54 protein-coding genes, 1 tRNA gene and 3 pseudogenes (1 of these 58 only partly in view) are annotated in these 56,313 nt (G+C 61.2%); 25 read left to right on the top strand and 33 right to left on the bottom strand.

Annotated elements, in window-relative coordinates; all coding sequences use genetic code 11:
- Positions 1 to 124, bottom strand: partial view of a TraR/DksA family transcriptional regulator gene (locus AC19YR_RS15125; RefSeq protein WP_500599066.1) — the start only. 281 nt of this gene lie to the left of the window's left edge; only the first 124 of its 405 coding nucleotides appear in the window; its start codon is at positions 122 to 124; its stop codon lies beyond the left edge, outside the window.
- Positions 125 to 478: 354 nt separating this feature from the next.
- Positions 479 to 790 (bottom strand): YdcA family protein, encoded by a 312-nt coding sequence (locus tag AC19YR_RS15120; RefSeq protein ID WP_095110083.1) that lies wholly within the window; start codon positions 788 to 790, stop codon positions 479 to 481.
- Positions 791 to 886: 96 nt separating this feature from the next.
- Between AC19YR_RS15120 and AC19YR_RS15115 the strand changes: the two genes are divergently transcribed.
- A complete protein-coding gene (locus AC19YR_RS15115) occupies positions 887 to 1,504 on the top strand; it encodes a winged helix-turn-helix transcriptional regulator (RefSeq protein WP_095110028.1) in 618 nt (205 codons plus the stop codon).
- A 44-nt stretch (positions 1,505 to 1,548) separates the two neighbouring features.
- On the opposite strand, the gene AC19YR_RS15110 is transcribed toward AC19YR_RS15115, so the two are convergent.
- The 3 genes from AC19YR_RS15110 to AC19YR_RS15100 form a co-directional block, all read right to left on the bottom strand.
- Complete coding sequence (locus AC19YR_RS15110) at positions 1,549 to 1,788, bottom strand: DUF1652 domain-containing protein (RefSeq protein ID WP_095110030.1); 240 nt, start codon at positions 1,786 to 1,788, stop codon at positions 1,549 to 1,551.
- Between the two features lie 215 nt (positions 1,789 to 2,003).
- Positions 2,004 to 3,494: a helix-turn-helix transcriptional regulator gene (locus AC19YR_RS15105; protein ID WP_095110031.1), complete on the bottom strand. Its 1,491-nt coding sequence runs from the start codon at positions 3,492 to 3,494 to the stop codon at positions 2,004 to 2,006.
- A gap of 102 nt (positions 3,495 to 3,596) precedes the next feature.
- Positions 3,597 to 5,114 (bottom strand): nucleobase:cation symporter-2 family protein, encoded by a 1,518-nt coding sequence (locus AC19YR_RS15100; RefSeq protein WP_500599064.1) that lies wholly within the window; start codon positions 5,112 to 5,114, stop codon positions 3,597 to 3,599.
- A 582-nt stretch (positions 5,115 to 5,696) separates the two neighbouring features.
- Between AC19YR_RS15100 and AC19YR_RS15095 the strand changes: the two genes are divergently transcribed.
- The 14 genes from AC19YR_RS15095 (at position 5,697) to AC19YR_RS15030 (ending at position 20,080) form a co-directional block, all read left to right on the top strand.
- Positions 5,697 to 6,368, top strand: a complete 672-nt coding sequence (locus AC19YR_RS15095; RefSeq protein WP_095110035.1) for a GntR family transcriptional regulator — start codon at positions 5,697 to 5,699, stop codon at positions 6,366 to 6,368.
- Between the two features lie 257 nt (positions 6,369 to 6,625).
- Positions 6,626 to 7,558, top strand: coding sequence for a 4-hydroxyproline epimerase (locus tag AC19YR_RS15090; RefSeq protein ID WP_500599062.1), 933 nt, complete (start codon positions 6,626 to 6,628; stop codon positions 7,556 to 7,558).
- Positions 7,555 to 8,670 (top strand): NAD(P)/FAD-dependent oxidoreductase, encoded by a 1,116-nt coding sequence (locus AC19YR_RS15085; protein WP_500599060.1) that lies wholly within the window; start codon positions 7,555 to 7,557, stop codon positions 8,668 to 8,670. Before AC19YR_RS15090 ends, AC19YR_RS15085 begins: the two co-directional genes overlap by 4 nt.
- Complete coding sequence (locus AC19YR_RS15080) at positions 8,663 to 8,899, top strand: (2Fe-2S)-binding protein (RefSeq protein ID WP_500599059.1); 237 nt, start codon at positions 8,663 to 8,665, stop codon at positions 8,897 to 8,899. Before AC19YR_RS15085 ends, AC19YR_RS15080 begins: the two co-directional genes overlap by 8 nt.
- On the top strand, positions 8,896 to 10,152 hold the full coding sequence (locus AC19YR_RS15075; protein ID WP_500599057.1) for an FAD-dependent oxidoreductase: 1,257 nt from the start codon (positions 8,896 to 8,898) through the stop codon (positions 10,150 to 10,152). The genes AC19YR_RS15080 and AC19YR_RS15075 overlap by 4 nt, the downstream gene beginning before the upstream one ends.
- Before the next feature lie 68 nt (positions 10,153 to 10,220).
- Positions 10,221 to 10,970 (top strand): AraC family transcriptional regulator, encoded by a 750-nt coding sequence (locus AC19YR_RS15070; protein WP_095110043.1) that lies wholly within the window; start codon positions 10,221 to 10,223, stop codon positions 10,968 to 10,970.
- 470 nt (positions 10,971 to 11,440) lie between these two features.
- Complete coding sequence (locus AC19YR_RS15065; protein ID WP_095110045.1) at positions 11,441 to 12,259, top strand: ABC transporter substrate-binding protein; 819 nt, start codon at positions 11,441 to 11,443, stop codon at positions 12,257 to 12,259.
- 10 nt (positions 12,260 to 12,269) lie between these two features.
- Positions 12,270 to 14,051, top strand: coding sequence for a cis-3-hydroxy-L-proline dehydratase (gene lhpI / locus AC19YR_RS15060; protein ID WP_500599056.1), 1,782 nt, complete (start codon positions 12,270 to 12,272; stop codon positions 14,049 to 14,051).
- A complete protein-coding gene (locus AC19YR_RS15055; protein ID WP_095110048.1) occupies positions 14,044 to 14,709 on the top strand; it encodes an amino acid ABC transporter permease in 666 nt (221 codons plus the stop codon). Before lhpI ends, AC19YR_RS15055 begins: the two co-directional genes overlap by 8 nt.
- 10 nt (positions 14,710 to 14,719) lie before the next feature.
- Positions 14,720 to 15,370 (top strand): amino acid ABC transporter permease, encoded by a 651-nt coding sequence (locus tag AC19YR_RS15050; RefSeq protein ID WP_095110049.1) that lies wholly within the window; start codon positions 14,720 to 14,722, stop codon positions 15,368 to 15,370.
- A complete protein-coding gene (locus AC19YR_RS15045) occupies positions 15,363 to 16,085 on the top strand; it encodes an amino acid ABC transporter ATP-binding protein (protein WP_095110051.1) in 723 nt (240 codons plus the stop codon). The genes AC19YR_RS15050 and AC19YR_RS15045 overlap by 8 nt, the downstream gene beginning before the upstream one ends.
- 108 nt (positions 16,086 to 16,193) lie before the next feature.
- Positions 16,194 to 17,222: a trans-3-hydroxy-L-proline dehydratase gene (locus AC19YR_RS15040; protein ID WP_500599055.1), complete on the top strand. Its 1,029-nt coding sequence runs from the start codon at positions 16,194 to 16,196 to the stop codon at positions 17,220 to 17,222.
- Positions 17,223 to 17,347: 125 nt separating this feature from the next.
- Positions 17,348 to 18,265 (top strand): dihydrodipicolinate synthase family protein, encoded by a 918-nt coding sequence (locus AC19YR_RS15035; protein WP_095110055.1) that lies wholly within the window; start codon positions 17,348 to 17,350, stop codon positions 18,263 to 18,265.
- 234 nt (positions 18,266 to 18,499) lie between these two features.
- The gene (locus tag AC19YR_RS15030) at positions 18,500 to 20,080 is read left to right on the top strand and encodes an aldehyde dehydrogenase (NADP(+)) (RefSeq protein WP_500599054.1); all 1,581 of its coding nucleotides are present in this window, start codon (positions 18,500 to 18,502) and stop codon (positions 20,078 to 20,080) included.
- A 59-nt stretch (positions 20,081 to 20,139) separates the two neighbouring features.
- Here AC19YR_RS15030 and AC19YR_RS15025 read toward each other — a convergent pair whose 3' ends face one another.
- A complete protein-coding gene (locus tag AC19YR_RS15025; protein ID WP_095110058.1) occupies positions 20,140 to 21,147 on the bottom strand; it encodes an Ldh family oxidoreductase in 1,008 nt (335 codons plus the stop codon).
- Positions 21,148 to 21,283: 136 nt separating this feature from the next.
- Entirely contained in the window at positions 21,284 to 22,075 is a 792-nt protein-coding gene (locus tag AC19YR_RS15020) for a helix-turn-helix domain-containing protein (protein WP_256576624.1), read from the bottom strand.
- Positions 22,076 to 22,196: 121 nt separating this feature from the next.
- On the opposite strand from AC19YR_RS15020, the gene AC19YR_RS15015 reads away from it, so the two are divergent.
- Complete coding sequence (locus AC19YR_RS15015; protein ID WP_095110062.1) at positions 22,197 to 22,514, top strand: DUF2834 domain-containing protein; 318 nt, start codon at positions 22,197 to 22,199, stop codon at positions 22,512 to 22,514.
- A 279-nt stretch (positions 22,515 to 22,793) separates the two neighbouring features.
- On the opposite strand, the pseudogene AC19YR_RS15010 reads toward AC19YR_RS15015, so the two are convergent.
- Positions 22,794 to 23,141: pseudogene (locus tag AC19YR_RS15010) on the bottom strand (Y-family DNA polymerase); the annotation flags it as partial.
- A 150-nt stretch (positions 23,142 to 23,291) separates the two neighbouring features.
- Here AC19YR_RS15010 and AC19YR_RS15005 point away from each other — a divergent pair.
- The gene (locus AC19YR_RS15005) at positions 23,292 to 24,254 is read left to right on the top strand and encodes a bifunctional GNAT family N-acetyltransferase/nucleoside diphosphate kinase regulator (protein ID WP_095110064.1); all 963 of its coding nucleotides are present in this window, start codon (positions 23,292 to 23,294) and stop codon (positions 24,252 to 24,254) included.
- 55 nt (positions 24,255 to 24,309) lie between these two features.
- Here AC19YR_RS15005 and AC19YR_RS15000 read toward each other — a convergent pair whose 3' ends face one another.
- The 5 genes and pseudogenes from AC19YR_RS15000 to AC19YR_RS14980 all read right to left on the bottom strand — a co-directional run.
- Entirely contained in the window at positions 24,310 to 25,152 is an 843-nt protein-coding gene (locus tag AC19YR_RS15000; protein WP_500599053.1) for a DUF8832 domain-containing protein, read from the bottom strand.
- 107 nt (positions 25,153 to 25,259) lie between these two features.
- Entirely contained in the window at positions 25,260 to 26,711 is a 1,452-nt protein-coding gene (locus AC19YR_RS14995; protein ID WP_500599052.1) for an efflux transporter outer membrane subunit, read from the bottom strand.
- Entirely contained in the window at positions 26,708 to 29,884 is a 3,177-nt protein-coding gene (locus AC19YR_RS14990; RefSeq protein ID WP_095110070.1) for an efflux RND transporter permease subunit, read from the bottom strand. The genes AC19YR_RS14995 and AC19YR_RS14990 overlap by 4 nt, the downstream gene beginning before the upstream one ends.
- Positions 29,881 to 31,047 carry an efflux RND transporter periplasmic adaptor subunit gene (locus tag AC19YR_RS14985; RefSeq protein WP_500599051.1) on the bottom strand — a complete coding sequence of 389 codons (1,167 nt, stop codon included), beginning with the start codon at positions 31,045 to 31,047 and terminating at the stop codon, positions 29,881 to 29,883. Before AC19YR_RS14985 ends, AC19YR_RS14990 begins: the two co-directional genes overlap by 4 nt.
- A gap of 84 nt (positions 31,048 to 31,131) precedes the next feature.
- Positions 31,132 to 31,335 (bottom strand): annotated as a pseudogene (locus tag AC19YR_RS14980) (integrase core domain-containing protein); the annotation flags it as partial.
- Between the two features lie 18 nt (positions 31,336 to 31,353).
- On the opposite strand from AC19YR_RS14980, the pseudogene AC19YR_RS14975 reads away from it, so the two are divergent.
- A pseudogene (locus AC19YR_RS14975) lies at positions 31,354 to 32,151 on the top strand (tyrosine-type recombinase/integrase); the annotation flags it as partial.
- A gap of 131 nt (positions 32,152 to 32,282) precedes the next feature.
- Here AC19YR_RS14975 and AC19YR_RS14970 read toward each other — a convergent pair.
- The 9 genes from AC19YR_RS14970 to thrS all read right to left on the bottom strand — a co-directional run bounded on the left by AC19YR_RS14970 (position 32,283) and on the right by thrS (position 39,738).
- Positions 32,283 to 32,359: transfer RNA gene (locus AC19YR_RS14970), tRNA-Pro, on the bottom strand.
- Between the two features lie 90 nt (positions 32,360 to 32,449).
- Entirely contained in the window at positions 32,450 to 32,806 is a 357-nt protein-coding gene (locus AC19YR_RS14965) for a MerR family transcriptional regulator (protein WP_095110510.1), read from the bottom strand.
- Complete coding sequence (gene ihfA, locus AC19YR_RS14960; RefSeq protein WP_002553164.1) at positions 32,787 to 33,089, bottom strand: integration host factor subunit alpha; 303 nt, start codon at positions 33,087 to 33,089, stop codon at positions 32,787 to 32,789. Before ihfA ends, AC19YR_RS14965 begins: the two co-directional genes overlap by 20 nt.
- A 3-nt stretch (positions 33,090 to 33,092) precedes the next feature.
- Entirely contained in the window at positions 33,093 to 35,471 is a 2,379-nt protein-coding gene (pheT, locus tag AC19YR_RS14955; protein WP_500599050.1) for a phenylalanine--tRNA ligase subunit beta, read from the bottom strand.
- A 26-nt stretch (positions 35,472 to 35,497) separates the two neighbouring features.
- Positions 35,498 to 36,514: a phenylalanine--tRNA ligase subunit alpha gene (gene pheS, locus AC19YR_RS14950; RefSeq protein ID WP_500599049.1), complete on the bottom strand. Its 1,017-nt coding sequence runs from the start codon at positions 36,512 to 36,514 to the stop codon at positions 35,498 to 35,500.
- Positions 36,515 to 36,622: 108 nt separating this feature from the next.
- On the bottom strand, positions 36,623 to 36,979 hold the full coding sequence (rplT, locus tag AC19YR_RS14945) for a 50S ribosomal protein L20 (RefSeq protein ID WP_002553161.1): 357 nt from the start codon (positions 36,977 to 36,979) through the stop codon (positions 36,623 to 36,625).
- 30 nt (positions 36,980 to 37,009) lie between these two features.
- A complete protein-coding gene (gene rpmI / locus AC19YR_RS14940; protein WP_002553160.1) occupies positions 37,010 to 37,204 on the bottom strand; it encodes a 50S ribosomal protein L35 in 195 nt (64 codons plus the stop codon).
- A 60-nt stretch (positions 37,205 to 37,264) separates the two neighbouring features.
- Positions 37,265 to 37,816, bottom strand: a complete 552-nt coding sequence (infC, locus tag AC19YR_RS14935; RefSeq protein WP_176465155.1) for a translation initiation factor IF-3 — start codon at positions 37,814 to 37,816, stop codon at positions 37,265 to 37,267.
- On the bottom strand, positions 37,816 to 39,738 hold the full coding sequence (gene thrS, locus AC19YR_RS14930; protein WP_095110506.1) for a threonine--tRNA ligase: 1,923 nt from the start codon (positions 39,736 to 39,738) through the stop codon (positions 37,816 to 37,818). The genes infC and thrS overlap by 1 nt, the downstream gene beginning before the upstream one ends.
- Before the next feature lie 387 nt (positions 39,739 to 40,125).
- On the opposite strand from thrS, the gene AC19YR_RS14925 reads away from it, so the two are divergent.
- Positions 40,126 to 40,428: a hypothetical protein gene (locus AC19YR_RS14925; protein WP_500599046.1), complete on the top strand. Its 303-nt coding sequence runs from the start codon at positions 40,126 to 40,128 to the stop codon at positions 40,426 to 40,428.
- Between the two features lie 291 nt (positions 40,429 to 40,719).
- The gene (locus AC19YR_RS14920; RefSeq protein ID WP_003179963.1) at positions 40,720 to 40,932 is read left to right on the top strand and encodes a cold-shock protein; all 213 of its coding nucleotides are present in this window, start codon (positions 40,720 to 40,722) and stop codon (positions 40,930 to 40,932) included.
- 70 nt (positions 40,933 to 41,002) lie between these two features.
- Here AC19YR_RS14920 and AC19YR_RS14915 read toward each other — a convergent pair whose 3' ends face one another.
- Positions 41,003 to 41,314, bottom strand: a complete 312-nt coding sequence (locus tag AC19YR_RS14915; RefSeq protein WP_095110504.1) for an I78 family peptidase inhibitor — start codon at positions 41,312 to 41,314, stop codon at positions 41,003 to 41,005.
- Positions 41,315 to 41,476: 162 nt separating this feature from the next.
- Entirely contained in the window at positions 41,477 to 41,782 is a 306-nt protein-coding gene (locus AC19YR_RS14910) for a hypothetical protein (RefSeq protein ID WP_095110503.1), read from the bottom strand.
- A gap of 333 nt (positions 41,783 to 42,115) precedes the next feature.
- Between AC19YR_RS14910 and AC19YR_RS14905 the strand changes: the two genes are divergently transcribed.
- The 3 genes from AC19YR_RS14905 (at position 42,116) to AC19YR_RS14895 (ending at position 44,352) form a co-directional block, all read left to right on the top strand.
- On the top strand, positions 42,116 to 43,204 hold the full coding sequence (locus AC19YR_RS14905) for an asparaginase (RefSeq protein ID WP_095110502.1): 1,089 nt from the start codon (positions 42,116 to 42,118) through the stop codon (positions 43,202 to 43,204).
- Positions 43,205 to 43,382: 178 nt separating this feature from the next.
- Complete coding sequence (locus AC19YR_RS14900) at positions 43,383 to 43,658, top strand: DUF1654 domain-containing protein (protein ID WP_500599044.1); 276 nt, start codon at positions 43,383 to 43,385, stop codon at positions 43,656 to 43,658.
- A gap of 4 nt (positions 43,659 to 43,662) precedes the next feature.
- Entirely contained in the window at positions 43,663 to 44,352 is a 690-nt protein-coding gene (locus tag AC19YR_RS14895; protein WP_095110500.1) for an endonuclease, read from the top strand.
- Positions 44,353 to 44,358: 6 nt separating this feature from the next.
- On the opposite strand, the gene AC19YR_RS14890 is transcribed toward AC19YR_RS14895, so the two are convergent.
- A complete protein-coding gene (locus AC19YR_RS14890; protein WP_500599042.1) occupies positions 44,359 to 44,718 on the bottom strand; it encodes an SPOR domain-containing protein in 360 nt (119 codons plus the stop codon).
- A 250-nt stretch (positions 44,719 to 44,968) separates the two neighbouring features.
- Between AC19YR_RS14890 and csrA the strand changes: the two genes are divergently transcribed.
- Positions 44,969 to 45,163, top strand: coding sequence for a carbon storage regulator CsrA (gene csrA, locus AC19YR_RS14885; protein ID WP_007920550.1), 195 nt, complete (start codon positions 44,969 to 44,971; stop codon positions 45,161 to 45,163).
- 392 nt (positions 45,164 to 45,555) lie between these two features.
- Positions 45,556 to 46,359: a lipopolysaccharide kinase InaA family protein gene (locus AC19YR_RS14880; protein ID WP_500599040.1), complete on the top strand. Its 804-nt coding sequence runs from the start codon at positions 45,556 to 45,558 to the stop codon at positions 46,357 to 46,359.
- Here AC19YR_RS14880 and AC19YR_RS14875 read toward each other — a convergent pair.
- From AC19YR_RS14875 to AC19YR_RS14840, 8 genes are all read right to left on the bottom strand, one after another.
- The gene (locus tag AC19YR_RS14875) at positions 46,328 to 46,807 is read right to left on the bottom strand and encodes a DnaT-like ssDNA-binding protein (RefSeq protein ID WP_500599039.1); all 480 of its coding nucleotides are present in this window, start codon (positions 46,805 to 46,807) and stop codon (positions 46,328 to 46,330) included. The two genes, AC19YR_RS14880 and AC19YR_RS14875, sit on opposite strands and share 32 nt — an antisense overlap.
- A 65-nt stretch (positions 46,808 to 46,872) precedes the next feature.
- Positions 46,873 to 47,886, bottom strand: a complete 1,014-nt coding sequence (locus tag AC19YR_RS14870) for a GlxA family transcriptional regulator (protein WP_500599038.1) — start codon at positions 47,884 to 47,886, stop codon at positions 46,873 to 46,875.
- Positions 47,887 to 48,065: 179 nt separating this feature from the next.
- Positions 48,066 to 50,270, bottom strand: coding sequence for an OsmC domain/YcaO domain-containing protein (locus tag AC19YR_RS14865; protein ID WP_500599037.1), 2,205 nt, complete (start codon positions 50,268 to 50,270; stop codon positions 48,066 to 48,068).
- Between the two features lie 655 nt (positions 50,271 to 50,925).
- On the bottom strand, positions 50,926 to 51,336 hold the full coding sequence (locus AC19YR_RS14860) for a YybH family protein (RefSeq protein ID WP_095110494.1): 411 nt from the start codon (positions 51,334 to 51,336) through the stop codon (positions 50,926 to 50,928).
- A gap of 55 nt (positions 51,337 to 51,391) precedes the next feature.
- A complete protein-coding gene (locus tag AC19YR_RS14855; protein ID WP_500599036.1) occupies positions 51,392 to 53,821 on the bottom strand; it encodes a TonB-dependent siderophore receptor in 2,430 nt (809 codons plus the stop codon).
- A gap of 79 nt (positions 53,822 to 53,900) precedes the next feature.
- On the bottom strand, positions 53,901 to 54,869 hold the full coding sequence (locus tag AC19YR_RS14850) for a FecR domain-containing protein (protein ID WP_500599035.1): 969 nt from the start codon (positions 54,867 to 54,869) through the stop codon (positions 53,901 to 53,903).
- Entirely contained in the window at positions 54,862 to 55,404 is a 543-nt protein-coding gene (locus tag AC19YR_RS14845) for a sigma-70 family RNA polymerase sigma factor (protein ID WP_500599033.1), read from the bottom strand. The genes AC19YR_RS14850 and AC19YR_RS14845 overlap by 8 nt, the downstream gene beginning before the upstream one ends.
- A gap of 224 nt (positions 55,405 to 55,628) precedes the next feature.
- Positions 55,629 to 56,204, bottom strand: coding sequence for a LysR substrate-binding domain-containing protein (locus tag AC19YR_RS14840; protein ID WP_500599031.1), 576 nt, complete (start codon positions 56,202 to 56,204; stop codon positions 55,629 to 55,631).
- Positions 56,205 to 56,313 lie beyond the last annotated feature (109 nt).

Below are 56,313 nucleotides of genomic sequence, written 5' to 3'. Positions count from 1 at the left end.
GGCTCTGCTCGATACGCTCGTGGGTTTCGACCTTCATGCCCTGCAACAGCTCGGTGAAGAAAGCCAGTTGCTCGGCATTCATGTAGTCATCCGCCGGCATGGCCAGCAACTTATCCTTTGTCATTGATTTCTCTATAAAAAATACGTGCATTAAGGCGAATAAGGGAGCGTTCCGCTCGACCTCTGCAGGCCATCGCAAAGGCGCCATACATTCCAAGCGCCACCCGGCACTCAATTTACGAGGGGCGGCAGTCTAAGGCCGACTTGAGGGCGCAGCAACTGAAATGACAGCGAATGTGTCCTACAACAGCGTTTCAGTGCGCTGGCGCAGGGTTTGGGCGGTCATCGGAGTGCGTTTATAGCAATAAATTCAATGATTCGGGGCGCCAGGCAAGACAAACCGCTATCGCAACCCCCCCCTGCTGGCTTACTTTCAGGCACAAAAAATCGCTTTCACACTGGCCGATACTCTGGGGGCTTACTTACGTTTGTAGCTTTTATTACCCGCAGGTGTCAGGCAGTACACACCGCCTCGCGGCCCGGTGCAGAAGCTGCCCGTGCCACAGGCACAGCCCTCGGCGTCTTGCACCAGAGTGTTGGCCCGGGTCGCGGTACTGCCGCCGTATCGGGCCGAGCAACTTCTTTTTGAAGCACTGATGGAGCCGTCGTTGCACAGAAACAGCTCGCCATCGCAGCGGTCGATACCGCCTTTCTTGCCCGAACATGGCGTGTTGCCGGCCCAGGCATCGGCGCTGATGAGCAACGACAAAGCGACCACAAGTAACGGCATCCAGCCACGGCATTTGAGTGCGCCCACGGTTCAACATCCTTTTTGAGAGATGGCCTAATGATATCAGCGTTTTTTCGCCCCACGGGGGTTTAACCGATGAGCCGCGTGCTCATCATCGACAGCGACACGGCTACGGCCCGGCAACTGGGCGCCGTGCTCCAGAGCCTTGGCCTTGAATGGGATTGGCGCAGCGACCCGCGCGAAGGCCTCGAGTGCGCGGTGGGCGGCCAGTATGCGCTCATCATCCTCGCCCCCTCCCCGGCAGGCCTGGATGCGGCAGCCATGGCCAGCACCCTGCGCGCCCTCGGCGTATTGACGCCGCAGTGGGTGTTGGACAACCCGCCACCAGCGCCTGCGGACTTGCTCGCCGGCGTGCGCCGTTTACTGCAAGCGCGGCCCGCAGGGCCTGGGGAGCGGCTGCGCCTGGCCAACCTGGAACTGGACTTGCGCCAACGCCAGGCCCACCGCGCAGGCCAACTGCTGGCCCTGCAACCTACCGAATACAAAGTATTGGAATGCCTGATGCGCCACAGCGGCACCCTGCTCTCACGCCAGCGAATTTTTGAAACCGTGTGGGGGTATCGCTTCGACCCGGGTACCAACCTGATCGACGTGCATATCGCACGTCTACGCCGCAAGGTCGATAGGCCGGGGCAGATTGCGTTGATCCGCACCGTGCACGGGCGCGGGTACTTAATGGTGGCGCCCGCCTGAGTCGCCTCCGGCTCCTTTTAACCGCAGGCCCAGGCCTGACATGGCTACATCGCCGCGAGGCCGTTGCTTTGCAGCTCGTAGCGCAGTTCTTCGATCAGGGCATCGACGTCCCGGGAGGTCATCAAGCGCTCCAGGCGCAGCCCTGTCACTACCAGGTCCACACGATCACTGTAGGGGTCATAGATACGCACGGTCAGCGACGGTCCCGGATGCACATCGCACTCACAAGCCAGGGGCTCGAAACTGCGGGCCAGGGTTTCACGCAACGCGGCAAGAGCAGTCAATGGCGAACCCTCGGCAGGGGCGCCGTCAACGTCCATTGGCACAGGCCCGCGTGGCGCGGGAGGCAGGTTTGTTGGTACATGGCCTTTCCTTTTATGGCTTCGAATCGACGACGACACCCCCATGGGCGGTGTCGCCAGTCCAAAGATTAGGAAACGCTCACGCCAGGCAACAGCCGAATTTGCACCGCTTGTACTAGTGCATTTGCACCCAGGGCTTATTTGCTGCCACGCCGCTCCCCGGCGAACAGGCCGCGCTCACGGGCCCAGACAATCGCCTCGCTGCGGCTGTGCACGTCGAGTTTGGAGTACACCGTGGCCACGTGATTGCGCACGGTGTTGGGCGCCAGGCCCAGGCGTGCGGCCACTTCTTTATCGGCCAGGCCTTCGCAGATCAAGCGCAGCACATCGCGCTCGCGGGCCGTAAGGTCGGTGAAGGACACACTCGAAGGTGTGGCCGAGCGCACGCTCTTCACGTTGGCGAGTTTTTCGATCAGGGTCTGGCTGAACCACGAGGCGTCCTGCATCACCTCTTCAATGGCGGCCACCAGCTCAAGCTCGGTGCGCTTGCGCTCGGTGATATTCATCAGCACCAGCAAGTAACAGGCGCTGTCGTGGATGCTGACCGTGTCCGCCGACACCACGCAATCGATCAACCCGGCCTGTTTGCTGCGGATCTTCAGGTCATGGCCCTCGACACTGCCGTTTTTTTGCAACTGGGCGAACAGCCGCGAGCAGGCTTGCTGGTCGTCGATCACACCTATTTCGTCCACGGTTTTACCCAGCAACTCCTGCGCGCTGTAACCGGTAATGGTGAGGAAGGCTTCGTTGACGTCCAGCAGGCACTGGTCCTCGGCGCGGCACACCAGGGTCGGCACGGGCGTGAGGCGAAACGACTTGGCAAAGCGCTCCTCGCTTTGGCGCAATGCCAGTTCGGCGCGGCGCCGCGGCTCCAGGTCCATAAAGGAAAACAGCATGCAGTCCTGGCCGTTCAAATCCAGCGGCTGGCCCGCGACGATCACCAGTTTGCTGCTGCCATCGGGCAGGCGCAGTTCGGCCTGCATCTGCGGGATGGTCGCGCCCCGGCTCAGGCGTTCGACGGCCAGGTCCTTGTCGTCGGCGCCTTCAAGCACATCCAGTTCGTACACCGAGCAGCCGATCACCTGGTCGCGGCCGTAGCCGGTCATCTCCACAAAGCCCTGGTTGACCTTGAGGTAGCGCAAGTCGCTGAGGCGGCAGATCACCGCCGGCGCGGGGTTGGCGTTGAAGGTTTTCTCGAAACGCTGCTCGGCGCCGGCCCACTCGGTGGCGTCGCTGAGGATCAGCACCAAAGACTCCGGCTCGCCGCTGCGATCGGTGAGGATCATGCTGCGGATGCGATGCACCCACGTGCGCTCGGGCGTGGCGCGGCGCACCACTTCCACCAACAGGTCGCTGAACACTTCGCCCTTGGCGACGCGGCTGATGGGGTAGTTGTCGACGGACAGAGGGTGGTTGTTGCGATAGCGCAGGGCGAAATGCCGGGCGTACTCGCGGGCATTGGCACCCAACTCGCTGACCTGGCTGACGCCGTGCATGGCCAGCGCAGCGTCATTGGCCCAGAGGATGCTCTGGTCGGTTTCCATCAGGATCACGCCGTCCGACAGGCCGGAAATGATCTGTTGCAACTGGCGGCGCGTGGTTTCGGTGGCTAGAACGTCCCGGCTCATGGCATCTCCTCAAAGTGCATGAAGAGTACGACCGCGGGCGGTGGCGATCGTGCGCCTGACGTTTGTAGCAAGCGGGCGAGCCCGCTTGCTACAACAACGGCATCAGGCGCTGCTGGTTTGCGCGTTGCTGGCCTTGGGGCTGCGCAGCGGCTCGGCGGTTTCTTCTACCAGGGAAATCTCGTTGCCTTCGGCATCGTGCAGCTTGCCGCCCTTGAAGTAGTCGCCCTCGCGCAGCGCCGCGATGTCCTGGAAGCACAGGCTGCGCTCGGTGCCGGCGACGAACACCGACTGCTGGTCGGAGTTGCCGGCCTTGAAGTGGTTGAAGGTCAGGTTCAGGACGATGGCCATGATCGCCGAGGAACTGATGCCGGAATGAAAAATGGTCGCAAACCAGCTCGGGAAGTGGTCGTAGAAGTTCGGCGCGGCGATGGGGATCATGCCAAAGCCAATGGAGGTGGCGACGATAATCAGGTTCATGTTGTTACGGTAATCGACCTTGGACAGGCTGCGGATACCGCTGGCCGCCACGGTGCCGAACAGCACGATTCCGGCGCCGCCCAGTACCGAGGTGGGCACTGCGGCAATCACCCGGCCCATCACCGGCAACAGGCCGAGGATCACCAGGATCAAGCCACCGGTGGCCACCACATAGCGGCTCTTGACCCCGGTCACCGCCACCAGGCCCACGTTCTGGGCGAACGCGCTCTGGGTGAACGACCCGAACACCGGGGCGAACATGCTCGACAGCATGTCGGCGCGCAGGCCATTGCCCAGGCGCTTGGAATCGACCTTGGTGTTGATGATTTCACCCACAGCCAGGATATCGGCGCTGGTTTCCACCAGCGTCACCATGACCACGATGCACATGGACAGGATGGCCGCCACATGGAACGTGGGCATGCCGAAGTGGAACGGCGTGGGGAAACCAAACATCGGGCCCTGGGTGACGGTGGAGAAATCCGCCATGCCCAGCGCCACGGCAATCAGGGTGCCGATGACCATCGCCAGCAGGATCGACAGGCGGGAAATGGTGGCGCTGCCGATTTTGCTCAAGAACAGCACCAGCACCAGGGTGATGGCCGCCAGGCCGATGTTGGCCATGCTGCCGAAGTTTTCGGCGCGGCTGTTGCCGCCCATGGCCCAGCGTGCCGCCACGGGCATCAGCGTCAGGCCGATGGTGGTGATGACAATGCCGGTGACCAGGGGCGGAAAGAACTTGGTGATCCGCGAAAACACCGGGGTTATCAAGAGCCCGATCAACGACGCGACAATCACCGCCCCCAGGATCGCCTGGATACCGCCACCGCCATCGCTGCCGACAATCGCCACCATGGTCGCCACGCCGGCAAAGGACACGCCCTGCACCAGCGGCAACTGGCAACCGAAAAACGGCAGGCCCAGGGTTTGCAACAGCGTCGCCAAGCCGCCGGCGAACAGCGACGCGGCGATCAGCAGGCCGATGTCCGCCGGCGAAAGCCCGGCCGCCTGGCCGACGATCAGTGGCACGGCCACGATCCCCCCGTACATGGTCAACACGTGTTGCAGGCCATAGGCCATGTTGGCGCCCACGCCCAAGTTCTCGTCTTCGGGCCGCTGCGGTGAAACAGGAGGGGTATTCATGGTGTGAGGGTTCTCTCTGTTTTTTGTTATGGCGCCACTGTATGCAACATTCAGAACAACTGTCTATAGAGTTGTATACAATTTGTCGCGCCATCGCCTTGACCCTGGCACCCAACCTGTGATCCAGAGCCTGCGACCACCGATCCGCCAACGGATCTCGTGCCGGTCGAAACCGACCAGCGGTCAGCCTGTGCAAACCCCTTGCCAGCCTACGCCTGGGAGGAAGCGGGCCAGCCTGCGCGGGGGTGCGCAGCAGCTTTAAAACAGGGGTTAGCCGCAAGCCGAATGGCGGCCGCTACGCAGCCGGGCGCGGGCGATCCCGCTTGCTACAGGAAGACATGTACGCAATTTCCGAAGGCTTTGTTTCTGATTAAACACACGCGCAGGCCCACTCTTAATGAAGGTTGCGCCCAACCCTAGTGCACAATCGCGCCTCCCGCCCGCCATCGGGCAATCCGCGGGTGATCGGCGACGGATCGGCACTCTATTAATGAAAGGCGACGGGGACGTGTCGTTGCGGGAGGCTACGCAGAGGAGAAATTCGTATACCATATCCGCACCTCACTTCGAACGATCGCCACCGTGACCCTACCTAAACTCAACGCGCCGGACCTGGGCAACACGCCTTCGACTTCGGAAATCATCACCCGGCACCTGCGCGACGCCATCGTCGCCGGGCATTTCGACGAGGACGAGCCGATCCGCCAGGACGACATCGCCCGCCAGTTCAATGTCAGCAAAATCCCCGTGCGCGAAGCCCTCAAACGCCTGGAGGCCGAAGGCCTGGTGATCTTCCAGCGCAACCGCGGGGCGATGGTCACGCGTATTTCCGAGCCGGAACTGGCGCAGATGTTCGAGGTGCGCATGCTGCTCGAAGACAAGGTGCTGCGCCTGGCCATCCCCAACATGACCGAAGAAACCTTTACCCGCGCCGAAAGCATCTGCCAGGAATTCATCGGCGAAAACGACGTGGGCCGCTGGGCCGAACTGAACTGGGAACTGCACGCCTGCCTCTACGAACCGGCGCAGCGGCCGTTTCTGGTGAGCCTGATCCGCTCGGTCAACGACAAGCTGGAGCGCTACCTGCGCATGCAAATGAGCCTCTCGGCGGGCAAGGAGCGGGCCGACCACGAACACCGCGACATCCTCGACGCCTGCCGCGCCAAGGACGTGGAACGCGCCGTGGCCCTGCTGGACGAACACATCGCCGGCGTCTGCGCCACCCTGCTCGAACACTTGCCCCGGGCCAACTGAAACACGCCTGCCATAGGCCGCCATCGCGAGCAGGGCTCGCTCCCACAGTTGAACTGTGGTGTGGGTGAGATTTTCATTTTTCCTCGGTGGGAGCGAGCCCCTGCTCGCGATAGAGCCTGAGGCGCGGTCGGCAGGCACGCCGCCACGCCCCATCACTGTGCTGATTTCGTCATCCGCCGCCACTAAATCCATCAAGCCGCCGCCCCCCGGCGCAGGCCACTCTGCAAGCCACTTACCTGAACGGACGTGGCCCCTTGATGAAACGCATCTCTGTGATCGACTCCCACACCGGCGGCGAGCCGACGCGCCTGGTGATCGACGGTTTTCCTGACCTGGGCAATGGCAGCATGGCCGAACGCCGCCAGTTGCTGAGCCAGCAGCACGACGCCTGGCGCGCCGCGTGCGTGCTCGAACCCCGGGGCAGCGATGTGCTGGTGGGCGCGCTGTTGTGCGCCCCGGTAGACCCCACGGCCTGTGCCGGAGTGATTTTTTTTAACAACACCGGCTACCTGGGCATGTGCGGCCACGGCACCATCGGCCTGGTGGCTTCCCTGGCCCATTTGGGCAAGATCGGCCCAGGCGTGCACCGCATCGAAACCCCGGTGGGCACGGTGGAGGCCACCCTGCACGGCGACCACTCGGTCAGCGTGCGTAACGTACCGGCTTATCGCTACCGCCAGGCCTTGGCCCTGGACGTGCCCGGCATCGGCGCCGTAGTCGGCGACGTGGCCTGGGGCGGCAACTGGTTCTTCCTGATAAGCGACCATGGGCTGGAGGTCAACGGGGGCAACCTCGACGCCCTCACCGCCTACACCTACGCCGTGCAGCAAGCCCTGGAGGCCCAGGGCATCCGTGGCGAAGACGGCGGTTTGATTGACCACATCGAGCTGTTCGCCGCCGATCCCCACGCCGACAGCCGCAACTTCGTCCTCTGCCCGGGCAAGGCCTACGACCGCTCGCCCTGCGGCACCGGCACCAGTGCCAAACTGGCGTGCCTGGCCGCCGACGGCAAGCTGCAAGCGGGGCAGATCTGGCGCCAGGCCAGTGTGATCGGCAGCGAGTTTGAAGGCTCCTTCGAGGTGGCCGGCGAGCGCATCGTGCCGACCATCCGCGGCCGCGCCTACATCAGCGCCGAAGCCACCCTGCTGATCGACCAGGACGACCCGTTCGCCTGGGGCATCCGCCTATGAGTCCGGGCGCCGTGGCCGACGTCATCGTTATCGGCGCCGGCATCATTGGCGCCGCCTGCGCCCAGGGCCTGGCCCGGCGCGGCTTGCGTGTGCTGGTGCTGGACGCCGGCCTGCCCGGCGCCACCGCCGCCGGCATGGGCCACTTGCTGGTGCTGGACGACAACCCCGCCGAACTGGCCCTGAGCCAATACTCGTTGCGGCGCTGGCGCCACATCGCCCAGGACCTGCCCCAGGGCTGCGCCTACCGCAGCAACGGCACCCTGTGGCTGGCGGCCAACGCCGAAGAAATGGCCGTGGCCCACAGCAAACACCTGAACCTGCGCGACCACGGCGAAGCCTGCGAGTTGATCGGCCGCGCCGAACTGCGCAAGCGCGAGCCGGCCCTGCGCGAAGGCCTGGAGGGCGGGTTGTTGATCCACGGTGACGGCATCCTTTACGCCCCGGCCACCGCCCAGTGGATGCTCGACGAAGCCAACATCCGCCAGCGCCAGGCGCGGGTGGTGGAAGTGGACGGCAACCGCGTGCGCCTGGCCGACGGCACCTGGCTCGGCGCCGAGGCCGTGGTGCTGGCCAATGGCATTGCCGCCAACGCGCTGTGCCCGGAACTGCCCATCGAACCGAAAAAAGGCCACCTGCTGATTACCGACCGCTACCCCGGCACCGTCACCCACACCCTGGTGGAACTGGGCTACGTCACCAGCGCCCACAACGCCAGCGGGCCGTCCACCGCGTGCAACATCCAGCCGCGCCCCACCGGGCAACTGTTCATCGGCGCCTCGCGGCAGTTCGGCACCACCGACCCGCAAGTCGAAGGCTGGATGCTGGCCAAGATGCTCAAGCGCGCCACCGAGTACATGCCGGGCCTGGCCGACCTCAACGCCATCCGCGCCTGGACCGGGTTTCGCGCCGCCAGCCCCGACGGCATGCCCCTGGTGGGCCACCACCCGCACCGCCCCGGCCTGTGGCTGGCGGTGGGCCATGAAGGCCTGGGCGTGACCACCGCCCCCGGCACCGCTGACCTGCTGGTGGCACAGCTGTTCAATGAGCCGCCGCCGCTGCCCCCGCACGCTTATTCGCCACAACGCTTTCTCGGAGAACCGCCCCATGCCTGACTTGACCCTCGACGGCCGTGCCCTGCACGTGGCCGCCGGCACCAGCGTGGCGGCGGCCCTGGCCCTGGGCGGCGACGGCAGCAGCCGCACTTCGGTCAGCGGCCGGCGCCGCGCACCGCTGTGCGGCATGGGCGTGTGCCAGGAATGCCGCGTCACCATCGACGGCCAGCGCCGCTTGGCTTGCCAGACCCTGTGCCGTGACGGCATGCACGTGGAGACCCGGCCATGAACGCATTCGCCGACCTGCTGATTATCGGCGCCGGCCCCGCCGGCATGGCCGCCGCCCTCGCCGCCGCCCCCAGTGGTGCGCGCATCGTGGTGCTGGACGACAACCCATTGCCCGGCGGGCAAATCTGGCGCGACGGCCCCCAGGCCAGCCTGCCCGCCCAGGCCCGCGCGATGCGCGAGCGCATGGCCGCGTGCGCCAACATCCGCCACTGCCCGGCCACCCGGGTGATCGCCAGCGCCGGGGCCAAGGCTCTGCTGGTGGAAGACCCGGAGCGCGGTTGGACCCTGGCCTACGACAAATTGATCCTGTGCACCGGCGCCCGCGAACTGCTGCTGCCCTTCCCCGGCTGGACCCTGCCCGGGGTGACCGGCGCCGGCGGCCTGCAAGCGCTTATCAAGGGCGGCGTGCCAGTGCATGGCGAACGCCTGGTGATCGCCGGCAGCGGCCCGTTGCTGCTGGCCAGCGCCGCCACCGCGCGGCACAACGGCGCCCAGGTGCTGCGCATCGCCGAGCAGGCCTCACGAGGCGCCGTGGCCGGGTTCGCCGCGCAGTTGCCGCGCTGGCCGCGCAAATGGCTGCAATCGTTCGCCCTGTTCGACCGCCATTACCGCACCGCCAGCCACGTGGTCGCGGTGCTGGGCAGCCACCGCGTCGAAGGCGTGCGCCTGCACCAGCAGGGCAAAATCGTCGAAATCGAATGCGAGCGCCTCGCCTGCGGTTTTGGCCTGATCCCCAATACCCAGCTCGGCCAGGCCCTGGGCTATGCCCTCGACGGCCAGGCCCTGGCGGTGGACGCCTGGCAAGCGGCGAGCCTGGCCGACCATTACGCGGCCGGGGAATGCACCGGGTTCGGCGGCAGTGAACTGGCCCTGGTGGAAGGCCGCATCGCCGGGCTTGCGGCGGTGGGCGAGCAGGACGCGGCGCGGCGCCTGTGGCCGACCCGCGCCCGTTGGCAGGGCTTTGCCCGCGCCTTGCACCACGCCTTCGCCCTCGACCCGGCACTCAAGACCCTGGCCGCCGACGACACCCTGGTGTGCCGCTGCGAAGACGTGCCCTATGCCGCCCTCGCCCAGCACCGCCAATGGCGCGAGGCGAAACTGGCCACCCGCTGCGGCATGGGCGCGTGTCAGGGCCGGGTGTGCGGCGGTGCCACGGCGCACCTGTTCGGCTGGCAGGCCCCGGCGCCACGGCCACCGTTCAGCCCGGCGCGCATCCAAACCCTGCTGAGCCTCGACGACCAGCCGCCGGCATGAAACCAAGGCTTTGCGCGGCACCGGCGAGTCACTATGATCCGGCAGGTCCCCATCAGGCCTGCCACGCCATGTACGTCTCGCTCAACAGCCTCACGCCGTGCGACCTGCCCAGCCTGCTGCGCAGCTTGCAACCCATCGCGCCGCTGCTCGACACCCTCACGGACGTGGTGTTCTTCATCAAGGACGACCAGGCGCGCTATGCCTTCGTCAACCAAACCCTGGCCCGGCGCTGCGGCTTCAAACACCGCCATGAACTGCTGGGGCGCACCGCCGAAAGCGTCTTCCCCGAACGCTTCGGCCCGCTCTACACCGAGCAGGACCGCCGCGTGCTGGCCAGCGGCCGGGAACTGGCCGATCAACTGGAGCTGCACTTGTACTTCGGCAACCAACCGGTGTGGTGCCTGACCCACAAACTGGCCCTGCGCGACGAACAGGGGCGCATCGTCGGCCTGGCCGGGATCTCCCGCGACCTGCAATTGCCCCAGTCCAGCCACCCGGCGTTCCCCAAACTGGCGGCGGTGGACGCCCACATCCGCCAGCATTTCGCCCGCCCCGTGAGCCTGGCCGAACTGACTGCCCTGGCCGGGCTCTCGGTGGCGCAACTGGAGCGCCACTGCAAGCGGATCTTCCAGCTCACGCCCCGGCAGATGATCCACAAGGCGCGCCTGGAAGAAGCTTCGCGCCTGCTGCTGGAACACGAGCTGCCCATCACCGACATCGCCCTGCGCTGCGGCTACACCGACCACAGCGCCTTCAGCCGCCAGTTCCGCGCCCTCACTGGGCTATCGCCGAGCCAGTACCGCGAGAGCCATCGCTGACACTGCGGGGCTTGCCCGCAATGGGGCCCATACCGCCGACAGATCGTCACTGCCCAGAAGGCCGCCATCGCGAGCAAGGCTCGCGCCCACGAAAGTGGCCCCCAAAGCCCCACACACAACCCTGTGGGAGCGAGCCGGCTCGCGACGCGGCCGACATAGCCGTGCCAGAAATACCGCCGCCCAGGCCAGCCCACTTGCACAGAAGATCACGCACAGGCCCATGCCCCAGGTGTTCCTTTAAAGCGCGCCACAGTGGGGCGATGCTCCCTTATGTAACACCCGGTTTTACCCTACGCCCCACCCGCCTCCATTCCGCGCTTTGTAGCGCAGCCTTGTAGGACATACGCCATAAGGCCCAGTTAAAAATTACCGGCAAATATCAGAAACAGGCACGCGGATTGCTAAATAAATATCGTATACGAAATTCCCAATACGATAGCCAACAGCACCTTCCCCACCACGAGGCCTCTATGAAAAACCCCGCATTTGCCGTAGCCCTCAGCGCTGTTCTCAGTTCTTCCTTTATGGCCACCGCCCACGCCGACAAACTCGATGACATCATCGGTTCCGGCAAGCTGCGCTGTGCCGTGACCCTGGACTTCCCGCCCATGGGTTTTCGTGACGAGGCCAACAAACCCGCCGGTTTCGACGTGGACTACTGCAACGACCTGGCCAAGGTGCTGGGAGTGGACGCCGAGATCGTCGAGACGCCGTTCCCTGACCGCATCCCGGCGTTGGTGTCCGGCCGCGCCGATGTGATCGTCGCCTCCACCTCCGACACCCTGGAGCGGGCCAAGACCGTGGGCCTGACCGTGCCTTACTTCGCCTTCCAGATGGTGGTGCTGACCCGCGACAACACGGGCATCAACAGCTTCGCCGACATCAAGGGCAAACCCTTGGGCAACACCAGCGGCACCTATGAAGCCATCGCCCTGGAAAAAGACGTGAAGTCATGGGGCACCGGCAGTTTCCGCGCCTATCAGTCGCAGAACGACACCCTGCTGGCCGTGGCCCAAGGCCATATCGACGCCACCGTGGTCACCAACACCGTGGCCGCCGCCACCATCAAGTCGGGCAAGTACAAGGGCCTGAAAGTGGCCGGCAACGCGCCGTATGTGGTCGATTACGTGTCCCTGGGCGCCAAGCGCAACGAGTACGGCCTGCTCAACTACCTCAACCTGTTCGTCAACCAGCAAGTGCGCACCGGGCGCTACAACGAGTTGTTCGTCAAATGGGTCGGCACCGAGATCGCCCCCGCCGACCTGACCGTGCCGAAGGTTTACTACTGAGGTGTCGGCCATGCCTGGCAAACCCACTTCCCTGACCGGGCGTAGCCTGGTCGCGGGCGCCGCCCAAGGCGCCCTGCTGTTTGCCGATGTAGGCTTGAGTTTCTGGGGCGGTGTCAATTCGGCGAGCGGCGAGGTGATTGACCGTCACCACCCGCTCAGCGGCGCGCACCTGGCTGGCCGCGTGCTGGCCATCCCCAGCGGCCGCGGCTCCTGCACCGGCAGCAGTGTGATGATGGAACTCATCAGCAACGGCCACGCACCGGCAGCCCTGGTGCTGGCCGAGCCCGATGAGATCCTGACCCTGGGTGTGCTCGTGGCGCAGACCATTTTCCAGCGTTCCCTGCCGGTGCTATGCATCGGCCGGGAGGCGTTCGCCGCCTTGCGCGGCCACGCCTTTGCGCGGGTCGATGGCACGGCGCTGACGCTGTACGAGCAGCTCCCGGCCGAACCTTGGCAGGGTTCAGCGCCACTCACTGACACCACCCCGGGCGACACCGCCCTGGCCCTTACCAGCCTGGACCGCAGCCTGCTGGCGGGCGAGCACGGCAAAGCCGCGCAAGTGGCGATGCAGATCGTCTTGCGCATGGCCGCGCTGCAAGGCGCCACCGCCCTGGTGGACATCACCCAGGCCCATATCGACGGCTGCATCTACACCGGCCCGGCGAGCCTGCGGTTTGCCGAGCAACTGGTGCAATGGGGCGCGAAGGTGCGGGTGCCGACCACCCTCAATTCCATCTCCGTAGACCAGCGCCGCTGGCGGGAACTGGGCATCGACCCGGCCCTGGGCGTACCGGCCAGTGCGTTGGGCGATGCCTACATGGCGATGGGCGCGAGCCTGAGTTTCACCTGCGCGCCGTATTTACTCGACAGCGCGCCCAAGGCCGGCGAACAGATCGTCTGGGCCGAATCCAATGCGGTGGTGTACGCCAACAGCGTGCTCGGCGCGCGCACCCTCAAGTACCCGGACTACCTCGACATCTGCATCGCCCTCACCGGCCGCGCGCCGCTGATCGGCTGCCATCTGGAGGCCCGGCGCAAAGCCCAGTTGCTCATCGAGTTACCCCAGTTGGGCACCCTGGACGATGCCTTTTACCCGCTACTGGGCTACCACGTCGGCGCCCTTGCCGGCTCGCGCATTCCCCTGGTGCTGGGCCTGGCCGCCGCCCAGCCGTCGCTGGATGACCTCAAGGCCTTCGGCGCGGCGTTCGCCACCACCTCGGCGGCGCCGTTGTTCCATATCGCCGGGGTCACCCCCGAAGCCCTCGACCCGGCCGCCGTGCTGGACGCCGACCAACCCCTGGCGGTGGAACGCATTGCCCTCAAGGACCTGCTGCTCAGTTGGCGCGAACTCAACAGCGCCCGCGACAGCCAGGTGGATGTGGTGTCGTTGGGCAACCCGCACTTTTCCCTGAGCGAGTTCGCGGCCCTGGCGCGCCTGTGTAGCGGCCGCCGCTGCCACCCGGATGTGGTGCTGGCGATCACCTGCGGGCGCGCCGTGCTGGAGCAGGCCCGCGCCGCCGGGCACATCGCCGTGCTCGAAGGCTTTGGCGTGACCCTGGTCACCGACACGTGCTGGTGCATGCTCGGCGAGCCGGTGATTCCACCCGCCGCGCGCACGTTGATGACCAACTCGGGCAAGTACGCCCACTACGCCCCTGGCCTGGCCGGGCGCACGGTGCATTTCGCCAGCCTGGGCGAGTGCGTCGACGCGGCCTGCACGGCCCGGGCCAGCGGTCACCTGCCTGCCTGGCTGCAACCTGCCGCCCCTTTGGAGAGCCCCGCGCATGTTTGACTACACCTTCCAATGGCGCTCGGCCCTGCGTGCCCTGCCGGACATGCTGGCCGGTGCCTGGGTCACCTTCGAGACCGCCGCGCTGTCGATGATCTTCGGCGTGCTCATCGCCCTGGCCCTGACGGTCATGCGCGAAGCCCGCCACCCACTGTTGCGCGGCATCGGCAACGGCTGGGTGTCGATTGCCCGCAACACGCCATCGTTGTTCCAGATCTACGTGCTGTATTTCGGCCTGGGTTCGTTGGGCCTGCACGTCAGTTCCTGGGTGGCCCTGCTGGCCGGTATCACCTTCAACAACGCCGGCTACCTGGCGGAAAACTTCCGTGGCGGCCTCAAGGCCGTACCCGGCACGCAGATCCGCGCCGCACGGTCGTTGGGCATGAGCGCGTTCCAGACCTACCGGATGATCGTCGTGCCGCAATTGCTGCGCATCGTCTTCTACCCGCTGACCAACCAAATGGTCTGGGCGGTGCTGATGACGTCGCTGGGGGTGATCGTGGGCCTGAACAACGACCTCACCGGCGTGACCCAGGACTACAACGTCAAGACGTTCCGCACCTTTGAATACTTCGCCCTCGCCGCGGTGCTGTATTACCTGATTGCCAAGTTGATCGTAGCGGTAGCCCGGCTGATGGCCTGGCGGCTGTTCCGTTACTGAGGACGCGCCTATGTTTTCCACCAGTTTTTCCTGGAATGACCTGCTGTTTTTGCTGGATGGCGCCTGGGTGACCCTGCAACTGACGTTCTGGGCGATCCTGCTCGGCTCGTTTGCCGGGTTGCTGTTTGGCCTGCTGCGCGCCCTGCTGCCCCGGGCCAGCCTGCCGCTGGCGTGGGTGCTGGACGTGTTCCGTAGCGTGCCGTTGCTGATCCAGTTCGTGCTGTTCAACTCGTTCAAGAGCATCGTGGGCCTGAACATCAGCGCCTTCAGCGTCGGCTGCATTGTGCTGGGGGTGTACGCCGCCGCGTACTTCACCGAAATCGTGCGCAGCGGCGTGCTCTCGGTACCGCCCACCGTGCGCCGGGCCAGCCGTTCCCTGGGCTTGAGCTATATGCAGGACCTGCGCTGGATCGTGCTGCCGATGGCTTCGCGCGTGGCCTTCCCCGGGTGGCTGAACCTGGTACTCAGCGTGATGAAAGACACCGCGCTGGTGATGTGGATCGGCATCGTCGAACTGCTGCGCGCCTCGCAAACCATCGTCACCCGCATTCAGGAACCCCTGCTGGTGCTGTGCATCGCGGGCCTTATCTACTACGTCATGAGCCTGGTGGTCGCTCGCCTGGGCGCTCGTCTGGAAAGAAGGTGGCAAGAAAATGATTGAGATCGACAACGTCTACAAATCCTTCGGCGACCTGGAAGTGGTCAAGGGTGTCAGCCTGACCGTGAACAAAGGTGAAGTGGTGTCGATCATCGGCGGCTCCGGCTCCGGCAAATCCACCCTGCTGATGTGCATCAACGGCCTGGAGCCGATCCAAAAAGGCAGCATCCGCGTCGACGGCATCGAGGTGCACAGCAAGGCCACGGACCTCAACCGCTTGCGCCAGAAGATCGGCATCGTGTTCCAGCAGTGGAACGCCTTCCCCCACCTGACGGTGATGGAGAACGTGATGCTGGCGCCGCGCAAGGTGCTGGGCAAAACCAAGCAAGAGGCCGAGGAACTGGCGGTCAAGCAACTGACCCACGTGGGCCTGGGCGACAAGCTCAAGACCTTTCCCGGCAAGCTGTCCGGCGGCCAACAGCAACGCATGGCGATTGCCCGTGCCTTGGCCATGTCGCCGGACTACATGCTGTTCGATGAGGCCACCTCGGCCCTCGACCCGCAACTGGTGGGCGAGGTGCTGGACACCATGCGCATGCTCGCCGAGGACGGCATGACCATGGTGCTGGTGACCCACGAAATCCGCTTCGCCCGCGACGTGTCCGACCGCGTGGCGTTCTTTCGCAATGGCCTGGTGCACGAAATCGGCTCGCCGGACCAGGTCATCGGCAACCCGACGCAGCCGGAGACGGCGGCGTTTCTCAAGTCGGTGAAATAGCCGCGGGCGCCCTCGCGGGCAAGCCCGCTCCCACAGATTTTTGGATCCTTGTGGGAGCGGGCCTGCCAGCAATAGCCCCCCCACCAACAACCAAGGAGCAAGCAGCCAATGCGCTCATCCAGAGTGGTACACGTGGTCAGCTGTCACGCCGAAGGGGAAGTCGGCGATGTGATTGTCGGCGGCATCGCGCCGCCGCCGGGGGCGACAGTGTGGGAGCAGTCGCGCTGGATCGCCCAGGACCAGACCCTGCGCAACTTCATGCTCAACGAACCGCGCGGCGGGGTGTTCCGCCACGTCAACCTGCTGGTGCCGGCCAAAGACCCACGGGCGCAGATGGCGTGGATCATCATGGAACCGGCCGACACCCCGCCCATGTCTGGTTCCAATTCACTGTGCGTGGCCACCGTGCTGCTGGACAGCGGCATCCTGCCCATGACCGAGCCGCAGACGCGCCTGGTGCTCGAAGCCCCCGGCGGGCTGATCGAAGCCGTGGCCGAGTGCCGAGACGGCAAGGTGCAGCGGGTGGAGATCAAAAACGTGCCGTCCTTCGCTGACCGCCTCGACGCCTGGATCGAGGTCGAGGGCCTGGGCTCACTCCAGGTGGACACGGCCTACGGCGGCGACAGTTTCGTGATTGCCAACGCCCAAAGCCTGGGCTTCACCATTGCCCCGGACGAAGCGGCAGACCTGGTGGCCACGGGGCTGAAAATCACCCGCGCCGCCAACGAGCAATTGGGCTTCGTGCACCCGCTCAACCCCGAGTGGTCGCATATTTCCTTCTGCCAACTCGCCGCGCCCATCGTCCACGAAAACGGCATCGCCACCGGCCGCAACGCGGTGGTGATCCAACCCGGCAAGATCGACCGCTCCCCCACCGGCACCGGGTGTTCGGCGCGCATGGCGGTGATGCACGCCAAGGGCCAGATGCGGGTGGGTGAGCGTTTTATCGGCCGTTCGATCCTCGATTCCGAGTTCCATTGCCGCATCGATTCGGTCACCGAAGTGGCCGGGCGCGCGGCGATCTACCCGTGTATTGCCGGGCGGGCGTGGATCACCGGCACTCACCAATTGCTGCTCGACCCTGACGACCCCTGGCCCCAGGGCTACCGACTGTCGGACACCTGGCCCGGCGCCTGAGCGTTAAACCACTGTTTTTTATGAACAAATAAGCGACGCAAAAAATAACCCGAAAAAAGTCTTGGCCTAAGTTCAACGCATCAAATATCGTATACGAAATACAAAATAAACAACCGGAGGCAAGTATGAGCAAGCGCGTAACCTGGAGTGGCGTGTTCCCCGCGGTGACCACTCAATTCAATGACGACTTCTCCATCAACCTGGAGAAAACCCACCAAGTGATCTCCAACGTGATCCGCGATGGCGTGTCGGGCCTGGTGGTGTGCGGTTCGGTGGGCGAGAACACCTCCCTGACCGCCGAAGAAAAAATCGCTGTGACCGAAGTCGCGGTCGATGCCTCCCGCGGCCGGGTGCCGGTGATCTGCGGCGTGGCCGAGTTCACCAGCGTGGCGGCGGCGAAAACCGCCAACGCGGTGCGCAAGGCCGGGGTCGATGGGGTGATGCTGATGCCGGCGCTGGTCTACGGTTCCAAGCCATTCGAGACCGCCGAGCACTACCGCTACGTGGCAAAAAACGCCGACGTACCGCTGATGGTCTACAACAACCCACCGATCTACAAAAACGACGTGACCCCGGACATCCTGATTTCCCTGTCCGACTGCGACAACGTGGTGTGCTTCAAGGATTCGTCCGGCGACACCCGCCGCTTCATCGACATCCGCAATGAAGTGGGCGACCGCTTCGTGCTGTTCGCCGGCCTCGACGACGTGGTCCTGGAAAGCATGGCAGTGGGCGCCGAGGGCTGGGTTTCGGGCATGTCCAACGTGTTCCCCAAAGAAGGCGAAACCATCTTCCGCCTGGCCAAGGCCGGGCGTTTCGCCGAAGCCATGCCGATCTACGAATGGCTGATGCCGATCCTGCACCTCGATGCCCGCGCCGACCTGGTGCAGTGCATCAAGCTGTGCGAAGCCATCGCCGGGCGCGGCAGCGCGCTGACCCGCCCGCCACGCCTGGCCCTGCCCAAAGAAGACCGTGAATACGTCGAGCAGATCATGGCCAAGGCCCTGGCCAACCGCCCGCACCTGCCGGACGTCGGTCTCTGAGTGATTCCCGGGCGGGCGCCGAGGCGAGGTATGAAAAAGCCGCGCAAACTGCCCGCGCGGGGAACTCCCTCGCCTAAGAAAAACGGCAAACCACTGCCCCTCTCTGTGGCAGCGGGCTTACCCGCGATGAGGGCATCACCTTCAACATCATTGTTGGCGGATGTTCTGTCATCGCGGGCAAGCCCTCTCTTACAAGAGGCGGCGCAACCTCCATCTTCTCCAGAGGAAGTGTTCATGCCCCAGATCCTCGGCCACAACTACATCGGCGGCGCCCGCAGCGCCGCGGGTACCGTCACCCTGCACAGCCACGACGCCAGCACCGGCCAGGCCCTGCCCTACAGCTTCGTGCAAGCCACCGCCGCCGAAGTGGACGCCGCCGCCCAGGCTGCGGCCGCAGCCTACCCCGCGTTTCGCAACCTGCCCGCCAGCCGCCGGGCGCAGTTCCTCGACGCCATCGCCGCACAACTCGATGCCCTGGATGACGACTTCGTCGCCCTGGTCACCCGGGAAACCGCGCTGCCCAGCGCCCGTATCCAAGGCGAGCGCGGCCGCACCAGTGGGCAGATGCGCCTCTTCGCCCAGGTGCTGCGCCGCGGTGATTTCTACGGCGCGCGCATCGACTGCGCCCTGCCCGAGCGCCAACCCCTGCCCCGCGCCGACCTGCGCCAGTACCGCATCGGCGTGGGCCCGGTGGCCGTGTTCGGCGCCAGCAACTTCCCCTTGGCGTTCTCCACCGCGGGTGGTGATACCGCTGCCGCGCTGGCGGCCGGTTGCCCGGTGGTGTTCAAGGCCCACAGCGGCCACATGGCCACTGCCGAGCGCGTGGCCGATGCGATCCTGCGCGCCGCCGAGCAAACCGGCATGCCCAAGGGTGTGTTCAACATGATTTACGGAGCCGGCGTGGGCGAAACCCTGGTCAAGCACCCGGCCATCCAGGCCGTGGGTTTTACCGGCTCGCTCAAGGGCGGCCGTGCCCTGTGCGACATGGCCGCCGCCCGGCCGCAACCGATCCCGGTGTTCGCCGAGATGAGCAGCATCAACCCGGTGCTGGTGCTGCCCGAGGCGCTACAGGTGCGCGGCGAACAGATCGCCCGCGAACTGGTGGCGTCGGTGGTCCAGGGCTGCGGCCAGTTCTGCACCAACCCGGGGCTGGTGATCGGCCTGCGCTCGCCCCAGTTCAGCGCATTCACTGCCCAACTCAGCCGCCTGATGGCCGCCCAACCGGGGCAAACCATGCTCAACGCCGGCACCCGCGCCAGCTATGAAAAAGGCGTGCGGGCGTTACTCGAACACCCCGGCATCCGTCACCTGGCGGGCCAGGAACACAGCAGCAATCAGGCGCAACCGCAATTGTTCCAGGCCGACTTCAGCCTGCTGCTTGAGGGCGATCCGCTGTTGCAGGAAGAAGTCTTCGGCCCGACCACGATAGTGGTGGAAGTGGCGGACAGCGCCGAACTGCACGCCGCCCTCGCCAGCCTGCACGGCCAACTCACCGCCACCCTGATCGGCGAACCCCACGACCTGGAAACCTACGCCGGCCTGCTGGTGTTGCTGGAGCAAAAGGTCGGCCGGGTGCTGTTCAACGGTTACCCGACCGGCGTGCAAGTGTGCGACGCCATGGTCCACGGCGGCCCGTACCCCGCCACCTCCGACGCCCGCGGCACATCGGTCGGCACCCTGGCCATCGACCGCTTCCTGCGCCCGGTGTGCTACCAGAACTGCCCGGACAGCCTGCTGCCCCAAGCCCTGCAAAACGCCAATCCGTTGGGGATTGAGCGGTTGGTTGACGGGGTCAGTGGGCGACACGCGTTGTAGCCGTCCCTGCGGCCTCTGTGGGAGCAAGCGCTGCTCGCTCCCACAGAGGCAGCCCTGGCTCAGGCCAGCAAGGCCTTGAGGTCGTTGTACAACGCCTGCGGGATCTGCACTCCCTCTACCTCGCTGCGCAGCCGCGCCTCATAGCGCCGTTGCGACGGCAAGCGCGCGCCCTGCCCCTGAATGCTCTCGAACACCCCCTCGGCCCGGGCCAGGTGCTGCTCGGCGGCGTCCCCCAAAAAGCGCTTGGGGTCCAGGGCAATCAACAGCTCGCCATGATAAGGCGAGGATTTGCTGCCCGCGTCATAAGCCAGGGACTCGGCGCTGGTCAGGTCACCGATCAAGGGCCCGGCGATCAACTCCACCATCGCCGCCAGGGCCGAGCCCTTGTGCCCGCCGAAGGTCAGCATCGCGCCGTGGTCGAGCACTACGTTAGGGTCGGTGCTCGGCTGGCCCTGGGCGTCTACGCCCCAGCCTTCGGGGATGGCTTTGCCGGCGCGACGGTGCAGCTCAATGTCGCCCCGGGCAATGGCGCTGGTGGCGAAATCAAAGACAAAGGGGTTCTTGCCGGCGCGCGGCCAACCGAAAGCGATGGGGTTGGTGCCAAATACCGGTTGGCTGCCGCCCGCCGGTGCCACCCAGGCGTGGCTGGGGGTGAAGGCCAGGGCCACGAGGCCCGCATCGGTCAACTGCTCGATCTCCACCCACAATGCGGAAAAGTGCACACAGCGGTTGATCGCCAGAGCCGCAATGCCAGTGGCCCGGGTTTTCTCCTTGAGCAGCGGCAACCCAGCCTTGAACGCCAATTGGGAAAACCCACCCGCCGCATCGACCCGCACGATCGACGGTGCCTGGTCGACGACTTGCGGCTCGGCGTTGGCCGCCACCTTACCCGCGCGTAGGGAATTGACGCAGCCCAGCACGCGGTACAAGCCATGGGAGGCGCAACCATCACGCTCCCCGGCGACCACCGTGTCCGTCACTGCCTGGGCCTGGGCGGCACTGAAACCGTTATGTAACAGGATCGATTCGGCCAGCTCGCGGGCCTCGATCAGGGTCAATCGGATCATAAATCAACTCCTTGGACAGACCGTCCAGCCTGCCCCATGCCAGGAGGCGCGGCTTGATCGCTTTAGCCCCTTGGGATGACGAACTCGGCACAGCCCAACGGATGTACAAAACCGACCAGCCCGCTTGCTACACGCCTCACGCAGCACAGGCCGCTGTCATGGTTTGCCAAGTGGCCTCGTCGGCGGGAATCAGGTGTTCGATACGTAAGGAGGCGACCGTGATGTCCTGGGGCATGCCGAACGTGGTGAAGGTCGAGAGGAAACGCAGCTCGCCTTGGAGTGAACGCAAGCGCGTGAGCAGCAACGGGCTGATCGCGCCATCGGCCATCGCAGCCATGTCACCGGGCGTCGGCAACGTCGCCAACAGGCTGGCCAACCCGGCGTCTTGCAACGCCTCGCGGGAGGCGCGCTGCCAAGCTACCGCGCGGATTTCCTCGGGGTTGACCAGGTAATCCCCCAGCCCCCCGGGCGCCAGCAGCGTGTGCAGCAGGTTAAAGCCGCCCCCGGCCGAATCCACCGGCAACCCCATCAAAGCAAACAGCGCCGCGGTCGCCGTATTGGCGGCCAGCACCTGCCAGCCACTGTCGATGACAATCGCCGGCGCCGGGTTGTTAGCCTTGAGCACATGACCAATGGCACTGCGCACCAGCGCCATCGACGGGTCACTCAGGGGCAACGCCGCATAACGCGGCGCATGGCCAGCCGCCAGAAACCCTGCATTACGCTCCGCCAGCGGCGTATCCAGGGCTGTGAACAGCGCATGCAGCGTCGCCGGCGCGGGACGGGCGCGGCCGGTTTCTATGCAGCTCAAATAGCGCTGGGAAATGCCTGATTGCAGGGCCAACGCCGACTGACTCAACCCTGCCCGTCGGCGCAACTCGCGCAACTGCATACCCACCGCCACAACCCGGGCAGACGACACATTCATGATTTTTTTCATCGCGCGACTTTGGCAGTTACATAGCAGGGTGTCTATGACCTGACCGGTCATAGAAGCAGCGGCTCATGCAGCCTAGGCTGGACGGCGAAACCACTCGAAGGAAGACGCCATGACAAAACCCTACCCCGCTCTGATCGCACTGCTGGGCTTCAGCGCCTACACCCTGTTTACCCTGCTGCACGCCAAGCAATCCCTATGGCAATTCGGCCTGCAACTAATGTCGAGCCTCGACACGGCGCAAGTGGTCATCGACCTGTATCTGATGGCCACCCTGGCCTGCGTATGGATGGTGGGCGATGCACAGAGCAAGGGGAAAAAACTGAGGTCAGTGCTGCCGTACATCCTGCTGACGGCTGTGTTCGTCAGTGTCGGACCGTTGCTTTACATCGTGGTCAAGGGCTTCCGAGCGCCGGAGCAACAAACCTGAGAGTCTTCAACAGGACAGGCAATTATCACAGCCTGTCCCCATCGATGCTCCCCGCCCCGAAACCTTGTTCTCCAGACCTTATAAACTCCCGCGTCACTTCCTACCGTTTCCAGACACTCAATGCCCCCATCAACTACCCCAAGCTGAAAAACGCCTTGGGCATCTCTAGCCGTAGCCTGGTGCACCATTGGAGCAAAGCAGGGACACCGGGAAGTATTCCGGGGTATTTCACCCACATTGATAGCGTCGCCAAGGCCAGCAAGTACATAAATGCAGGCGTCTGGATTGGCATTGGTTAGCGAGCTTGGCCAGGGTCTTGGTATGGGCAGCCGGTAAGCGCAGTACCTGTAGGCGAATCGGCCGGCCGTGGCCGTCCAAACCATCGATGCCAGGCAGATCCGCGATGGCCTCATCAATGTACACCTCAACAGCAGGCGACATCGCCTCGATCAGGGACATAACCCGCTCGCTCATGTCGCCGTAAAGCGCATCGTTCGACGAGAACGGAACGATGCTGTGCTGCTTGAGTGTGTGTTTGATCTGTAAATTCGGCTCGCCCCTCTTGATGAAGGTCTTCGCATCGTAGCTACGGGCGATGACACAACCATCCGAGTTGCTCAATACCATGCAGGTTTGGAAGCGTCGCGAGTAGCGAGATGACTAGCATCTGCTGGTCGCTCGTCGGGTTCGGCAAAACGGTGGTTTTCCCGAATTATCCTGTCTGTTCGGCATTACTCGCGTTATGTCTTAACATAGCCGGTTGCCGAAAGAACCGTCATGGCCAAAGCCATGAAGGGCTTTCATCCTTTACAAATAAGTGTGGTGAAGATGAACAAGCCTTTCATTTCGCTGTGCCCTGAAATTACTCGGGCGCACGCGCTGACGCTGATGGATTGGTTGGAGGATGAGCGCGTGACCTGCTATCTGAGCGATTCGCGTCATGTCTCCCGCTCTATCGAGCAAGTCGTCGATAGGACTCAATCGCCGATCCTGACCCATCTATTCAACCGGGGCGGCCGATTCTTCATGGCCTATGATCGGCATGATGCCCCGGTGGGCTTTGTCCGTCTCATCAAGACCGGCGCAAATTGCGAGATAGTTCTGGTCATCGGAGACAGCGACAAATGGGGCCGAAACCTTGGGGCCCGGACGATCCGCGAAGGCATGAAGCTGGCCTTCCTCGACATGCGGGCCGAGAAGCTCATCGCCAAGATCCACCCGGACAACGCGCGCTCGCTGAAAGCCTTTCTGCGCAGCGGCTTTCTGCTTGAGAGCGAAACGCCGACATTGAAGTCATTTTCCATGACGGCGGGGCGCTATCTCCAGTTCTTGCGCGAAGGTGCCGTGGGCGACTCCACCAGGATCTACATCACTGAAATCGACAAGGCCAAGCTCGAGAGTCTGATCGTGCTCGAGCAAGGCTCCGCCGTTGTTGAACTCGAACATGAGCTTGAGCGAGCCATTGTCGTCAAGCCGCAGCAGGTGGCGTGCAATGTCGTCACGATGAACTCCAGGGCCTTGCTGCAACTGGACGACGAAGAGATCGAAGTGGCCTTGGTTTACCCTGAAGACGCGGACAGCAACGCCGGCAAGTATTCCGTGTGCTCCGACATCGGCGCCGCCATCCTGGGCTATCAGGAGGGGGACGCCATCGACTGGCGAATTTCTGATCGGACCCGCCGGATTGAGATCAGGAAAGTGCTTTACCAGCCGGAGGCTGCGGGCGACTTCCACCTATAACTGCGCCTTTAGCTCAGTGTTCGTCCATCAGGCGCGAGGATGCCGGTGGGAGGCTTCAGGACGCTGCGGGGACTGTCACGAGGAAAGGCACGGTACGAATTTTGTCGCCACCCTTGAATTGAATCCACAAGGCATAAGGCCCCGCATGCGCGGGCTTGGCATGCAGCATCAACTGCGCCGACACCGCGCCTGGGTCACCATGACCACCGTGGGCGACCTGCCCCGGCATCGGCGCCGCCATGGCATGCGCATGCACATAGTCCAGCTCATCGGTACTGACGAAAACCGCATGGGCCGCCACCCCCAGGTAGGTGTCCAGGTCCTGGGCAGGCTTGCCGTCCTTGAGCACGGTCAGCGACATCATACTTTCGCTGCCGGCACGCAGGGCCGAAGTGTCCAACTTGACCGTGTAGGGGCCATCACTGCCTTGCTCCGGTTTGGCCGGCGCCTGGGCCGCCGGATCGGTGCCGCCCTGCACCGGCACCTCAAAGCGCACTACCTGCTGGCCGAGCCCGCTCGGCACGGCATCGGCATAGACGTAATAGGTCCCGGGCTGGGGAAATTTCATCGCGACCTTGAAGCGACCGTCAGCGCCCAGCTTGGCCGCATGCTCATGGATAAAACTGGTGAAATGGCTGTCGGTCGCCAACACATGAAGGCGCTGGGTGAGTTCTTCGTCAAACTGCACGATCGGTTGACCGGTGGCCTTATCGGTGAAGGCGATCGACAACTCACGTGTCAGTGGGCCGGTTTCTTTGACGATCAGCGCGCCCACCGTCTTTTCGCTCTCGCCGGGCAGCGCGAACGTGCCTTTGATGCTTTCCTGGGTTGCCATCGTCGGCATTGTCGCCGCGCCTACCACTGCCAGGCCAACGGTCAGAACTTGCTTGGTATCCATATGGGTTACTCCTTATTCAATAAATGGTGGCTGGCGCCAGGAAATCTGCCGCCTAGCCGTCCTTCGCCGAACACCACAGGCGCGGCGCTTGGGTACAACAACGGTGTCTAGCGCAGTGCCGCAGCACCGCTGCACACCTGCCCCGCCTGCTCGCAGATCTGCCAGCCACCGCCCAGTGCCTTGTAGATGCCGACCACCGCCAAGCGCTGCTCGGTGCGCGCCACGGTCAGTGCGCGGCGGCTGCTGAAGTCCGCACGTTCGGCCTCCAGGACGTCCAGATACACCCCCTCACCTTCCGTGAAACGCGTGCGGGCCAACCTCGCCGCCTCACGATTGGCCGCCGCCTCCAGCAGTCGCAAGCCCAGGGTGCTGCCTGCTGCACTGTTGGCCTGGAACGCGTCATCGGTTTCTTGCAGGGCGCGCAATACGGTCTGGTCGTAGCTAATCAATGCCGCCTGGGTACGCGCCTCGCTGGCGGCGATCCGCGCACGTACGCGCCCAGTGTCCAACAGCGACCAGCGAATAACCGGTGCGATAAAGTTCGACTGCATGCCCGAGTCGCCCAAGGCGCCGAGGCTTCCGGCCAGCAGACCGATGGAACCCTGCACCTGGATATCCGGATACAAACCGGCTGTTTCCACGCCGATCTGCGCGGTCTCGGCCGCCAGCACACGTTCGGCTGCTGCGATATCGGCACGCCGGGCCAGCAAGCCGGCCGGGTCGCCCACCTGCAGGGTGCGCAGGTTCAAGGTCTCACGGCCGGGCCGGGCCAGTGGTGGCTTGAACCCTTGTGGCGCCTGCCCCAGTAGTACGGCCAACGCGTTGGTGGTGGTTGCCCGACGCCGCTCCAGGCCAGGTGCTACCGCCTCGACATTGCGCAGCAAGGCCTCGGCCCGCAGCCGATCGAATTCAGTGGCGGCGCCTACGCTGACCAAGTGCTCCACCAGGCCCAGGCTGTCGCGCTGGCTTTGACTGATGTCTGCCACCACCGCCTGCTCGGCTTCGACCCCTTGCAGCTCGAACCAGGTCGCGGCGACGGTGGCGGCGACGCTCGCCTGCACGCTGCGCAGCAATGCCTGGCGCGATCCCGCCTGGGCCTGCGCCGCCTCCACCGAGCGCCGGACACGGCCAAACAAGTCGATCTCCCAGGCGGCATCTACGGCCGCGCGAGTGGTTTCCTGTGAGCGCTGCTGGCCGAACGGGGTCTCGACTTCGCTGCGCCGTCGGTGTTCATAACCGAGGGCAGCACCGCCGCTGGGCAAGAATCCCTGGCGGCTCTCGCGCAACATCGCCTTGGCTTCGTCGAGCCGCGCGGCGGCGATGCCGATATCGTGGTTGGCCGCCAGCGCCTGCTGGATCAATTGGCTGAGGGCCGGCTCATCGAACACACGCCACCACTGCACCTCGACATCGCCCGTACCAGGGCCGGTAATGGGCGCGCCGAAGCTCGTCGGCCGTTGCGCGGCGGGCAACACCGGCGCGGAATAATCGGGCCCGACTGCGGCGCAGCCAGCCAGCAGGAGCGACGACAACAGAAACGCTTGATAGGCCAGTTTCATGACACGCGCTCCTCCAGCTGCAGCTTCGAACTCGAACCCTTGCGCTGTAAGCGCAGCGCAAGGTTGCGCATCACCACGTAGAACACCGGCGTCAGGAACAGGCCGAACAGGGTCACCCCCAACATCCCGGCAAACACCGCAACCCCCATGGCATGGCGCATCTCGGCCCCGGCGCCGCTGGCAAACACCAGCGGCACCACACCGGCAATGAACGCCAGCGAGGTCATCAGGATCGGCCGCAAGCGCAACTGGCACGCCTGGATAACCGCTTCCAGCGGGTTGGCGCCTTCGGCCTCAAGGCTGCGAGCGAACTCGACAATCAGGATGGCGTTTTTCGCTGCCAGGCCGACCAGTACCACCAGCCCGATCTGTACAAACACGTTGTTATCGCCGTCCACCAACCAAACGCCGATGATCGCGCTGAGCAGACACATGGGCACAATCAGCAAGACCGCCAGGGGCAGCAACCAACTGTTGTATTGCGCGGCTAGGATCAGATAGGCCAGCAACACACACAGCGGGAAAATGAACAGCGCCGATGACCCTGCGAGCTTTTGCTGGTAGGTCAAGTCCGTCCATTCATAGGTCACGCCCTCGGGCAGTACCTCCTGTGCCAGGCGCTCCATGAGTGCAACGGCTTGCCCGGAACTGACCCCGGGCATCGCTCCGCCGGAGATGTCGGCCGAAGGATAGCCGTTGTAATGAATCACCCGATCGGGTCCGGAACTCGGTGTGACGGTGACAAACGCCGACAACGGCAGCATGTCCCCGGCCGCGTTACGCACCTGCAGGCGGCCGATGGCTTCGGCCTGCATGCGGTGGTCCGCATCGGCCTGGGCAGTCACCTTGTAGGTGCGGCCGAAACGGTTGAAGTCGTTGACATACAGCGAACCGAGGTAGACCTGCAAAGATTCGAACACATCCGCCAGTCGCACCCCCTGGCTCTTGACCTGGGTGCGGTCGATATCGACATTCAGTTGGGGCGCGTTGACGTCCAGACTGGTCATCAACCCGGCGACCTGGCCCGACTCGGTGGCTTTTGTCATCAGCACCTGGGTGTGCTGCACCAGAGCCTGGAGCCCGACCCCGCCACGGTCCTCAACCTGCAGTTTGAAGCCTCCGGTCACTCCAAGGCCGGGCACTGGTGGCGGTGGGAATACGCCGAGGAAACCGTCGGGAATGCTCGCGAACTTGGCTTGCAGGCGCCCGGCGATGGCCACCGCAGCCATGTCGGGAGAAGTACGCTCCTTGAACGGATCGAGCATGACGAACATTACGGCAGCATTGGGTACGTTAACGAAGCCGTTGACCGACAGCCCAGGGAACGCCACCACACTTTCGACTCCAGGCTCATCCAGGGCGATTTTCGACATCTGCCGCACCACCGCATCGGTACGATCCAGGGAGGCCGCATTGGGCAACTGGGCGATGCCTACCAGGTAGTACTTGTCTTGCATCGGCACGAAGCCCGCCGGTACAGCGCTGAAGCCGAACCAGGTCAGCGCCAACAAGCCGCCATAGACCAACAGCGCCGCCCCGCGACGGCCCGCTACCTTGCGCACCGTGTTGCCATACGCCTGCGGTGCCCGCTGGAACGGCCGGCTCAGCATTTGTACCAGGTGCGCGGCGCGCCCGCGCAGGCTACGCGGGTCATGCACCACAGCAGCGTCGCGCGGGCGCAGCAACAGGCCGGCGAGTGCCGGGCTGAGGGTCAAGGAGTTGACCGCCGACAGGATCGTGGAAATCGCAATGGTCAGCGCGAACTGCCGATAGAACTCACCTTGCAGGCCACTGAGGAAGGCGGTCGGGATGAACACGGCAGCGAGCACCGAGGTGATCGCAATGATCGGCCCGGTGACCTCGCCCATCGCTCGCCGCGCAGCCTGCGTCGGCTCCTCGCCGTTCTCGATATGTCGCTCGACGTTCTCGACCACCACGATTGCATCGTCGACCACAATCCCGATGGACAGGACCAGGCCGAACAACGACAGGGTATTGAGGGAGAAGCCCATCAGATGCATGACCGCAAAGGTGCCGATGATCGACACCGGCACGGCCATCAACGGGATCAGCGACGCACGCCAGTTACGCAGGAACACCACCACCACGAGGACCACCAGCAGGATCGCTTCCATCAGAGTGATGGCCACTGACTCCAGCGATGCACGCACAAACACTGTCGGGTCATAGGCAATCCGCGACACCATGCCCTCGGGGAAATTGGCCTCCAGGCGCTGCATGGTATCGCGCACCGCCTGCGCCACATCCAGCGCGTTGGCGCCCGGGCTCTGAATGATCTGCAAGGCAACGGCCGGCTCGCCGTCCAACAGGCTGCGCAGCGCGTAGGCATCGGCGCCCATTTCGACACGGGCCACATCGCGCAGACGCGTGACCTGGCCGTTATCACCGGTGCGGATGATGATGTCGCCAAACTGCTCCTCGTCCGTCAGGCGCCCGAGGGTATTGACCGTGACCTGGAACGCCGCGCTGGAGTCTGGCGCCTGGCCGACCGAGCCAGCCGCCACTTGCACGTTCTGCTCCCGCACCGCGGTAATTACATCGCCTGCGGTCAAACCACGGGCGGCGATCAGGTCCGGGTCGAGCCACAGACGCATGCTGTACTCGCCCGCGCCCCACACCAACACGTCGTTGATCCCTGGAATCCGCGACAACTCGTCGCGTACCTGGAGGTAGGCATAGTTGGAGATGTAGAGCGGGTCATAACGTTGGTCGGGCGACAGCAGGTGGACCACCATGAGGATATCCGGGGAGGTCTTCTGCGTAACCACACCCAGGCGCTGCACCTCTTCGGGCAAGCGCGGCAGGGCCCGCGAGACGCGGTTTTGCACCTGGATCTGCGCCATGTCCGCGTTGGTGCCCTGGGCAAACGTCGCGGTCAGGATCATGCGGCCATCGGTCGCCGATTGTGACGTCATATACAGCATGCCCTCGACCCCGGTTATCACCTGCTCAAGTGGCGCCGCCACCGTCTCGGCGATCACCTGGGGGTTGGCGCCCGGATAAGAAGCCGTCACTTGCACCGTGGGTGGCGTCACGGCGGGGTATTCGCTGAGCGGCAAATGAAAGAAAGCCACGATGCCAGCGATCATCATCAACACTGACAGCACGATGGCGAAGATCGGCCGGTCAATGAAAAAGCGTGGGAAGCTCATTGCACGCCCCCCAACACCAGCGGCGCATCCAACGGCGCCCCATCAATGCTGGCGGCCAGTGGCGTCACCTGCATGCCGGGGCGCACCAGCCCCTTGACCACAATGCGCTCGCCCGGTTGCAGGCCCTGCTCAATCACGCGCAAGCCGTCGGCCATCGGCCCCAGTTCGACGGGGCGGTATTCGGTCTTGTCGTCTGCGCCGACCACCAGCACATAGCGGCGGCCCTGGTCAGTGCCAATCGAGTGGTCAGCCACCAACACCCGGGGTTGCGGCGCGCCGGTGTCCAGCTTGACCTTGGCGAACAGCCCCGGCGTCAGGCGCCCATCCGGGTTGTCGACCACGGCACGCGCACGCACTGTGCCGGTCTTGCGGTCGGCCGCATTCGCCAGGAAGTCCACCCGCCCGGCGCGCGCATAGCTTGCATCGTTAAGCATCGCCACCATGACCTTGGCGGCCTTTTCCCCTTTGGACGCGGCAACCTCCCGAGTCGCGGCAAGCGAGCGCAGATAGGTGCGCTCGTCGACATCGAAATACACATGCAACGGGTCGATGGAAACGATCGTCGTCAGCGGCGTCACCCCACGGGTGACGTAGTTGCCCTCGGTGACAAGGGCACGGTCGACACGCCCGCTGATGGGCGCGGCGACGCGGGTGTAGCTCAAGTCCAGTTGTGCGGCATCCAGCGCGGCCCTGGCAGCGTCGACCTGGGCCCTGCCGGCATTCAACGAGGCGATGGCGGTGTCAAGACGATCACGCGCCACCACTTTTTTAGCGAACAGTTGCTCGGCCCGACCATGCTCGGCCTGGGCCAGCAATGCGTTGGCCTGCGCCTCACGCAAACGCCCCTTGGCAGCGTTCAGCGCCGCCTGGAACTCCCGTGGGTCGATCATAAATAACAGGCTGCCCTTGGCCACGGATTGCCCTTCAGGCACGCTGACACTTTGCAGATAACCACTGACACGCGGACGCAGTTCCACTTGATCGATGGCGGTCAGCGAACCGGTGTACTCGACAAAAGGTGTCACCGCCCGCGCAACCACCTCGGCCACCGGCACACCGGGTGGCTTGGCGGCGGCGGCCGGTGGTGCGCTGTCCGAGCATCCGCCCAGCGTCAACACCACGGCCATCGCACCGGTAATCAGGCTTATTGGTTTGGCGTACATCGTTCACCCTCCTGGGAATTCCATGAAAAACCGCGACTATCGGTTTATCCGGCATTCCACAATGGGAAGGTCAAGTTGTAGTGATTAACTAATCCCGAACACGACGTTGAGTTTTTTCTCGGCCTGAGCTGGGGCCATTACGTTGTTGAATTGGTGCGGCCTAATCCAGTTGTACCGATGCATCAAGAAACAGCTGATATCGCGCTGGGCTTCTTGAGCAGTTCTGTAGCCCAGGGTCTGTATCCATTCAGTCTTCAGGCTCCGAAACACACGCTCCATCGGCGCATTAACGCTCCTATGAAAACAATGGCGCGAAAAACAATGTCGGGCCTCTACCAGAGGAACGGGATTTGGCACATCGACAAAGTCGTCAGAGGTAGCCGACTTCAAGAAAGCACTGGAGCAAGCGAAAGGGAGGAAGCGGAGCAGTACCTGATTCACCGGCTGGAAAAGCTGCGGCAGGAAAAAATCTACGGCGTGCGCGAGGTGCGAACCTGGCGCGCAGCTACCACCAGGTTCCTGGCGGAGTTCAAGGATCGGCCATCAATCGGCCTTTCTGCCTCGCAAATCGAGCAGCTTGACCCGTATATCGGCGATCTGCCGGTAACGCACATTGATGATGGGGCCCTGGCGCAATTTGTACGGGACCGGTAAAAGCCGACCAACACGGCACAGGGGAAGGTCAAGCCGGGCGTATCGAACAGGACAGTCAACATCGCCCTGCAGCGAGTTGTCAGGATATTGAACCTGTACCACCGCAAGTGGCGCGATGCTGAAAAGCGGCCGTGGCTGGAGAGCGTGCCGATGATCTCGATGCTTGAGGAGAAGAAGTCGAGCGGTAATCCCTACCCGATGTCGTGGGAAGAGCAGGCGATATTGTTCCCCGAGCTGCCCGACCACCTATTGAGGATGGCCCTCCATAAGGTGAACACGGGTTGCCGGGAGCAGGAAGTCTGTAAATTGCGATGGGATTGAGAGATACGGGTGCCAGAGTTGAACGCCAGCGTGTTCCTGATACCTGCCGGATTCGGCGGGCGAAGTGACAAGGCGGGGATAAAGAACGGCGATGAACGCCTGGTGATTCTGAACAATATGGTATCAGCAACCGATTCGCGTGGGCCTGTGCTGACAATCTTGAAGAGGAGGCAGACATGAAAAAGCGAGAAGTCACGCAAATGTCACGCGCATGAAAAAGGCCAATGCTGTGAACATTGGCCTAAGTCATCGAAAAAATATGGTCGGGACGGAGTGATTCGAACACTCGACCCCTAGCACCCCATGCTAGTGCGCTACCGGACTGCGCTACGCCCCGACTAGGCGTGTTACTTGTTTCACTTCTTAAGGAAGTGATGACGAATATACCGCAAGCTTTTGAAATATGGAAGTATTTTAAAAGCCTGAATTATTTTCTCAGAACCACCAGCACATCTTCCAACTCGGAGATCATCTGCCGGATCAACTGTTTGTACTGCGTGGTGTCATCTTTGGCTTCATCACCGGATAAGCGCAACCGCGCCCCGCCGATAGTGAATCCTTGATCGTACAGCAACGCGCGGATCTGTCGGATCATCAGTACATCCTGGCGCTGATAATACCGACGATTTCCGCGACGCTTGACCGGGTTGAGCTGAGGAAACTCTTGCTCCCAGTAACGCAGCACATGCGGTTTTACCGCACATAGCTCGCTGACTTCACCAATGGTGAAGTAGCGTTTGCCGGGTATGACGGGGAGCTCGTCGTTATGACTTGGTTCCAGCATAAGCCTCAACTCGGGCCTTCAACTTCTGCCCTGGACGAAAGGTGACTACACGGCGAGCCGTGATCGGGATTTCTTCGCCCGTTTTCGGATTGCGGCCAGGCCGCTGGCGCTTATCCCGAAGGTCGAAGTTACCGAAACCGGACAACTTTACCTGTTCGTTGTCTTCAAGAGCGTGCCTGATCTCTTCAAAGAAGAGTTCGACCAATTCCTTGGCCTCTCGTTTATTCAGGCCCAGCTCTTCATACAGACGTTCCGCCATTTCAGCTTTCGTCAGAGCCCCCATACGTCACTTCCTTAACGTGGCGTTCAACCTTTGTTCGAGCGAGGTGAGGATGTTCTGTGTCGTGCTGTTCACCTCATCGTCGTTAAGAGTGCGCGATGGATGCTGCCAGGTCAAGCCAACCGCAAGGCTTTTTCTATGCGGATCAATGCCTTTACCCTGATACACGTCAAACAGCCTGAGCTCTGTCAGCCACTCGCCTGCGTTCTCACGAATCACATCCAGCACGGCACTGGCTGCAACCTCCTGATCGGCCAGCAAAGCCAGGTCACGGCGCACTTCCGGAAAGCGCGAGAGTTCGCAGAACTTGGGCATTTTCCCCTGCGCTACCTCAGCCAACACCAACTCAAAAACGAAAACCGGACGGTCCAGGCCAAGTGTTTTGGATAATTCAGGATGAATCGCACCCACATAGCCTACTTCGCGACCGTCACGCTCAATACGCGCAGTTTGACCGGGATGCAATGCCGGATGCTTACCCGGCACGAAGCTGAAAGCATCCAACGCCCCACCAAAGCCCAGTACCGCCTCTACGTCAGCCTTGACGTCGAAAAAGTCCACGGTATCGCGACCTTGTGCCCAACCCTCAGGCAAGCGGCTACCGCAAACAACACCCGATAGCATTGGCTCTTGCTTCAGACCTTCCAACTGCCCGACGAAACGTAGGCCGCTCTCAAACAAGCGAACGCGATCCTGCTGGCGATTGAGGTTGTGCTCAAGTGCCTTGACTAGACCCGGCCAAAGTGAAGAGCGCATGGCTGCCATGTCATTGGAGATTGGGTTGGCCAACAGAAGTGGCTCGACGCCTGGGTTGAACAACTCAAACTGTTTTGGGTCGATGAAACTGTAGGTAATCGCCTCTTGATACCCACGAGCTACCAACAGCCGCCGCAGTTCTGGAAGATCGCTACGCGCCTCGGCTTTGGCCTGTGGCGCCAGACGAGCCTGCGGATAGCGCACAGGCAAACGGTTATAGCCATACAGACGGGCCAGCTCTTCGATCAGATCGACTTCGAGGCTAATGTCAAAACGATGACTCGGCACTTCGACCCGCCACTGCCCTTCTCCCTCCGCCGTGATGCCCAGGCCCAAAGCCCCAAGCAGACGCTCGACTTGGGCGGAGTCCATTTCCATCCCTAGCATTTGGGTGATGCGCTGGGCACGCAATGTAATCGGCGCAATGGACGGCAAGTGCTGGTCGCTGACCGCCTCGATGATCGGCCCCGCTTCGCCGCCGACGATTTCCAGAAGCAAGCCAGTGGCGCGCTCCATCGCTTCGCGGGCCAGTTTCCAATCCACACCACGCTCATAGCGATGCGAAGCATCTGTATGCAGACCATAAGAACGCGCCTTGCCAGCCACCGCGATCTGGTCGAAGAATGCACTTTCCAGGAATACGTCCCGTGTAGCGCAAGACACACCACTGTGCTCACCACCCATGATTCCGGCAATAGCCAATGCTCGTGCGTGGTCAGCAATGACCAACGTGTCACTGCGCAGACTCACTTCCTGGCCATCGAGCAAGACCAGCTTCTCACCCTCTTCAGCCATTCGCACACGAATGCCACCGTTGATTTCGGCAAGATCGAAGGCGTGCAAAGGCTGCCCTAGCTCCAACATCACATAGTTGGTGATATCGACAGCGGCATCGATGCTACGAACATCGCCCCGACGCAAGCGCTCGACCATCCATAGCGGCGTAGGCTTGGACAGATCTACATTACGAATCACACGCCCTAGATAACGTGGGCACGCTGTAGGCGCCAACACCTCGATGGCGCGCACTTCGTCGTGTACTGCAGGAACACTCGGCACTGCTGGACGGCGAACTTCGACGGCATAGAGCGCACCGACTTCCCGAGCCAAACCCGCCAGGGACAAGCAATCGCCACGGTTCGGTGTCAGATCGACTTCAATACTGGCATCGTCCAGGCCCAGGTATTGACGAATATCCTGGCCCACCGGCGCGTCAGCCGGAAGCTCCATCAAGCCATCGTTGCCTTCACCAATCTGCAGCTCGGCTTGGGAGCACAGCATGCCGTTGGACTCAACACCGCGCAGCTTGGCTTTCTTGATCTTGAAATCGCCGGGTAATTCGGCCCCAATCATGGCAAATGGGATCTTCAAACCTGGGCGCACATTGGGCGCACCACAAACGATCTGGAAAGTTTCGGCACCATTGCTGACCTGGCAAACACGCAGCTTGTCCGCGTCCGGGTGCTGCTCGGTACTGAGCACCTCGCCTACTACGACGCCACTGAATTCGCCGGCGGCTAGCGTCACGCTATCGACCTCAAGACCGGCCATCGACAAACGAGCAACCAGCTCGTCGCGACTCACCTGCGGGCTTACCCAGCCACGCAGCCATTGTTCACTGAATTTCATCCTGCTCTCCTAAAGGTTCGTTACGACTAGCGAAATTGCGCGAGGAACCGCAAGTCGTTGTCGAAGAACAGACGCAAGTCGTTCACGCCGTAACGCAGCATCGCCAGGCGCTCAACGCCCATGCCGAAGGCAAAACCCGAGAACTCTTCCGGGTCGATCCCCGACATGCTTAGCACGTTAGGGTGAACCATGCCGCAGCCCATCACTTCCAGCCAACCGGTCTGCTTGCAGACACGGCAGCCTTTACCGCTGCACATCACGCATTCCATATCGACTTCGGCCGATGGCTCCGTGAACGGGAAGTAGGAGGGGCGGAAACGCACCGCCAACTCTTTCTCGAAGAACACCCGAAGAAACTCTTCGATCGTGCCTTTGAGGTCAGCGAAGTTGATATCGCGATCAACCAACAAGCCCTCGACCTGGTGGAACATCGGCGAGTGGGTGATATCGGAGTCACTGCGATACACACGGCCCGGGCAGACAATGCGAATCGGCGGCTTATTGGCTTCCATGGTGCGGACCTGTACCGGCGAGGTATGAGTGCGCAGCAGCATGTTCGCATTGAAATAGAAGGTGTCGTGCATCGACCGAGCCGGGTGATGGCCTGGGATGTTAAGCGCCTCGAAGTTGTGGTAGTCGTCTTCGACCTCAGGGCCTTCGGCGATACCGTAGCCGATGTGGGTGAAGAACTGCTCGATACGCTCCAGAGTCCGGGTCACCGGATGCAGACCACCTGAGGTCTGGCCACGACCAGGCAGGGTTACATCAATGGATTCAGCGGCGAGCTTGGCCGCTAGATCGGCCTCCTCGAACAACGCCTTACGCGCATTGAGCACCTCTGTTACACGCTCCTTGGCAACGTTAATCAGCGCGCCGACCTGCGGGCGCTCTTCTGCCGGCAGGTTGCCCAGGGTCTTCATCACCTGAGTCAACTCGCCCTTTTTGCCAAGGTAGTGAACCCGGATTTGCTCCAGGGCATTGATATCTTTCGCGCCTTGCACAGCCTCAAGAGCTTGAGCGACCAGCGCATCCAGGTTTTCCATGTACAGACTCCAGATACAAAATAGGGGAAGAGCTTGAAGGCTCTTCCCCTATTTATGACGTTTACACCCCGCCTCACAAAGGTGAGGCGGGATGACTGCCGGGGGTACTTAAGCCAAGGTGGCTTTAGCTTTCTCGACAATCGCAGCAAACGCCGCTTTTTCGTTCACTGCCAGATCAGCCAGAACCTTACGGTCGATCTCAATGGACGCTTTTTTCAGGCCAGCGATGAAACGGCTGTAGGACAGACCGTTAACACGAGCACCAGCGTTGATACGAGCGATCCACAGAGCGCGGAACTGACGTTTTTTCTGACGACGGTCACGGTAGGCGTATTGGCCTGCCTTGATTACCGCTTGCTTGGCAACACGGAATACGCGGGAGCGCGCGCCGTAGTAGCCTTTAGCAAGTTTCAGAATTTTTTTGTGACGCTTACGGGCAATGACGCCACGCTTTACACGAGCCATGAGTTACTTCCTCTATTCTTGATCCAAAAATTAACGAAGGCGCAGCATGCGCTCGACTTTTGCCACGTCAGACGGATGCAGCAAGCTGCTACCGCGCAGTTGACGCTTACGCTTGGTCGACATTTTGGTCAGGATGTGGCTCTTGAAAGCGTGCTTGTGCTTGATACCGTTCGCAGTTTTCAGAAACCGCTTAGCAGCACCACTTTTAGTCTTCATCTTTGGCATGTTCGGATACTCCGCATTCAGTTGATAAACATAATCAGAAGGCCTGCCGTGCCCTGTTGATTACTTCTTCTTTTTCGGGGCGATGACCATAATCAGCTGGCGTCCTTCCATCTTAGGATGCTGTTCGACCGAACCGTACTCGAGCAGGTCAGCTTCAACCCGCTTGAGGAGTTCCATCCCCAGCTCCTGGTGGGCCATCTCACGGCCGCGGAATCGCAAGGATACCTTGGCCCTGTCCCCATCACTCAGGAAACGTACCAGGTTGCGCAGTTTTACCTGGTAATCCCCTTCCTCCGTCCCTGGACGAAACTTGATTTCTTTTACTTGAATCTGCTTCTGGTTTTTCTTTGCAGCAGCAATCTGCTTCTTCTTTTCGAAGATCGACTTGCCGTAGTCCATCAGCTTGCAAACAGGGGGTACTGCATCGGCGGAAATTTCCACCAGATCCAGCTTGGCCTCTTCAGCCTTAAGAAGCGCTTCTTCAATCGGGACAATGCCGAGTTGCTCGCCCTCAGCCCCAATTAACCGAACCTCGCGTGCCGAGATATTCTCGTTGATCGGGGCTTTCGGTGCAGCTCGTTTATCTTGTCTCATTTCACGCTTAATAGTAATTACTCCGAATCTGGGCGACCACGCCGGGAAACCGCTTGAGCGAGGAACTCGGCGAACTGGGCGACGGGCATCGAGCCCAGGTCAGCACCTTCACGAGTACGCACAGCGACAGTCTGCATCTCGACTTCCCGATCTCCGATAACCAAGAGATAGGGAACCTTGAGCAAAGTATGCTCGCGGATTTTAAAGCCGATCTTTTCATTTCTCAAGTCGGACTTGGCACGAAATCCGCTTTGGTTGAGAGTTTTTTCCACTTCGGCAGCAAATTCTGCCTGTTTATCAGTGATATTCATAATCACTGCCTGAGTCGGAGCCAGCCACGCAGGGAACGCGCCCTCGTAGTGTTCGATCAGGATTCCGACGAAACGCTCGAAAGAACCAAGGATCGCCCGATGCAGCATCACTGGGTGCTTGCGACTGTTGTCTTCGGAAACGTATTCGGCTCCCAGACGAATCGGCAGGTTGAAATCGAGCTGCAAGGTACCACATTGCCAGACGCGGCCGAGGCAATCTTTGAGCGAGAATTCAATCTTCGGACCGTAGAAGGCACCTTCACCCGGCTGCAAATCGTAAGGCAAGCCAGCGCTATCAAGGGCCGCAGCCAATGCAGTTTCCGCACGATCCCACAACTCATCGGAACCCACACGTTTTTCAGGACGGGTAGACAACTTCATTTCGATGTCTTTAAAACCGAAGTCAGCATAGACATCCATGGTCAGCTTGATGAAAGCTGCGGATTCCGCTTGCATCTGCTCTTCAGTGCAGAAGATGTGGGCATCATCCTGAGTAAAGGCACGCACCCGCATGATGCCGTGCAGCGCACCGGAGGGTTCGTTACGGTGGCAGGCACCGAATTCGGCCAGGCGCATCGGCAGTTCGCGGTAGCTTTTCAGACCCTGGTTAAATACCTGAACGTGGCACGGGCAGTTCATCGGCTTGATCGCGTAGTCGCGGCTTTCCGACTCGGTGGTGAACATATTTTCGGCGTAGTTTGCCCAATGCCCGGATTTTTCCCACAGGCTACGGTCGACAACCTGCGGAGTCTTGATCTCTAAATAGCCGTTTTCTCGCTGTACTTTGCGCATGTACTGCTCAAGCACTTGATACAACGTCCAGCCGTTCGGGTGCCAGAACACCATACCCGGAGCCTCTTCTTGGGTATGGAACAGGCCCAGGCGCTTGCCCAACTTACGGTGGTCGCGTTTTTCGGCTTCTTCGATGCGTTGGATGTAGGCGGCCAATTGCTTCTTATCTGCCCACGCGGTGCCATAGATGCGCTGCAACTGCTCATTCTTGGCATCGCCGCGCCAGTAGGCGCCAGACAGCTTGGTCAATTTGAACGATTTCAGGAAGCGTGTGTTCGGCACGTGCGGACCACGGCACATGTCGACATATTCTTCGTGATAGTAAAGGCCCATGGCCTGCTCGTCCGGCATGTCCTCAACCAGGCGCAACTTGTAGTCCTCGCCACGCGTTGTGAAGACGTCGATCACCTCGGCACGAGGGGTGACCTTTTTGATGACGTCATAATCTTTTTCGATCAGCTGATGCATACGCTGCTCGATTGCCGACAGGTCCTCAGGCGTAAAAGGACGTTCGTAGGCGATGTCGTAATAGAAGCCTTCGTCGATGACCGGACCGATCACCATTTTGGCGCTCGGATACAGTTGCTTGACTGCGTGGCCGATCAAGTGGGCGCAAGAGTGGCGAATGATCTCCAGCCCCTCTTCATCCTTGGGCGTGATGATTTGCAGGGAAACGTCGCTGTCGATGATGTCGCAGGCGTCGACCAGTTTACCGTTGACCTTGCCGGCCACTGTGGCCTTGGCCAAGCCGGCGCCAATGGACGCGGCGACCTCGGCTACGGAAACAGGATGATCGAAAGAACGTTGACTGCCGTCGGGAAGAGTAATAGTTGGCATGGCGCCTCCTCTCCTAGTGGTGACCCCTACCAAAGGTCACGTGGGTTGGGATGAGCCAGTACAAGAGCCGATTCAGGCCATTCATTGCTGAACGCCTGCCTTACAGCGGCAGGAGCCTTGCGGCCAACCGGAAAACCGAATCAGAGTGACTGGAGTTCAAATCAAAAAGGGTGATTCAGGCCTCTTCAGCCGCCAGGATGGAAAAAACCTGAGGAGGGCGAAAACCTGAGGGCAGGATGCTAGCACAGATGAACGGTCGCCCGCGCCCTGGCGCGCGCAAGTAAACCGTCGGTTTTTGTGCAAAAGTGCTGAACTGAACGGCGCTTGACACCTCAGATGTCGGGAGTCCGAGTAAACAGCCCCACAGATCACAAGGAGCATCCCAACATGCATCTGAACCGTATCTTTGCCTTCATCACCCCCTTCATCCTTATGCTGCCGCTGAACGCGCACGCCGACTGGCCAAAAGGCGAGCGTGAAAAATACATGGCGCAATGCACGCAGACCGCTGCCCCACAGATTGGTGTCGCCGCCGCAAAAGCCCACTGTGCTTGCGGGGCCGATGCGATCAAGTCGTACCCTGCCAGCGATATCCAAGCATTGATGGACAACAAAGCCAGCGATGCACTGAAAGAGAAGGCCCTGAAGAAAATCACCGCCTGCAAGGCCGATAACAAGGCCAAGAAGTAATCCAGAAGAGAGAAATACGCACAGTAAAAGTCGACAAAAAAGCTCATAAAAACGCCCTTTCGTACATTTTATGCAGGTTTTACAGCTTTTTTTACAGCTCGAGTTTTGCGCGCAAAGCCTTTTAAACCGGGACTTTCAGCGTTTCATGCCAACAAAGATAACGCCACTGACTGGCAAACAAACCGGCAAGGGGGGTTTCAAGTCCAACATTTCGACTATGATACCCCGGTGTGCCCAGTTGGCCTGAGCAGCACAGCACTACTGAAAATATATGTTTCTTGGAGATACACCATGTCTAATCGCCAAACCGGCACCGTTAAATGGTTCAACGATGAAAAAGGCTTCGGCTTCATCACTCCTCAAGGTGGCGGTGACGACCTGTTCGTACACTTCAAAGCTATCGAAAGCGACGGTTTCAAAAGCCTGAAAGAAGGCCAAACCGTTTCCTTCGTGGCTGAGAAAGGCCAAAAGGGTATGCAAGCTGCACAAGTTCGCCCTGAGTAAGTTTTCAGCGAGCTAAAAAAACCCCGTCCATGTGACGGGGTTTTTTATGCGTTTGAAAAAACCGACGCTCTCAGCCGCAATTGACGCGGGTAATCACCAGGTTGTCATCGGTGTTCAGGTTCAAACGATCCGAACGGTACTCAAGGGTCATGACATCGTCGGGGCGCAGAACCCGTGCATTGTGTGCGCCCGAGCGCTTGCGGGCCTGCTCCAGCAGCTCAGGTGTGGCCTTCTTGCCGATGACGAAATCGGCGGCTTTGGACTCGCAGCGAGCGTGGGCCATCTCGTCGGTTGCTGGCTCGCTGACCGACTCGGCAGTACTGCAACCGCTCAGAGCAAGCACAGCTGACAAGGTTGCGAATGACACGAGCTTGCAAGGCATGAAAACCTCCTTTTCAAAAATAAACAGAGTTGATGCGACAGCTATTCAGACTGCGGGGTTCAAAAGTACGCCACTCCCCTGCCTTCACCACAGGAAGCAGGCAAGTCTGCCTGAGGACTCGCGACGCTTTCCCGATTCAATCGTGACCGGATGTGATTGTCATCAGTAGACATCGATGTAATCAAACGGGGGATGGGGCCAGTTCTGCTTCAAGGCATTGAAAACCTGCATCACCCAGACTTCATCGCTGGCCGCCACATTTCCCACATAACCCGAACCAGCCGCCCACGTCTCCAGGCGAAACAACAGGCCTTCAATATCCGTACCCCCGACCACGCCGGAAGACAAATAGGCGATACCGCCCTTGGTGACCCGCAGCTGGGTATGCACATTGTCACTGGCCGAGGCCAGCAACCGGCGCACGTTCTCGAGGGTCAAGCCATCCGGAGAGTTCAAATCGATCTGCACGGGGTGCTCCTTGAGCGATTATCAAAAAACGAGTGTCCCACAGCCGCGCCCTCCTGCCTAAGCCGTTACTCGCCAAGAGCCCGACTTCTCCTGTTTGTTTATCGGCACTTTCGGTCAACCGAACGGAAAAAATATCCACCGTCGGAAATCCGGACACTTCATAAACAAAAAATAATAAAAGACAAACATAATCAAGCAATTACACAGCATTCCAAATAAACGTATCTTGGTACAGATCCTGCTTTTCTCTATCACCCCGGCGCATTCAGACCTGCCTGGGGGCGTTTCTAGGTGAACTGAATCGCACCGTCATCACTACAAGAGAGAAAAACAATGAAACCTGCCTTCAACACCTTTATTCCGGGCGCCTTGGCCCTGCTCCTGCTACTCCCGACGGCACTGCAAGCCAAAGAAGTCGAAACCCAGCAAAAATTGGCTAACGTGGTCGTTCTCGCCACCGGCGGCACCATTGCCGGCGCCGGCGCCAGTGCCGCCAACAGCGCGACCTACCAAGCGGCTAAGGTCGGCATCGAGCAACTGATCGCCGCCGTGCCGCAGCTGAGCCAACTGGCCAACGTGCGTGGCGAACAGGTCATGCAGATCGCTTCCGAAAGCATCACCAATGAAAACCTGCTGCAACTGGGCCGCCGCGTTGCCGAACTGGCCGACAGCAAGGACGTCGATGGGATTGTCATCACCCACGGCACCGACACCCTGGAAGAAACCGCGTACTTCCTCAACCTCGTGGAAAAAACCGACAAGCCCATCGTTGTCGTAGGGTCGATGCGCCCTGGCACCGCCATGTCGGCCGATGGCATGCTCAACCTGTATAACGCCGTCGCCGTTGCCGGCAGCAAAGAGGCCCGCGGCAAGGGCGTGTTGGTCACCATGAACGACGAGATCCAGTCGGGCCGCGATGTCAGCAAGATGATTAACATCAAGACCGAAGCGTTCAAAAGCGCCTGGGGCCCGATGGGCATGGTCGTGGAAGGCAAATCCTACTGGTTCCGCTTGCCCGCCAAGCGCCACACCATGGATTCCGAGTTCGACATCAAGACCATCAAAAGCCTGCCTGACGTTGAAATCGCCTATTCCTACGGCAACGTCAACGATACAGCCTACAAGGCTCTGGCCCAGTCCGGCGCCAAGGCGATCATCCATGCCGGCACCGGCAACGGCTCGGTCTCTTCCCGCGTGGTGCCTACCCTGCAAGCGCTGCGCAAGGATGGCGTGCAGATCATTCGTTCTTCCCACGTAAACGCTGGCGGTTTCGTACTGCGCAACGCCGAACAGCCTGACGACAAGTACGACTGGGTGGTCGCCCATGACCTGAACCCACAAAAGGCCCGCATCCTGGCGATGGTGGCACTGACCAAGACGTCCGATAGCAAAGAGTTGCAACGGATGTTCTGGGAATACTGATACGCCTGCCCCGGCCCCTCCAGGCCGGGCTCTCTGCCCGCCTGCCTTGGCGGGCAGTCCTGCACTTCCCCTCGCCACACAAAAAAAATTCCTCATATGCAGCAAGCGTTAAAAAGCGCTGTCACAGGATCTTCTTGAATTTTAAGCAGTTGCGAAAAATCCTACAGTTAAATACTGTATGTGCGTACAGCCTAATAAGGATTATCCCGTGGCGAAAACTCCAGAGACTCCCGCACCCAGCGCCTACGAGCGCTTGGGCCTGCGTATCCAAGCCATCATCAATGCCCCTGCCGCACAGAGGGCCAAGACTGCCCTGATCTTTCGCCTTGCCGATGAGCCCGTGGAGTTGTGGGAACAGCTGCTCGACGAGATCGACGAAAACGACAACGTCACCCTCGCTCACCGCGATGACGGTGGCGTGCATGTTTTCTGGACTGTGCCGAAGGAAGATTGAGTCAATGATTGCCCGCCTGTTCGCCTTGCTTTGCCTCCTCGCCACTTTCACCGCCCATGCCCAGGCTCCGCGCACATTCAGTGAAGCGAAGAAGGTTGCGTGGAAGCTCTACGCCCCTCAATCCACCGAGTTCTATTGCGGCTGCAAGTACACCGGCAATCGCGTCAACCTTGCAGCATGCGGGTACGTGCCGCGCAAAAACGCTAACCGCGCCGCGCGCATCGAATGGGAACACATCGTCCCGGCCTGGCAGATCGGCCATCAACGCCAATGCTGGCAAAGCGGCGGGCGCAAGAACTGCACGCGCCATGACCCCTCCTACCAAAAAGCAGAGGCGGACCTGCACAACCTGGTCCCCAGCATCGGTGAGGTGAATGGTGATCGCAGCAATTTCAGCTTCGGCTGGTTGCCGGTGCAGAGCGGCCAGTACGGCTCATGCCTGACCCAAGTGGACTTCAAGGCCAAGAAAGTCATGCCACGGCCCTCGATCCGCGGCATGATCGCCCGCACCTACTTTTATATGAGCAAGCAGTACGGTTTGCGTCTGTCCAAGCAGGACCGCCAACTTTATGAAGCCTGGAACAAGACCTACCCGGTGCAGAGTTGGGAACGCCAACGCAACCAAACCGTGGCCTGCGTCATGGGGCGTGGCAATGAATTTGTCGGGCCGGTGGATATGAAAGCCTGCGGCTGACAAGCCTCAGGAGGCTGGAACGTGCTCGACCACAAAGGATTCAATGCTGCGCTTTTTAGCAGTGGCCAGCTTCTCTACCAGCAAAGCCTGCTTGGCCTCGGCCTCGGCCTTGGTAGCGAAGGGGCCGACCAGGATTCGCGTCTTGCCACCGTCGTTAGCGATGTAAGTGCTGAAGCCGTGCTCGATCAGCCAGGCCGCCACATCGCTCACCGCTTGCGGGGTTTGGCCCTGGACTTGAAGATCCCATTGCGGGGCCGCCGCAGCTATCTGAGCAGGCGTCGCGGGCTTACTGGAGCCTGGATGGTTATTGCCCTGCCCGCAGCCCGCCAAGGCCAATACACCCACTACCAACGCCAATTTGCGCACACCCCACTCCTTCTACCTGGCAAAAGCGGCGATTTTATCACCCATGCTCGCCAATGAACGCCGCAAAACAGACGCAAAACAACAGGAATGATGTTTATCGCCTCTGTATAGTTACGCCTCGGGAATTTATACCGCGCCTACGCGTCAGAAAGAGGCACTCAAACAGTGGCACTGCGCCGTTATCCATCCATACTACCGACATCTGCATTATCTGAATCAGGTGCCCTACCAAGCAATCAAGGAGAAGATCATGCTGATACTCACTCGCAAAGTCGGTGAAAGCATAAATATCGGTGATGACATTACGATCACCATCCTGGGCGTCAGCGGCCAACAGGTCCGGATCGGCATCAACGCTCCGAAAGACGTCGCCGTGCATCGTGAAGAAATCTACCAACGCATCCAGGCCGGTTTGACCGCACCAGACAAACGCGAAACCCCCTGAGCCCGAACGAGTCATCGCCAGCCCTTTGTCCTCTGCAATGGCTGGCGAAATACCTGCAAGCCTTCCTCTTCCCCCACACCGCCCCACCGAAAGCAACCCGCCCTGCTTCCCATCTGCCTGCTGCACCATGGCGATAGCACGTGCTTGAGGGCAGTAAAAACCGCAGTCGCGAAACAGACAGCCAAGCAAGACGTTGAAAGCTGCGAACCTCAATGGACACGGGCCTGACCTCTTACTTACGACACAGAAAAAACTGACAGATAGCTCTAGAAATTGGATCCACCCGATGGCAATATGCCGCGATTCACAACAAAAAGGCAGGATGCCCAGTGCCGTCGCTTAAAGCCGCCAGAGCTGCATTTCCTCTTTGCCACCGTGTCGCTAAGGCGTCCTTGAGTTTCTCGCACCTACCCAACAGGTCGTTACTCGACGCTATCACCAAGTTGATCGAGCCCCATTTCCAAGACCGCCCCAAACGTGTCAGCCAACCCGTGGGCGACGATCACAACAAAGTGTTCATGAAGGTACAGCGAGTCAAGACGCTGCCCAAACGCCTGCGCGTCACTCTGGGGCGCCCTAAGCGTTCAGGGCGATTCGATTGGCCGCTGGAAGAATTGATGAACACCCTGATTGCCGCCCAGCGTGGCATGAAGACCGCCCAGGTCGTGGGTTTTGGCATGGTCAAACCCAGGTTCGGCATCGTGCGTGAATTCGTGCTGCTGACCGAATACCTCGACGGACACGTCAATGGCCTGCAATGGCTGCGCAAACATCCGCAGCGCACGGCCGAGTTCATCTCAGGTTGCATGAACCTGCTCATGGACATGCATAGCCGCAACCTGATTCACCTGGATCTGTGGGTGGCGAACATCATGGTCCCCGAGGCCGCAGAGGGTGCCATGCGGGTGATCGACATGGAGAATGTTTTCACCTACCCCTCGCGCTTCAATGCACAGACCCTGGGGCTACAACTGGGCTTTCTGTACCGCAAGGAACTGAGCCAGTTTATCGACGAAGCGAGCTACGACGCGCTGGTCGCCGGTTTCCTGCAACAACGCCCGGAGGTTGACGCAGCCACCTTCGAGCCCATTTACCGTGCCTGCAAGCACATGGCCCTCAGCCACAAGACGCGGCGCAGGATCTTCCTTGAAGGCGAACTGGACATTACCCCTGCACAACCGTCAGCCCGCGCCTGACCAGGTAATCGGCAAACTGCGCACGGCTCGGCGCATAAGGCGCTGGGCGCATCATCGCGCCGGGGTCGGGGCGCAGCAGCGGCGCGCCCTCATCGACGCTGAATGCCGGGTCCGGCACACCCATGCCATGCTCGGCGGCATACAACTCCACGACCAGGCGCAACTGCCCCCATTCGATTTCCAAGGGCACCGTGTTGGCGGCCAGCAATTGCCCACCCACCACACAGTCGCGACGCGGCCAGGCCATGGCTTGGGCTTCGTGGGTCTGGGTGCCTTTCCACTGCCGTGCGTTGATGTCCTGCGCGGCCCGTAGCAACAGCGCTTTCTGCTCGTTCTCGGTCGCCGGAATGAGAAAACCGTAGAAATCGCGATAAAACACCAGCCGTTGCAACGACACGAAGCTGTTGGCGTCCGCTCGCCCCGTCCCGTCTTCAACAATAATCAGCATGGTCGGCCCCAGCCAGGAAGAGGGCCGAGTGTAACGCCCATGGATTTAAAAGACTAAACCCCCACTTACCTGACCAGCCGCACCTCCTTCGACGGGCGATAGCCAAAGTACGCGCTGTAGCACTTGCTGAAGTGGCTGGGCGAGACAAACCCGCAAGCCACCGACACCTCGACCATCGTCAGCGTGGTGTGCTGGAGCAAGCGCCGCGCCTCGGTAATGCGCAAATCCATGTAATAGCGCTGCGGCGTTGCCCCCAGTTGCTCCTTGAACAGCCGCTCGATCTGGCGCCGCGAGCGGCCCGCGTACAGGCACAGCGCCTCCAGCTCTAACGGTTCTTCCAGATTGGCATCCATCAGGTGGACCACCTCACGCAGCGGCCCGCTCACCGACACCTTGAGCACCGGCTTGATGCGCCGATAGCGGGAGGCCTCGAACGCCAGGATGTCTTCGATGCCATCGGTCAACCCCTTGTCATACAGGGTGCGGACCCACTCCAGCGCCATATAGAACGACCCCGTGGGGCTCGACGCGGTGAGGCGGTCGCGGTCTACCACAAAGGCCTCACTGGTGACCTGGGTCAACCGCGCAATCTCTTCCAACGCAGGCCGATGCTCCGGGTGAATCGCGCAGCGATAGCCGTCCAACAAACCCGCCCGCCCCAAAAACCACGCACCGTTCCAGATGCCTGCCAGCATCACGCCCTGCTCACCGGCCCGTTGCAACAGGCCAATCAGCGCGTCATCGGCCTTGAGCTCAGTGCGGTAGCCGCCGCAGACCACCAGCAAATCCAACGTGGCGATCTGGGCCATATCCAGGCAGGCGTCCGGGCGGATCACCAGGCCCAGGTCGCTGACCACCTCGCCCGGGCCAAGGCCAAAGGTCTTAGTGGTGAACAACTCAGGGCGCAGCAGGTTGGCGGTGACGATGGTGTCCAAGACCTGAGTGAACGCCGGCAACGAAAAATGCTCCAGCAACAGGAACCCCGCCCGCGCGGCCTGCCCAGGCTGGCATTCATGCTCGTGCAAGTAGCGCAGGTTCTTACCCTTCATCGCCCCGCTGAACTGACGTCGCTGTACCAACGTGCACCTCACTTGCCCCTATGAATGAAGCACTGATTAAACCCGCGGCGGTTGCTGCTGGCGATCACTAAAGCACCGCGCGGGCTAGGCGAAGGCCTGCCCTACCGATTGCCGATCAATTAAGCGAAGACTTATACGGGCTCGGTGGTTTAACTGGCGGAAGTCGCCCCACCACTCGCCTAGCGAGACACCACCGCCCCAGTGGCCCGCGCCGAATGCAGCTTTTTATAGCTGTCGATCAGCCGCAGGTGCCTGTCCAGGCCTTCGAGCTTCATGCTGGTCGGCGTCAAGCCGTAGAAACGCACACTGCCTTGCACCGAGCCGATCACTGCGTCCACCCGCGCGTCGCCGAACATCCGGCGCAAATTGACCTCGTAATCATCCAGGTCCATCTCGTCGTCCATCTGCACTTCCAGCACCACATTCACGGCTTGGTAAAACAGCCCGCGCTCGACCGTGTTGTCGTTGTACTGCAGGAACATCTCCACCAACTCCTTGGCCTCCTCATACTGCTGCAAAGCCAGGTAAATCAGCAGTTTCAGCTCCAGGATGGTCAACTGGCCCCACGCCGTGTTGTCGTCAAACTCGATGCCGATCAACGTGGTGATGTCGGTGTAATCATCCAGTTCGCTTTGCGCCAGGCGCTCGACCAATGCCTTGAGAGCGTCATCGTCCAGGCTGTGCAGGTTCAAGATGTCTTCGCGGAAAAACAGCGCCTTGTTGGTGTTGTCCCAGATCAAATCGTCAACCGGGTAGATTTCCGAATAGTCCGGCACCAGGATGCGGCAGGCCTTGGCGCCGATATGCTCGTACACCGCCATATACACTTGCTTGCCCAGGCCTTCGAGAATGCCAAACAGGGTCGCGGCTTCGTCGGCGTTGGCGTTTTCGCCCTGGCTGGTGAAGTCCCACTCGACGAACTCGAAATCCGCCTTGGCGCTGAAGAAGCGCCACGACACCACACCGCTGGAATCGATGAAATGCTCGACAAAGTTGTTCGGCTCCATCAGCGCCTGGCTTTCAAAGGTCGGCTGCGGCAGGTCATTGAGGCCTTCGAAACTGCGGCCCTGGAGCAACTCGGTGAGGCTACGCTCCAGCGCCACTTCCAGGCTCGGGTGCGCACCGAATGAGGCGAACACACCGCCCGTGCGCGGGTTCATCAAGGTCACGCACATCACCGGGAACTCGCCGCCCAGGGACGCATCCTTCACCAACACCGGGAAGCCCTGGGCCTCCAGGCCCTGGATGCCGGCGAGAATCCCGGGGTACTTGGCCAGCACCTCCCGGGGCACATCCGGCAGGGCCAATTCACCCTCCAGGATTTCGCGTTTCACCGCGCGCTCGAAGATCTCCGACAGGCACTGCACCTGCGCCTCGGCCAGCGTATTACCCGCACTCATGCCGTTGCTGAGGAACAGGTTTTCGATCAGGTTGGAGGGGAAATACACCACTTCGCCATCAGACTGGCGCACAAACGGCAGCGAGCAAATGCCGCGCTCGATATTGCCCGAGTTGGTGTCGTACAGGTGCGAGCCGCGCAACTCGCCATCGGGGTTGTAAATTTTGCGACAGTGCTCGTCGAGAATTTCCGCTGGCAACGCATCTTTGCGGCCAGGCTGGAACCAGCGCTCGTCCGGGTAATGCACGAACTCGGCATGGGCGATCTCTTCACCCCAGAACTGATCGTTGTAGAAGAAATTGCAGTTGAGCCGCTCGATGAACTCGCCCAACGCCGACGCCAAGGCGCCCTCCTTGGTCGCGCCCTTGCCGTTGGTAAAGCACATGGGCGAATGCGCATCGCGGATGTGCAGCGACCACACGTTGGGCACGATATTGCGCCACGAAGCGATTTCAATCTTCATGCCCAGGCCGGCCAGAATCCCCGACATATTGGCGATGGTCTGCTCCAGCGGCAGGTCTTTGCCTACGATGTAGGTGCCGGTGTCCGACATGGCATGGGGCATCAGCAACGCCTGGGCGTCGGCGTCGAGGCTCTCCACTTCTTCAATGACAAACTCAGGCCCGGTCTGCACGACTTTCTTCACCGTGCAACGGTCGATAGAACGCAAGATACCCTGGCGGTCCTTGGCGGATATATCCGCCGGCAACTCGACCTGAATCTTGAAAATCTGGTTGTAGCGGTTTTCCGGGTCCACGATGTTGTTCTGCGACAAGCGAATGTTGTCGGTGGGAATATTGCGAGTCTGGCAGTACAACTTCACAAAATATGCCGCGCACAGAGCCGAAGACGCCAGGAAGTAATCGAACGGCCCCGGCGCCGAACCGTCACCCTTGTAGCGAATAGGCTGGTCGGCCACCACCGTAAAGTCATCGAACTTTGCTTCAAGCCGAAGGTTGTCGAGAAAGTTGACCTTGATTTCCATGGGTGATTACCAGAGTGACGAGTGAGTGGCGTGACGATTAAGCAAGCAATACACCGCAAAGAACGAGGACTTTGCAAAAGCCTTGAAAATCGCAGACAACGAAAAAGGGCCCACCTTTCGATGAGCCCTTCTAGACCGCCCCGTAGAGCGGATTGTGTTTGGCAGGTGCGATTGGATTCGAACCAACGACCCCACCCTGCCAGGGTGTTCTTTAAGGCGCACGTAAGCCGTTAATAATAAAGGAAAATGCACACTCTGTCAGCCTGTTTAACGCTGGCCTAAGGCCCTATAAGAATCAGTAACTTAGCGTTGTATCTTTCATCAGCGGTCCCCCTCTCCCCCGGCGTCCTGCCGAAAGTGGCGGTGGGGCGCTGAAAACCGGCCAGGCCTGACCCAATATCCCGCGACCAACGAAAATGCCAATTTTCGGGAGCTTTTAAAATGCCGCGTCGTTGCTTTCGATGCACTGGGAGCCCGGTAAAATCCACCGCCCTGGGATTCTTGGCCTGTGCCATGCGGCGTTCGCGACACTGCCTCTCGTACAGAGCCTGGGTTCAGCGTGCGCCTGGGCACACCTGGCGGATCAGTAAACTGCCACCTCTCACCTGCGAGCAAGGCGCCCACCTATAGAGTGGACACCCTCCTGTTTAAATGCCTACGGTTCAACAACCTCATCCAGCAACGTCGTCCCATAGGAATTGTCCACTACACATAACCACTTTTCCGAGACCTGTCGAAATACGTAGGTGGCCCGGCGCATGCTCTGGCTTTCTGCACCCGCCTTATCCGTGGCCTGTAGCCGGGTTTCCATGATGACAAGCGCCACATCACCGCCGGGTATGACCTGCATCTTTCCCTGAGTAACAACGATGCTGTGATTGAAGTGCTGCGCAATGGCGACAAAAGCTCGGCGGATGCTGTCTTTCCCGGTGACGGTCAAACCTGGCTTGACGACAAGACTTGCGTCATCGGCATAAAACTTCATCAATTCGTCGAAGTTTTCCGCCGTAATGGCCCGGTCAGCGGCCGCGATTGTTTCTCTGAGTGTTCGGGTGAGTGCGTCCATTTCTGTTCTCCTGATTAAGCCTCAGAGTGAATGATCCTTGACGATGAACAGCTGCTTAGAAGCTGTAACGGGCAGTCAGTTTCAAATTGCGTGGATCGCCGTAGATGTCATACGGGTTATAGGCTCCATTGGCGACGCTGCTGTAGTAAGTACGATCAAACAGGTTATTGACGTTGACCTGCAGATCCAATTGCTCGCTCGCCTTGTAGCCTGCAACCAAACCGGCCACCGTGTACGAGCCCTGCTGGTTTTTCCATGCGCTGGTGCCAGTGCCCCCCGAGGTGCGGATGCGGCTTTGCTGGTAGACATCACCCCCCACGCGCCAGCGCTGCAACTCACCAGGCAAGGTGTAGATCGTGGCCAGCTTGAACATTTGACGCGGTTTCTTGCGGTCGAAATCTTCGCCTTCTCGGGCTGCGTTGGCGTCGCTGACGTATTGGGTCTGGGTGTAGGTGTAACCGGCGGCCAGTTGCCAGTTGTCGGTCAGGGCGCCCTGGATTTCCAGATCGATGCCGCGGCTGCGGACCAGTCCGGCCGCTTCGTAGCAGGCACTGGCAGCGCCTGAACCGCAACCTTTGGATTCAGGCAACTCTTGGGCACGGTTCTTCTGGTCGATCTGGAAGACCGCCATGTTGGTGTTCAGGGCGCCACCAAAGTATTCGCCCTTGATACCCATTTCGTAGTTCTCGCCCACGACAGGGTCGATCACTTTCCTGTCCAGGCCTTTGCTGCTCTGCGGCTTGAAGATATCGGTGTAGCTGACATAGACCGAGTGGTTGGTGTCCAGGTCATAGACGAGGCCGGCATAGCGGGTCAGGTTGCGAGTGACCTTGAAGTTGCCTTCACTGTTGGCGCTGTCGTCGAATTCGTACCAGTCAACACGACCACCGAGAATCAACGACAGGGGTTCGCTCAGGCGCAGGCGGGTGCTGGCATAGACACTGTCCTGGGTAGTGGTCTCGGGAAGGCCATCACTGCCCGTGACGTAATCGGGTTTGGGATGAGCGCCTGGGTCCCAGTCGAAGGGATTGCTGCCAGTGTCGATGAAATCGCTCCAGGCCTTGCCGGAACGATAATCCAGCTTGCGCTTGCTTACGCCGATAGTCAGGTCATGTGCTTGGCCGAGCAACTGGAAGGGGCCGCTGAGCGCCAGATCGTAGCCGGTCTCCTTCTGCTCCATGGCTTCCGTCCATAAATAGTGGCGGTCGTATTCCCATACCGAAGAGGCCAGTACATCAGTGTCGGTCTTCGACTGCATGGCTGCCAGGCGCAGCGTCCAGTCGTTGGCGAAGCCTTGCTCCAGGGTGGCGAAATAGCCGGTGGTCTGATCGTCCGAGTATTCCCAGTCATGCCCCAGGAAGGTGTCGCGTGGCAGTCCGAGATGGCCGCCGCCACGGGCCATGGGCAACCCGCCCCAGATGTAGTTGGTATGGTTCTTCTGCCGATAGGCCCCAAGCGTCAGGGTGGTGCTTTCACTCAGGTCGGCGTCGACCACGCCGTAGAACAGATCGTGATCGCTTTGCACCGAGTCACGAAAGCTTTTGGCGTCCTGCCGCGAAACCACGGTACGGGCGCGCAGGGTGCCGTTTTCATTGAGCGGGCCGCCGACATCCAGCGTGCCGGTGTAATCGTCCCAACTACCGGCGCTGCCGGTGAGCGTGCCCTGGAATGTGTGCGTCGGGCGCTTGCGCACCAGGTTGATGGCACCGGCGGGGTTACCGGCCCCCTGGGCCAGCCCGGTGGCCCCGCGGACGATCTCCACCCGGTCATACATGGCCAGGTTGGCTTCTCCGCTGGGCAGGTAGGTCAGGAAACTGGTGGGGAAACCGTCATACATGATGTTATCGATGTCAAAACCGCGCGCGCTGAAACTAGGCCGCCCTACGCCACCGGAATTGTTGAGGAAAATGCCCGGTGCGCTTTTGGCGACATCGCTGATGCTGGTCATGGCTTTGTCGTCCATGCGTTTGCGCGTGACGACGCTCACCGACTGCGGTGTTTCGCGCAAACTCAAGGGCAGCTTGGTGGCCGTTTGCATCGCCCCGGTGGTGTACGAGCCGCTGTTCTCGGTAGTCGCCGCCAGGCGCTGGCCAGTAATGCTGGTCGCGCCCAGCTCCAGGCCTGTGCCAACGACTTGCGGTGCCAGCAGGTACAGGCCGTTACCCTGCGGTGAAGCTTGCAGACCGCTACCCTGTAGCAGTTGCTGCAGGCCGCCTTCGACGCTGGTGGCAGCATTCAGGCCAGGGCTGCGCAAACCTTCCACCAGGCCCGGTTCGATGGCCAGGGTGATTCCTGCCTGGCTTGCGAACTCGGAGAGGGTCCTGCTCAGGTTGCCGGCAGGCACCTGATAGGCGCGGCTGTGTTGCGCGCCCTGCTCTGCGGCCTGCACCGAGGCTGGAGTCAGGCTGCCACCCGCGATGATAAGACCCAGTGCGCCAGCGTGAACCGCTCGCGCCAGTGGTTGCATGCCCTGCGTCGTTGCCATGTGTTCGTCCCCGCCCAGTGAAAATAATGTGGTTACGGGAGGGACACGCAGTATCCAGAAAACACGACAATGATTCTCTTTACGCCTTCGCGCGCGCCGTGATGGTGACCCAATAGGGCGAGCGATAGTGCACGTCCACCGGCAGAGCCTGGCTCAGGGCGCGGAGTATTTGATCGGTGTCGCGCAACTGGAAAGCACCCGAGATCAGCAGCCCAGCCACTGCTGGATCGCAACGCAGCAAGCCTGGGCGATAGCGATCCAGCTCGCTGACGAAGTCATCGAGGCGCATTTTTTCTGCGCGCAGCACGTTGTTGAGCCAGTCGAGACGGCCCTGCGCCAGTGCCATTGAAGGCTGCGCTGCCTGGGCGCTGACATGGGTTTGCCGGCCGGGGCCTAGACGCACCAGGCCCTCATCACCGCGTGATAGCCGCGGGCGCACCTCGACAGCGCCCTGCAGCGCGGCGAGGTAGGTGCGCTGTGGATACTGACGCACCAAAAATCGGCTGCCGAGCAGGGTAACTTGCGCTTGTGCGGTATCGACGATGAACGGGCGCCTGGCATGCTCGCGCGGCACCTCGACAAGCATCTCGCCGGCAATCAGGCGCAAGCGACGAACGTTGTCGTCGTAAGCGATATCGACGGCGCTGCCGGTGTTCAGGCGAATCTGTCCGCCATCCGGCAGATGCAGGGTGCGCTGCTCCCCCGTGGCGGTGCGCTCGTCCGCCTGCCACTCACGCCACGGCAAACCCTGGTGCGCTGCGAAACCAAGCGGGGCAGCGGCGATCAGCAACGCGAGGGTCTTGAGCACCTGTCGCCGCTCCAGGCTGCGCGGGCGCTCCAGAGCCGCCCGGCCGGCACCACCGGCAAGCTGTTGGGTGCGGTCACTGAAGCGCTCGGCCAGTTGCCAGGCCCGCTCATGATCGGCGTGCTGCGCCCGCCACTCGGCGCCGGCGGCATGGTCGGCGGCGCAAGCGCTGCTGTTCTGCAAGCGCACGAACCAAACAGCCGCTTCGCGGGCAATGCGCCGGTCGATGGGCGTATTACTCATTCTGCTGCGCGCTCTGGCTAGCGAACACGATGCACTCTTCAAACGCCAGCGCAAGGTAGCGCTGTACCGAACGCACGCTGAGGTTGAGGCGGCTGGCGATCTCTTCCTGCGTGTACCCCTCCAACTGCGCCATCAGGAACGCCTGCCGGGTTTTGGTCGGCAATAAGGCAAGTACTTGGTCGATCTCGTCGAGGGCTTCGAGTACCAGCGCCTGATGTTCCAGCGATGGCGCCAGGCCTTCCGGTGTTTGCGCCAGCGCAGCGAGATAGGCCTGCTCCAGGGAGCGGCGGCGGTAGAGGTTAATAGACAGGCGATTGGCGATGGTCGCCAAATAGGCGCGCGGCGCTTTCAAGTCCAGGCGCTCGCCAGGCGCATTGCTGAGCAAGCGCAGGAACGTATCCTGAGCCAGGTCCGCCGCATCGGCGGCATTGCCCAGGCGCTTGCGCAGCCAGCCCTGCAGCCAGCCGTGGTGGTGGCTGTAAAGCTGATCGAGAGCATGATGCGGGTGAGGGTTTACCGATGATGTGGGCTGCACGAGATACGACAAGTGTGAATGAGAATTTATCGCATTGTATCAGCATAAACTCGGCCGCGTGCAAGCAAAGGGGCGGCGGCCCGAACATAGGCTGGACCTACGGTGCCGGGGGCAGCCCGCTCCACCAACGTGCATGAGCCGCACGGGTTCACGCTCGCCGTCCGGCTCAACCGCACGGGGGTTGCGTTAAGTGGCACCCGCCTTATAGAACCCTCAACGCTTAATCAAATATCTTTGAACTCTTCCTCCAACAACTCAGCAAACTTGTCTTTCGCACGATGAAGACCTGCATGCTTATTCCATACAAAATAGTTTTGTATGGGCGCCAAGTCATCGAACGTATGCCCACATATGCCCCCAATACTCTTGAACTGTTCAAAAAAACCTTTGGGCACAAGTGAAACCCCCGCACCCGAACTTACGCAACCAAGAATAGTTCCATAGCTGGCGATACTCGTTATAACCGTCGCAACACGATGCTCGTCAAGCCAGCCTTCAAGAGATTTCCGATAAGGGCATCCCTCAGGCCACATAAAAATATTTTTCCCACTCAGGTCTTGAGGTTTCTTTATATCACCCATATCAGGAGAAGCAATCAACACAAGCTCCTCTTTGTAAATCTCCAAACGGCTGATGTCAGGATGTTCGTTGTCGGCAGCAATAACCGCACAATCTAACTTATGGGCTACTACATCACTTAAGAGTTGAGGCCATGGCCCGGTGCTGAATTGCATTTGAACTGAAGGATAATTCTGGTGAAACTTAGATAACAGCTTAGGCAGGGCGGTCTCAAGGAGCAAGTGCAACAGTCAGTTAACTTTTCTGCACTTGCTAAGCGAACGCAATCCCGCTTCCAAAACATCATCATCAATGGACGTCTGACCGAACCGAGCCGATCTGCTTGCACAC

The sequence above is a fragment of the Pseudomonas sp. MF08817 genome (genome assembly GCF_059862705.1).
This window is presented reverse-complemented; position numbering and strand designations above follow the sequence as displayed.

Excerpts from the sequence above, each read along its gene's own strand:
- AC19YR_RS15120 (WP_095110083.1), bottom strand. The coding sequence starts at position 790 with ATGCCGTTACTTGTGGTCGCTTTGTCGTTGCTCATCAGCGCCGATGCC.
- AC19YR_RS15115 (WP_095110028.1), top strand. The coding sequence starts at position 887 with ATGAGCCGCGTGCTCATCATCGACAGCGACACGGCTACGGCCCGGCAA.
- AC19YR_RS15105 (WP_095110031.1), bottom strand. The coding sequence starts at position 3,494 with ATGAGCCGGGACGTTCTAGCCACCGAAACCACGCGCCGCCAGTTGCAA.
- AC19YR_RS15100 (WP_500599064.1), bottom strand. The coding sequence starts at position 5,114 with ATGAATACCCCTCCTGTTTCACCGCAGCGGCCCGAAGACGAGAACTTG.
- AC19YR_RS15090 (WP_500599062.1), top strand. The coding sequence starts at position 6,626 with ATGAAACGCATCTCTGTGATCGACTCCCACACCGGCGGCGAGCCGACG.
- AC19YR_RS15085 (WP_500599060.1), top strand. The coding sequence starts at position 7,555 with ATGAGTCCGGGCGCCGTGGCCGACGTCATCGTTATCGGCGCCGGCATC.
- AC19YR_RS15080 (WP_500599059.1), top strand. The coding sequence starts at position 8,663 with ATGCCTGACTTGACCCTCGACGGCCGTGCCCTGCACGTGGCCGCCGGC.
- AC19YR_RS15075 (WP_500599057.1), top strand. The coding sequence starts at position 8,896 with ATGAACGCATTCGCCGACCTGCTGATTATCGGCGCCGGCCCCGCCGGC.
- AC19YR_RS15070 (WP_095110043.1), top strand. The coding sequence starts at position 10,221 with ATGTACGTCTCGCTCAACAGCCTCACGCCGTGCGACCTGCCCAGCCTG.
- AC19YR_RS15065 (WP_095110045.1), top strand. The coding sequence starts at position 11,441 with ATGAAAAACCCCGCATTTGCCGTAGCCCTCAGCGCTGTTCTCAGTTCT.
- lhpI (WP_500599056.1), top strand. The coding sequence starts at position 12,270 with ATGCCTGGCAAACCCACTTCCCTGACCGGGCGTAGCCTGGTCGCGGGC.
- AC19YR_RS15055 (WP_095110048.1), top strand. The coding sequence starts at position 14,044 with ATGTTTGACTACACCTTCCAATGGCGCTCGGCCCTGCGTGCCCTGCCG.
- AC19YR_RS15050 (WP_095110049.1), top strand. The coding sequence starts at position 14,720 with ATGTTTTCCACCAGTTTTTCCTGGAATGACCTGCTGTTTTTGCTGGAT.
- AC19YR_RS15045 (WP_095110051.1), top strand. The coding sequence starts at position 15,363 with ATGATTGAGATCGACAACGTCTACAAATCCTTCGGCGACCTGGAAGTG.
- AC19YR_RS15040 (WP_500599055.1), top strand. The coding sequence starts at position 16,194 with ATGCGCTCATCCAGAGTGGTACACGTGGTCAGCTGTCACGCCGAAGGG.
- AC19YR_RS15035 (WP_095110055.1), top strand. The coding sequence starts at position 17,348 with ATGAGCAAGCGCGTAACCTGGAGTGGCGTGTTCCCCGCGGTGACCACT.
- AC19YR_RS15030 (WP_500599054.1), top strand. The coding sequence starts at position 18,500 with ATGCCCCAGATCCTCGGCCACAACTACATCGGCGGCGCCCGCAGCGCC.
- AC19YR_RS15025 (WP_095110058.1), bottom strand. The coding sequence starts at position 21,147 with ATGATCCGATTGACCCTGATCGAGGCCCGCGAGCTGGCCGAATCGATC.
- AC19YR_RS15020 (WP_256576624.1), bottom strand. The coding sequence starts at position 22,075 with ATGAATGTGTCGTCTGCCCGGGTTGTGGCGGTGGGTATGCAGTTGCGC.
- AC19YR_RS15015 (WP_095110062.1), top strand. The coding sequence starts at position 22,197 with ATGACAAAACCCTACCCCGCTCTGATCGCACTGCTGGGCTTCAGCGCC.
- AC19YR_RS15005 (WP_095110064.1), top strand. The coding sequence starts at position 23,292 with ATGGCCAAAGCCATGAAGGGCTTTCATCCTTTACAAATAAGTGTGGTG.
- AC19YR_RS15000 (WP_500599053.1), bottom strand. The coding sequence starts at position 25,152 with ATGGATACCAAGCAAGTTCTGACCGTTGGCCTGGCAGTGGTAGGCGCG.
- AC19YR_RS14995 (WP_500599052.1), bottom strand. The coding sequence starts at position 26,711 with ATGAAACTGGCCTATCAAGCGTTTCTGTTGTCGTCGCTCCTGCTGGCT.
- AC19YR_RS14990 (WP_095110070.1), bottom strand. The coding sequence starts at position 29,884 with ATGAGCTTCCCACGCTTTTTCATTGACCGGCCGATCTTCGCCATCGTG.
- AC19YR_RS14985 (WP_500599051.1), bottom strand. The coding sequence starts at position 31,047 with ATGTACGCCAAACCAATAAGCCTGATTACCGGTGCGATGGCCGTGGTG.
- AC19YR_RS14965 (WP_095110510.1), bottom strand. The coding sequence starts at position 32,806 with ATGCTGGAACCAAGTCATAACGACGAGCTCCCCGTCATACCCGGCAAA.
- ihfA (WP_002553164.1), bottom strand. The coding sequence starts at position 33,089 with ATGGGGGCTCTGACGAAAGCTGAAATGGCGGAACGTCTGTATGAAGAG.
- pheT (WP_500599050.1), bottom strand. The coding sequence starts at position 35,471 with ATGAAATTCAGTGAACAATGGCTGCGTGGCTGGGTAAGCCCGCAGGTG.
- pheS (WP_500599049.1), bottom strand. The coding sequence starts at position 36,514 with ATGGAAAACCTGGATGCGCTGGTCGCTCAAGCTCTTGAGGCTGTGCAA.
- rplT (WP_002553161.1), bottom strand. The coding sequence starts at position 36,979 with ATGGCTCGTGTAAAGCGTGGCGTCATTGCCCGTAAGCGTCACAAAAAA.
- rpmI (WP_002553160.1), bottom strand. The coding sequence starts at position 37,204 with ATGCCAAAGATGAAGACTAAAAGTGGTGCTGCTAAGCGGTTTCTGAAA.
- thrS (WP_095110506.1), bottom strand. The coding sequence starts at position 39,738 with ATGCCAACTATTACTCTTCCCGACGGCAGTCAACGTTCTTTCGATCAT.
- AC19YR_RS14925 (WP_500599046.1), top strand. The coding sequence starts at position 40,126 with ATGCATCTGAACCGTATCTTTGCCTTCATCACCCCCTTCATCCTTATG.
- AC19YR_RS14920 (WP_003179963.1), top strand. The coding sequence starts at position 40,720 with ATGTCTAATCGCCAAACCGGCACCGTTAAATGGTTCAACGATGAAAAA.
- AC19YR_RS14915 (WP_095110504.1), bottom strand. The coding sequence starts at position 41,314 with ATGCCTTGCAAGCTCGTGTCATTCGCAACCTTGTCAGCTGTGCTTGCT.
- AC19YR_RS14905 (WP_095110502.1), top strand. The coding sequence starts at position 42,116 with ATGAAACCTGCCTTCAACACCTTTATTCCGGGCGCCTTGGCCCTGCTC.
- AC19YR_RS14900 (WP_500599044.1), top strand. The coding sequence starts at position 43,383 with ATGTGCGTACAGCCTAATAAGGATTATCCCGTGGCGAAAACTCCAGAG.
- AC19YR_RS14895 (WP_095110500.1), top strand. The coding sequence starts at position 43,663 with ATGATTGCCCGCCTGTTCGCCTTGCTTTGCCTCCTCGCCACTTTCACC.
- csrA (WP_007920550.1), top strand. The coding sequence starts at position 44,969 with ATGCTGATACTCACTCGCAAAGTCGGTGAAAGCATAAATATCGGTGAT.
- AC19YR_RS14875 (WP_500599039.1), bottom strand. The coding sequence starts at position 46,807 with ATGCTGATTATTGTTGAAGACGGGACGGGGCGAGCGGACGCCAACAGC.
- AC19YR_RS14865 (WP_500599037.1), bottom strand. The coding sequence starts at position 50,270 with ATGGAAATCAAGGTCAACTTTCTCGACAACCTTCGGCTTGAAGCAAAG.
- AC19YR_RS14860 (WP_095110494.1), bottom strand. The coding sequence starts at position 51,336 with ATGGACGCACTCACCCGAACACTCAGAGAAACAATCGCGGCCGCTGAC.
- AC19YR_RS14855 (WP_500599036.1), bottom strand. The coding sequence starts at position 53,821 with ATGGCAACGACGCAGGGCATGCAACCACTGGCGCGAGCGGTTCACGCT.
- AC19YR_RS14850 (WP_500599035.1), bottom strand. The coding sequence starts at position 54,869 with ATGAGTAATACGCCCATCGACCGGCGCATTGCCCGCGAAGCGGCTGTT.